Annotated in this window: 37 protein-coding genes; 21 read left to right on the forward strand and 16 right to left on the reverse strand. The window is 67.9% G+C overall.

What is annotated here, in order from left to right; translation table 11 throughout:
* The coding region (locus tag O9335_RS11905; RefSeq protein ID WP_298388327.1) for an IS110 family transposase at positions 1–596 on the reverse strand (596 nt) is incomplete at its 3' end.
* Positions 597–955: 359 nt separating this feature from the next.
* Between O9335_RS11905 and O9335_RS11910 the strand changes: the two genes are divergently transcribed.
* Positions 956–1294 (forward strand): hypothetical protein, encoded by a 339-nt coding sequence (locus tag O9335_RS11910; protein ID WP_298388329.1) that lies wholly within the window; start codon positions 956–958, stop codon positions 1292–1294.
* Between the two features lie 755 nt (positions 1295–2049).
* On the opposite strand, the gene miaA is transcribed toward O9335_RS11910, so the two are convergent.
* The 5 genes from miaA to mutL form a co-directional block, all read right to left on the reverse strand.
* Complete coding sequence (gene miaA / locus O9335_RS11915) at positions 2050–2979, reverse strand: tRNA (adenosine(37)-N6)-dimethylallyltransferase MiaA (protein ID WP_298388331.1); 930 nt, start codon at positions 2977–2979, stop codon at positions 2050–2052.
* Positions 2976–3269 (reverse strand): type II toxin-antitoxin system RelE/ParE family toxin, encoded by a 294-nt coding sequence (locus tag O9335_RS11920; protein WP_298388333.1) that lies wholly within the window; start codon positions 3267–3269, stop codon positions 2976–2978. Before O9335_RS11920 ends, miaA begins: the two co-directional genes overlap by 4 nt.
* A 15-nt stretch (positions 3270–3284) precedes the next feature.
* Positions 3285–3500: an addiction module protein gene (locus tag O9335_RS11925; protein WP_298388335.1), complete on the reverse strand. Its 216-nt coding sequence runs from the start codon at positions 3498–3500 to the stop codon at positions 3285–3287.
* A gap of 73 nt (positions 3501–3573) precedes the next feature.
* Positions 3574–5364, reverse strand: coding sequence for a pseudouridine synthase (locus O9335_RS11930; protein WP_298388337.1), 1791 nt, complete (start codon positions 5362–5364; stop codon positions 3574–3576).
* A 9-nt stretch (positions 5365–5373) separates the two neighbouring features.
* Positions 5374–7236, reverse strand: a complete 1863-nt coding sequence (gene mutL, locus O9335_RS11935; RefSeq protein ID WP_298388339.1) for a DNA mismatch repair endonuclease MutL — start codon at positions 7234–7236, stop codon at positions 5374–5376.
* A 125-nt stretch (positions 7237–7361) separates the two neighbouring features.
* Between mutL and O9335_RS11940 the strand changes: the two genes are divergently transcribed.
* Entirely contained in the window at positions 7362–8015 is a 654-nt protein-coding gene (locus O9335_RS11940) for a DedA family protein (protein WP_298388341.1), read from the forward strand.
* Here the strand turns inward: O9335_RS11940 and O9335_RS11945 are convergent, their stop codons facing one another.
* The 4 genes from O9335_RS11945 to tsaE all read right to left on the reverse strand — a co-directional run bounded on the left by O9335_RS11945 (position 8016) and on the right by tsaE (position 12075).
* The gene (locus O9335_RS11945; RefSeq protein WP_298388343.1) at positions 8016–9230 is read right to left on the reverse strand and encodes a choice-of-anchor X domain-containing protein; all 1215 of its coding nucleotides are present in this window, start codon (positions 9228–9230) and stop codon (positions 8016–8018) included. It lies immediately after the preceding gene.
* On the reverse strand, positions 9227–10108 hold the full coding sequence (locus O9335_RS11950; protein ID WP_298388345.1) for a hypothetical protein: 882 nt from the start codon (positions 10106–10108) through the stop codon (positions 9227–9229). The genes O9335_RS11945 and O9335_RS11950 overlap by 4 nt, the downstream gene beginning before the upstream one ends.
* 153 nt (positions 10109–10261) lie before the next feature.
* Positions 10262–11605 carry an N-acetylmuramoyl-L-alanine amidase gene (locus O9335_RS11955; protein WP_298388346.1) on the reverse strand — a complete coding sequence of 448 codons (1344 nt, stop codon included), beginning with the start codon at positions 11603–11605 and terminating at the stop codon, positions 10262–10264.
* A complete protein-coding gene (gene tsaE / locus O9335_RS11960) occupies positions 11602–12075 on the reverse strand; it encodes a tRNA (adenosine(37)-N6)-threonylcarbamoyltransferase complex ATPase subunit type 1 TsaE (RefSeq protein WP_298388348.1) in 474 nt (157 codons plus the stop codon). Before tsaE ends, O9335_RS11955 begins: the two co-directional genes overlap by 4 nt.
* A 26-nt stretch (positions 12076–12101) precedes the next feature.
* Here tsaE and queG point away from each other — a divergent pair, with 26 nt between their 5' ends.
* Complete coding sequence (gene queG, locus O9335_RS11965; RefSeq protein WP_298388350.1) at positions 12102–13199, forward strand: tRNA epoxyqueuosine(34) reductase QueG; 1098 nt, start codon at positions 12102–12104, stop codon at positions 13197–13199.
* Here queG and O9335_RS11970 read toward each other — a convergent pair.
* Positions 13181–13993: a hypothetical protein gene (locus O9335_RS11970; RefSeq protein WP_298388352.1), complete on the reverse strand. Its 813-nt coding sequence runs from the start codon at positions 13991–13993 to the stop codon at positions 13181–13183. The genes queG and O9335_RS11970 overlap by 19 nt on opposite strands.
* A 139-nt stretch (positions 13994–14132) precedes the next feature.
* Between O9335_RS11970 and xerD the strand changes: the two genes are divergently transcribed.
* The 3 genes from xerD to O9335_RS11985 are packed head-to-tail and all read left to right on the forward strand — an operon-like array spanning position 14133 to position 17367.
* Positions 14133–15050, forward strand: coding sequence for a site-specific tyrosine recombinase XerD (gene xerD, locus O9335_RS11975; RefSeq protein ID WP_298388354.1), 918 nt, complete (start codon positions 14133–14135; stop codon positions 15048–15050).
* A 2-nt stretch (positions 15051–15052) separates the two neighbouring features.
* Complete coding sequence (locus tag O9335_RS11980; protein WP_298388356.1) at positions 15053–16159, forward strand: YbdK family carboxylate-amine ligase; 1107 nt, start codon at positions 15053–15055, stop codon at positions 16157–16159.
* Positions 16156–17367 (forward strand): hypothetical protein, encoded by a 1212-nt coding sequence (locus O9335_RS11985; RefSeq protein WP_298388358.1) that lies wholly within the window; start codon positions 16156–16158, stop codon positions 17365–17367. The genes O9335_RS11980 and O9335_RS11985 overlap by 4 nt, the downstream gene beginning before the upstream one ends.
* Here the strand turns inward: O9335_RS11985 and O9335_RS11990 are convergent.
* Positions 17358–17834 carry an Lrp/AsnC family transcriptional regulator gene (locus tag O9335_RS11990; RefSeq protein ID WP_298388360.1) on the reverse strand — a complete coding sequence of 159 codons (477 nt, stop codon included), beginning with the start codon at positions 17832–17834 and terminating at the stop codon, positions 17358–17360. The two genes, O9335_RS11985 and O9335_RS11990, sit on opposite strands and share 10 nt — an antisense overlap.
* A 49-nt stretch (positions 17835–17883) precedes the next feature.
* Positions 17884–18420, reverse strand: coding sequence for a GNAT family N-acetyltransferase (locus O9335_RS11995; protein WP_298388362.1), 537 nt, complete (start codon positions 18418–18420; stop codon positions 17884–17886).
* Between the two features lie 47 nt (positions 18421–18467).
* Here O9335_RS11995 and O9335_RS12000 point away from each other — a divergent pair, with 47 nt between their 5' ends.
* The 10 genes from O9335_RS12000 to O9335_RS12045 all read left to right on the forward strand — a co-directional run bounded on the left by O9335_RS12000 (position 18468) and on the right by O9335_RS12045 (position 30092).
* The gene (locus tag O9335_RS12000; protein WP_298388364.1) at positions 18468–19070 is read left to right on the forward strand and encodes a MarC family protein; all 603 of its coding nucleotides are present in this window, start codon (positions 18468–18470) and stop codon (positions 19068–19070) included.
* Between the two features lie 237 nt (positions 19071–19307).
* Entirely contained in the window at positions 19308–20606 is a 1299-nt protein-coding gene (gene aceA / locus O9335_RS12005) for an isocitrate lyase (RefSeq protein WP_298388366.1), read from the forward strand.
* Between the two features lie 168 nt (positions 20607–20774).
* Complete coding sequence (locus O9335_RS12010) at positions 20775–21803, forward strand: hypothetical protein (RefSeq protein ID WP_298388369.1); 1029 nt, start codon at positions 20775–20777, stop codon at positions 21801–21803.
* Between the two features lie 75 nt (positions 21804–21878).
* A complete protein-coding gene (locus O9335_RS12015; RefSeq protein ID WP_298388371.1) occupies positions 21879–22640 on the forward strand; it encodes an ABC transporter substrate-binding protein in 762 nt (253 codons plus the stop codon).
* A 48-nt stretch (positions 22641–22688) separates the two neighbouring features.
* The gene (locus O9335_RS12020; protein ID WP_298388373.1) at positions 22689–23471 is read left to right on the forward strand and encodes a DUF2189 domain-containing protein; all 783 of its coding nucleotides are present in this window, start codon (positions 22689–22691) and stop codon (positions 23469–23471) included.
* A gap of 2 nt (positions 23472–23473) precedes the next feature.
* Positions 23474–23686 (forward strand): DUF2788 domain-containing protein, encoded by a 213-nt coding sequence (locus O9335_RS12025; protein WP_298388375.1) that lies wholly within the window; start codon positions 23474–23476, stop codon positions 23684–23686.
* Between the two features lie 75 nt (positions 23687–23761).
* Positions 23762–25003, forward strand: coding sequence for an efflux RND transporter periplasmic adaptor subunit (locus O9335_RS12030; protein WP_298388377.1), 1242 nt, complete (start codon positions 23762–23764; stop codon positions 25001–25003).
* A gap of 1 nt (position 25004) precedes the next feature.
* Positions 25005–28154 carry an efflux RND transporter permease subunit gene (locus O9335_RS12035; protein ID WP_298388379.1) on the forward strand — a complete coding sequence of 1050 codons (3150 nt, stop codon included), beginning with the start codon at positions 25005–25007 and terminating at the stop codon, positions 28152–28154.
* A complete protein-coding gene (locus O9335_RS12040) occupies positions 28151–29539 on the forward strand; it encodes an efflux transporter outer membrane subunit (RefSeq protein WP_298388381.1) in 1389 nt (462 codons plus the stop codon). The genes O9335_RS12035 and O9335_RS12040 overlap by 4 nt, the downstream gene beginning before the upstream one ends.
* A 91-nt stretch (positions 29540–29630) precedes the next feature.
* Positions 29631–30092, forward strand: coding sequence for a CBS domain-containing protein (locus tag O9335_RS12045; RefSeq protein WP_298388383.1), 462 nt, complete (start codon positions 29631–29633; stop codon positions 30090–30092).
* Positions 30093–30150: 58 nt separating this feature from the next.
* Here O9335_RS12045 and O9335_RS12050 read toward each other — a convergent pair whose 3' ends face one another.
* Complete coding sequence (locus O9335_RS12050) at positions 30151–30894, reverse strand: hypothetical protein (RefSeq protein ID WP_298388385.1); 744 nt, start codon at positions 30892–30894, stop codon at positions 30151–30153.
* Positions 30895–30998: 104 nt separating this feature from the next.
* On the opposite strand from O9335_RS12050, the gene aroC reads away from it, so the two are divergent.
* The 4 genes from aroC to O9335_RS12070 all read left to right on the forward strand — a co-directional run bounded on the left by aroC (position 30999) and on the right by O9335_RS12070 (position 38500).
* Positions 30999–32096: a chorismate synthase gene (gene aroC / locus O9335_RS12055; protein WP_298388387.1), complete on the forward strand. Its 1098-nt coding sequence runs from the start codon at positions 30999–31001 to the stop codon at positions 32094–32096.
* 95 nt (positions 32097–32191) lie between these two features.
* The gene (locus O9335_RS12060) at positions 32192–33376 is read left to right on the forward strand and encodes an efflux RND transporter periplasmic adaptor subunit (RefSeq protein ID WP_298388390.1); all 1185 of its coding nucleotides are present in this window, start codon (positions 32192–32194) and stop codon (positions 33374–33376) included.
* Between the two features lie 9 nt (positions 33377–33385).
* On the forward strand, positions 33386–36604 hold the full coding sequence (locus tag O9335_RS12065) for an efflux RND transporter permease subunit (protein WP_298388392.1): 3219 nt from the start codon (positions 33386–33388) through the stop codon (positions 36602–36604).
* An 81-nt stretch (positions 36605–36685) separates the two neighbouring features.
* On the forward strand, positions 36686–38500 hold the full coding sequence (locus tag O9335_RS12070) for a serine/threonine-protein kinase (protein WP_298388394.1): 1815 nt from the start codon (positions 36686–36688) through the stop codon (positions 38498–38500).
* Positions 38501–38546: 46 nt separating this feature from the next.
* Here O9335_RS12070 and O9335_RS12075 read toward each other — a convergent pair whose 3' ends face one another.
* Both O9335_RS12075 and O9335_RS12080 read right to left on the reverse strand, forming a co-directional pair.
* A complete protein-coding gene (locus tag O9335_RS12075) occupies positions 38547–39884 on the reverse strand; it encodes a hypothetical protein (protein ID WP_298388396.1) in 1338 nt (445 codons plus the stop codon).
* Between the two features lie 260 nt (positions 39885–40144).
* Entirely contained in the window at positions 40145–40417 is a 273-nt protein-coding gene (locus O9335_RS12080) for a hypothetical protein (protein WP_298388398.1), read from the reverse strand.
* A gap of 298 nt (positions 40418–40715) precedes the next feature.
* On the opposite strand from O9335_RS12080, the gene O9335_RS12085 reads away from it, so the two are divergent.
* A complete protein-coding gene (locus tag O9335_RS12085) occupies positions 40716–43619 on the forward strand; it encodes a carboxypeptidase regulatory-like domain-containing protein (protein ID WP_298388400.1) in 2904 nt (967 codons plus the stop codon).
* Positions 43620–44380 lie beyond the last annotated feature (761 nt).

Here is a 44380-nt window from a genome sequence, read left to right on the forward strand (position 1 = left end):
CCCGAGACGATGGCGCGCACGATGGCTTGGCCGGTGGCGCCGGCCACATCGGCAATCACGCTGGTGAGCTGCAGGTTCATCTGCACCAGGGCCTTTTGCTGGTGCTGAACCGCGCGGGCTTGGGCGCGCAAGAGTGCATGGCGCTGGCGGGCGAAGGCGCGCAGGGCCACCACGCCGTCGCCCGGCCGGAAGGCACCGCGCAACAGGCCGTAGCTGTGCAGCTGCTGCAACCACTGGCAATCCAGCACATCGCTCTTGCGGCCGGAGACGTTCTTGACGTGGCGGGCATTGACCAGCAGCACCTCGAAGCCGCGCGAGGACAGCAGCTCAAATAGCGGGATCCAGTAGACGCCGGTGGACTCCATGGCCACGGTGTCCACGCTGCACGCGCGCAGCCAGTCGGCCAAGGCGATCAAGTCGGCCGTGAAGGCGCGGAACTCGCGCACGGGCTCGTCGTCCCGGTCGGGCGACACGGCCACGAAGTGCGAGCTGCCGCCGATGTCGATGCCGGCGGCGTTGGGATGGGTGATGCGCAGCGCAGGGCCGCGCGAAGAAGGGGATGCAGGGGTGGGGATGCCGGGATTGCGTCGGGCCATGGCTTGCTCCTAGAGTGCAGGACTGGACACGTGGCACCGGATCGGGTACGTCGTCGCGATCACTCTCTCAAACGGGATGCCGCCAAGTCACCTTGTCGGGACAACTTGAAGGCTCACCACTGTCGATGACGCAGCCCATGACCACGCTAACCCTCGGGCGGCGATGCGCACCATTGCTGCTTCGGTCTTCCCCGGTGCCACGTTCCAGCTTGCGCCGCACACCGCGATGCTGGCAAGCGCGACAAGAGTTTCTTCAGGCCGATTTGCGGCGCGGGGCGGCCGATTACTCCGCTAACCAGTCATTGCAGCCGACCGGCCCGCCGCGCGGGCCGGTCGGCTGAATTCAAACGTTGGACTTCATGAAGACCGTTGAAACTCACACGCACAGCTTCCCAGAAGCGACCTGGCCTTTTCACGCGCCTCAAAACGCTTTGGCCATATCGACAAACCCTGTCATGCGGGATGGCTTCCCCATCCTGCTAGTGAGCCACGATTCCGATGGCATCTGGCAGGTCCTCTGCAACACGACCACGAAGGAAGCAGACTGCATCGTGGTGTGCCTTGGGTGCTGCTTTGAGCGCGATCAGTCCATCGGCGAACTCTCAGATCTGCCTCCGGGTTGGATGGCAGAGCGGGAGAAGCCCGGCGAGCAGTGGTCTCGGCGTCCTGCTGCCCAGGAGGACGAGCATGAGGTCTAGCGGGTCGTTCGACACGGACACGCCGCTGCAAGGCGCCGGTCAACTCCAACGTTGGGCCGCACATGGATGAACAGAGCCAGTTCGGAGAGCTGCTTAGCGCCGCTAGGGACTACCTTCCTCCGAGTGTCCTCACTACATGCCTTGGCCTCAATGAACATGGTGAGTGGGAAATCGCGTTGGGTCATTGCATACATCACCTGCAAGGCGTTCAGCTTCCCTCTGCTGTCTCGGCCATGCTCGTTGCCTGCGAGCAGCGGTTTGGCACTGGCACTGGCAGTGGCACTGGTGCTGCACAGCGCAGGCCCACCCAGTCGCTCTGCCGGACAGTTTCCGGCCGTCGGTGAGCTCGCACGTTAGGTGGCAATGCATTCATGTCGTTCAGCTCGCATAGAACCAAGGTCCATGACGAATCCATTCCTCTGGATCAGCGTGCATCTCACGCACGTTCATGTGCATTGCACGTCGCGAACAAGCTTGGTGTAGCGCGGGAAACTGTCATCGAGGCAGTTGCACGTGAAACGGGAATTAGTCTTCACGCGCCGAACACCAGCGAGCGCTTGGCCGCCGCTTTTCAGTTCTTGGATGCTTTGCGGCAAGGCAGGGAGAGCATCAGTGCTTAGTCAGATGGCATTTGCACAGGACTTGCCGTCCCGCCTTTCGTTGCAGCCGACCTGCGCCAGTTGCACAGGCTGGTCGGCTGAATTCAAACGTTGATGTACTGCCTCTATCTCCCAGTACCTCACGCCGCACCGCCCTCACACCAAGCCCGCCACCCTCAACCACGCCTCGATGCGCTCGGCCGCGCCCTCGCGCCGGGCGTCAATGGCCTGGCGGCGCGGCATGCTCCGCAACCAAGTGATTTGCCGTTTGGCCAACTGCCGCGTGGCGGCTTGGGCTTTGTCGCGCAAGGGGCCCAGGGCCGGCGGGTCGGCTTGGTCTAGCGCTTCCCACACTTGACGGTAGCCCACGCAGCGCATGCTGGGCAGGTCCAGGCTCAGGTCGCCGCGCTGGCGCAGGGCGCGCACTTCGTCGACGAGGCCGGCGTCCAGCATGGCGTCGAAGCGGGCGTCCAGGCGTTGGTGCAGCCAGGCGCGGTCCTCGGTTTCGATGCTGATGAGCGGCCAGTCGACGCCGGGTTCTTTGGGCGCTTGGGCGTGCCAGTCGCTCAAGGGGCGGCCGGTCACGCGGAAGACCTCCAGCGCGCGTTGGATGCGCTGGGCGTCGGTGGCGTGCAGGCGCTCGGCGGTGACCGGGTCCACCCGGGCCAGCTCGGCGTGCATCGCCGGCCAGCCGCGTTCGGCGGCTTCTTGGTCGACGGCGGCGCGCACCTCGGGGGTACTGGCGGGCAGCTCAGAGAGCCCATCGCACAAGGCCTTGACGTAGAGCATGGTGCCGCCCACCAGCAAGGGCAGCTTGCCGCGCGATTGGATCTCGACCACCAAGCGCTTGGCGTCGCGCACGAACTGGGCGGCGCTGTAGCTCTCCAGCGGGTCGAGGATGTCGATCAGGTGGTGCGGCACGGCCGCCTGTTCGGCGGCGCTGGGCTTGGCGGTGCCGATGTCCATGCCGCGGTAGACCAGGGCCGAGTCGACGCTGATGATTTCCAGCGGCAGCGCTTGCGCCAAGGCCAGCGCAGCGGCGGTTTTGCCGGCCCCGGTGGGGCCGACGAGGATCACCGGGCTCATTGCCGTGCAGCGCCGAACGCAGGATCGCGGTGCTGGTGGCGCACCACCAGCACGCGCAGATGCTCGCCATCAACGCGGTAGATCAGCGAATAAGGGAAGGTCCGAAGCGGTTGGCAGCGCCGGCCTTCGCCGCTGGGTGTTCCCAGCAGCGGCTGTTGGCTCAGCAGGTGCAGCTGCTGCTCGACGGCGTCGAGAAAACGTCGGGCGATGCCTTGGCCGGCCTCGTGGCGGTAAAAGTCGAGCGCTTCTTCAAGGTCTTGTGCGGCGAGCCGGTGGAGCGTGATCCGCATCGGTCAGCGCATCGGTCAAAGGCTGCCGCGCAGACGGGCCAATACGGTGCCAGCTTCCAGCCATTCCTGGGGCTGCGCTTGAGCTTCGCGTTCAGCGGCCAAGCGATCCCAGGCGGCATCACGCTCCTGGTCCTTGTCCAGGCTGGCCACGACTTTGTCCAGCAGTCGTGCACGTTCGGCCGGCGGCAGTTGCAGCAGCTCGGCTTCCAGGGTTTCGAGGGGCAGGCCCATGACGGATCCCAGTCGGTTCAATGTCGGCGCATTTTGCCGCCTTGGCCCCTCTGGCGATGAGGCGGCCATTGCGTCAGAAGCGCTCCCAGGGCGCCAAGTAGCGCCACTGGCCCATGGGCAGGTGCGACAGGGGGATGCGGCCAATGCGCACGCGCTTGAGGGCCAGCACCTGCAGGCCCACGGCCTCGCACATGCGGCGGATCTGGCGCTTGCGCCCCTCGCGCAGCACGAAGCGCAGCTGGTCTTCGTTGGCCCAGCTGACCTTGGCCTCGCGCAGCTGCACGCCGTCCAGCTCCAGGCCGTGGTTCAGCAGGGCCAGTTGGTGCTCGGGCAGGGCGTGCATGGGGTGGCTGCCTTCCTCGGCGCCGGGCAGGGCCACGCGCACGAGGTACTCCTTTTCGACGTCGCTGTCGTCGCCGATGAGGTGCTTGGCCACGCGGCCGTCTTGGGTGAACACCAGCAAGCCGGTGGAGTCGATGTCCAGGCGCCCGGCCGGGGCCAGGCCGCGCAGGTGGTTGGGGTTGAAGTTCAAGCCCTTGGCGGTGGGGTCGTCGGCCCAGCGGTTGGCGGCGGTGACCAGGCTCACGGCGGGCTCGTAGCCGTCTTCAGGCTGGCCGCTGACGACGCCGATGGGCTTGTGCAGCAGGATGGTGACGCGCTGGGCCTGCAGCTCCTTGGCGCGCGGGTCGATGTCGATTTGGGCGTCGGCCGGGATGCGCTGGCCGAGCACGGCCACCGCGCCATTGACGAGCACGTAGCCGGCACCGATCCACTCGTCGGCCTCGCGGCGCGAGGCCAGGCCGCGGTCGGCCATCACCTTGGACAGGCGCTCGCCATCCTCGTTGGTGTTGGTGCGAGCCGGCGCTTCGCGTTCGGGGCGCGGGGCGCGTTCCTCGAAGCCGCCGTGGCGCTGGGGGCGCTCGCCTTCGGGGCGCTGCGGGCGGTCGCCGAACGAGCCGCCGTCGCGGCGCGGGGGACGGTCGCCGAAGGAACCTCCGTCACGGCGCGGGGGGCGGTCGCCAAAGCCGCCGCCATCGCGGCGGGGCGGGCGGTCTCCGAAGCCGCCGCCGTCGCGGCGCGGAGGGCGGTCGCCGAAGGAACCTCCGTCACGACGCGGGGGGCGGTCGCCGAAGCTACCGCCTTCGCGACGCGGGGGACGGTCACCGAAGGAGCCGCCATCGCGACGCGGGGGACGGTCTCCGAAGTTGCCGCCTTCGCGGCGCGGGGGCCGGTCGCCGAAGCTACCGCCCTCGCGCCGCGGAGGGCGGTCGCCGAAGCAACCGCCATCGCGACGCGGCGGGCGGTCACCGAAGCCGCCACCCTCGCGGTGCGGAGGACGGTCGCCGAAGCTGCCGCCATCGCGACGCGGAGGGCGGTCACCGAAGCTGCCGCCATCGCGACGCGGAGGGCGGTCACCGAAGCCGCCACCCTCGCGGTGCGGGGGACGGTCGCCGAAGTTGCCGCCATCGCGACGCGGGGGACGGTCACCGAAGTTGCCGCCATCGCGGCGCGGAGGGCGGTCACCGAAGCTGCCGCCTTCGCGGCGCGGGGGACGGTCGCCGAAGCTACCGCCTTCGCGACGCGGGGGACGGTCACCGAAGCTGCCGCCTTCGCGGCGCGGGGGACGGTCACCGAAGGAGCCGCCGTCACGACGGGGCGGGCGGTCGCCGAAGGAGCCACCGTCGCGGCGCGGGGGGCGGTCGTTGGCCTCGCGACGCTCGCGGCGCTCGCGGTCGGCTTGAGCCTCGGCCAGGGTCGGGCGCTTCTTGGGCGTGTTGATGCCGCGCACGGGCGCGCGGTCGCCGCGGCCAGCGGGCTTGGCGCCCGGGTTGAGGGTCAGCTTCTTCTTGGGGGTGTCGGTCATGGGGTCTCCTCAGCGCCCGCGCAGGAACAGCGCATCGAGCTCGCGCAGCGTGAGCTGCCGCCAGGTGGGGCGGCCGTGGTTGCATTGGTCGGCGCGCTCGGTGCGCTCCATGTCCCGCAGCAACGCGTTCATTTCAGTCAGGGTCAGTTGGCGGTTGGCGCGCACGGCGGCGTGGCAGGCCAGGGTGGCCAGCAGGTCGTGCTGCGCGCGTTCCAGCGCGTGGCTGCCACCCACGGCGGCCAGATCGGCCAGCACGCGGCGGGCCAGGCTCACCAGGTCGGCGCCTTCCAGCAGGGCCGGGCGCGAGCGCAGAGCCAGTTGCTGGGCGCTCAGGGGGCTCAGGTCCAGGCCGAGCTGCTGCAGCGCCTCTTGTTGCGATTCGCAGGTGGCGATTTCCTCGGCGCTGGCGGCAAACACCACGGGGATGAGCAGGGGCTGCGCGTCCATGCGCGCGGCCAAGGCGGCTTTGAAGCGCTCGTACAGCACGCGCTCGTGGGCGGCGTGCATGTCCACCAGCACGAGGCCGTGGCGGTTCTCGGCCAGCACATAGACGCCGTGCAGTTGGGCGATGGCGCGGCCCAGGGGCCAGTCTTCGAGCTGGGCCTCGGGGGCGGCAGCGGCCCCAAATGGCGCGGTGGGCGCTTCGGCATCCGGCGTGCTGACGCTGGCGCGCAGCAACCACGCGTCTCGGTTCGGGTCGTAGCGCGGCTCGGCCAGCGCAGCGCGTGATGTCCAGGGGAGCGTGCTTTGCTGCGGCGCGGGGTTCCACCGGGGCAGGTTCTCACCGGCCAGGGTCAAGGCGGGCGGGGGGCTCGCTGCCGACAGGTGGGCTTGAGGGGGCGACGCCTCCAGCTCAGCGCGCGAGGCGGCCAAGGTTTGCTCGGCCAAGCGACGCAGCTGCTGGTGCAGGCCGCGGCTGTCGCGAAAGCGCACCTCGATCTTGGTCGGGTGCACGTTGACGTCCACCAACTCGGGCGCGATGTCGATGTGCAGCGCGTAGCTGGGCTGGCGCTGGCCGTGCAGCACGTCGTCGAAGGCGCTGCGCAGGGCGTGGGCCAGGGTGCGGTCGCGCACGAAGCGGCCGTTGACGAACAGGTACTGCTGGTCGGCGCGGCTGCGGGCGGCTTCGGGCAGGCCCAGGCGGCCTTCGATGCGCAGGGGGCCGGCGGCCCAGCTCAGGCTGCGGCTGGCGGCCACGAAGTCCTCGCCCAGCACCTCGGCCAGGCGTTGGTCCAGGCGCGAGGGGCGCCACTGGGCGGCGAGCTTGCCATCGGCCCACAGGGCGAAGCCGATGTCCGGGCGCGTGAGCGCCACGCGGCGCAGGGTTTCCAGGCAGTGGGCCTGCTCGGTGGCTTCGGTTTTGAGGAACTTGCGGCGCGCTGGGGTGTTGAAGAACAGCTCGCGCACGTCCACCGTGGTGCCGCGCGTGCGGGCGGCGGGCTGCAGCTCGCCGCTGCGGGCGTCCAGGCGGGTGGCGTGGGCGGCGTCGGCGGTGCGGCTGGTGATGGACAGGTCGCTGACCGAGGCGATGGCGGCCAGCGCCTCGCCGCGGAAGCCCAGGCTGCCCACGGCTTCGAGCTCGGCCAAGTTGCGGATCTTGCTGGTGGCATGGCGGCGCAGCGCCAGGGGCAGTTCGTCCGCCGGGATGCCCTGGCCGTCGTCTTCGACGGTGATGGCGCGGATGCCGCCTTCGAGCAGGCGCACCGTCACCTGGCTGGCGCCAGCGTCGATGGCGTTGTCCAGCAGCTCGCGCACCACGGAGGCCGGGCGCTCGACCACTTCGCCGGCGGCGATCTGGCTGATCAGCTCGTCGGGCAGTTCGGCGATGGGGCGCCGAGGCGGGGCCTGGGGCAGGGGGGGCGTGTCGATCAAGGCAGCAGGTGCGGGCGGCGGGCAACCCCCGAGTATCCCAGCCGCTCCCCCGAGGCGGGGGGTTTTCGCTGGGGGCTTGGCCCCAGCGGCTGGAGGGGCCCAGCGCCGCACCGAAAATGTTGCCCATGGAACTGGCACTCTGGCTCATCGACTTCATCCTCCACGTGGACAAGCACATCGCGGCTTTCGTGGGCACTTACGGCGTTTGGGTGTATGCCCTGCTGTTCGCCATCGTGTTCGTCGAGACGGGCCTGGTGGTGATGCCCTTTTTGCCCGGGGACTCGCTGCTGTTCGTGGTGGGGGCCTTGTGCGGCGCCGGGTTGATGAACCTGCCACTGGCCATGGGCGTGCTCATCGCTGCGGCCATCTTGGGCGACCAAACCAACTACACCATCGGCCGGTACTTCGGTCCCAAGGTCTTCCAGTGGGAGGACAGCCGCTTTTTCAACAAGCGGGCCTTCAACACCGCCCACGAGTTTTACGAAAAGCATGGCGGCGTCACCATCATCATTGCGCGCTTCATGCCCTTCATCCGAACCTTCGCCCCCTTCGTGGCTGGCGTGGCGGAGATGAATCGCAGCAAGTTCACCCTTTACAACGTGGCGGGCGCGCTGATTTGGGTCATCAGCCTGACGGTGCTGGGCTACCTCTTCGGCAACCTGCCCTTCGTGAAGGAGCATCTGTCGAAGTTCATATGGGCTTTGATCATCGTGCCCGGCCTGATCGCGATTGGCGGCGGCTGGCACGCTCAGCGCAAGGCCCAGCGCGCGGCGGCTTGATCAGGGGCCGCCGCCCAGCCGCTTGAGGGCGTCGGCGGCGGCGTCCACGTCTTTGCGCAACTCCGCCAGGTATCGGTCGCGCTGCTCGCTGGGCCAGGCGTCGGGCGAAAAGCGGGCCAGTGGATGGGCCTGGGTGCGGTGCACGGCGCCGGGCAGGCGCGGCAGCATCACGCGGTCGGGGAAGGTGTTTTCGCGCAGCAGGAAACCGTCCACGTCGCGCAGGGTCAGCGGGAATGCGGGCTTGAGGTCGTGCAGCAAGCGCCCGTGAACCCACAGCCGCACGGTTTGCGGGCCGGCCTTGAGCTCTTCGTTGAACAAGGCCAGGGCGATGGGCTGGCCGCTGGCGTCGTCGATGCGGCCGTTGACGACGTAACGGCCCGGTTGCTGCACCTCCAAGCGCAGGTCGAGGGCCAGGGCGCCCTGTTGAACCGACTCGGTCACGCCCGGCAGCCAGCGGCCCGCGCTGCCCGGGTCGTGCATGAGATCGAAGTAAACAAACCCAGGCTGGCCGCCGTAGCTCATCCACAGTTCCAGGCGGACGCGGCCTGCGAAGGTGTTGAACCCTTGTCGAGACGGCGCCATGGTGGCCGTGTACACACCGTCACCCGCGACGTCATCGCCCGCTTGCCCGTCATCGGTGGGCACGAGGGGACGCCCCACGGTTTGCGCGGTGCGGCCAGGCTCGGTCACCTCCTGGATGACGGCGCGCGTGAATCGCAGAGGCAGGGCTTGGTTTTGAGCATTCACCAAGCTAACGGTGACCCGGCTGCTTTCGTCGCCACTGGTGAAGACGCGCTCTTGCGTGGTCCGCAACTTGACGCCGTCCATGGGCGTGCCGCCTGGCGTGCGCAGCGGGTGCTCTTCGGCGATGGGCTGAAACGGCTGCAGCTGGTCGGGGTGCTCGCGAGCCGGGCGAGACTGATGCGGGTAGCGCGCGTGGGTCTCGTAGGTGACCAAGGCCTGGCGGGCTTGATCGAAGCGCTGCTGCGCCAACTGGCGCTGAGCCTCGCGCTGGCGCATGCCTTCGGCGCTCAAGGGCGACCCTTGCGGCGTGGACGCTGGCGGCGCGGGGGCTGCCAGCGCTGCCGGGAGACGGGGCACCCCGGCGGAGGCCAAGCCGGCGGGAGCTTGCTCGCCGGCTGGCCGTTCCCACCCCCACCACAGCAAAGCCAGCGCCGCGACGCCCAGCGCCGCGGCCCAGCGGCCGGGACTCATTGCGCGCTGTTGACCACGTCGGTGCGCATGCGGCCCACGATGCCAGCCCAGTTGTTCGCGTTGTAGTGGTTGAAGGCTTCACCGTCGTCACGGAAGGCCACGGTGTGGTTGGTCCATTTGGCCCGTCCGCCTTCGGCGGCGGCAGTGCCCAGGGTCAGGTCGTTGCACCACCAGTCGGACGGGTTGCAATAACCGCCGCCGCTGTTGCCGCTGATGCCGCCGCTGGAGTGGTAGGCGATGGCCTCGTCGTCTTGTCCCGGCAGCAGACCGCTGTAGAGCGTGCCCCTGGCGCCGGCATACAAGTAGAAGATCTTGCCTTGCGTCAGGTTGTGGTTGTAAAGCGCCCGGGCGGTGCTTGTTTTGAGGTCGGACACGAGGGGCTCGCTCAGTGCCCAGTCGCCTGCGTTCGCCAACTCGCTGCCACCACCGGCCCCGCCGGCCACGCGCACCCACTTGATGTTCCAGCCCGCCTGCGTGCCGCCGCCCGCGTTGCTGCACTGACCAGCGCTGTTGGGGGTGGGCGTTTTGATGCTGCGTGTGCTGGTGCCGTACAGCGCCAAGGCGTAGCCGATCTGCAAATTGCCCGCCGAATGCGCGGCGATGTAGCACCAGTTGTTGCCCGTGCAATAGCAGTCCAGCGCGTCGCGAACCCGACCGTTGGTGTTGGCGATGCTGTTGTAGCCGTCCCAGTTGACGGACTTCTTGTTCACCCCTGCCGCCGTGGTGGCGGGCCCCCAGTAGCGGAAGTCGGCGTGGTTGCCCACCGTGGCGCTGTTGGAGCGTCCGTTGATCCAAAGGGTGTAGTTCGTGGCCACGGCGTAACCGGACACGGCGAGCAGCACGGCGGCGCCCAGGGCCAGGCGAAGGGTCTTGCGCATTCGGGGAGTCTCCAGAGTTTCCGCCCCAAGGGGACCCCGACGGCGTCGTCGCGGGGACCGGCGGAGGGTCTGCGACCAGGGCCAGCGAGTGTGAAACCCGCTGTAACTCGGGGCAATCCGGACTTTTACCTCGGCAAAAGTACCGAGGGCGACTCAAGCGCTGCCGTCGGTCACGCGTCCGCCCGGTCGGCGGTTGAGGTGGCGCATCAGGCCCTTGGCCAAAGCGTCGACCAGCTGAGCCTGGTAGCTCGGATCGCGCAGCTTCTTCTCCTCTTCGGGGTTGGAGATGAACGCGGTTTCGACCAGGATGCTCGGGATGTCGGGCGCTTTGAGCACGGCAAAGCCGGCCTGCTCCACGCGCGGCTTGTGCAAGCGCCCTACGCGCCCCAATTGGCCCAGCACCTGGCTCCCCAGTTGCAGGCTGTCGCGAATCTGGGCGGTGGTGCTCATGTCGGCCATGGCCCGCAGCACCGCGCTGTCCTTGACGTTGCGGATGTTCAATCCACCCACCGCGTCGGCCTGGTTTTCGCGCTGGGCCATCCAGCGTGCGGCCGCGCTGGAGGCGGCGCCGGTCGACAACGCGAACACGCTCGCTCCACGGGCCTCAGGGCGCAAAAAGGCGTCGGCATGGATGGAGACGAACAAGTCGGCGCCCACCCGCCGTGCCTTGCGCACGCGCTCGTGCAGGGGCACGAAGTAGTCGGCGTCGCGCGTCATCAGGACGCGCATGTTGGGCTCTTGCAGCAACCGGTCGCGCAGTTGCTGGGCGATGGAGAGCACCACGTCTTTCTCGCGCAGACCGGAGGGGCCGATGGCACCAGGGTCTTCGCCGCCATGCCCCGGGTCCAGGGCGATCAACCGCAGACGGGCGACCTTGCCCGACGCCGGCTTGGGGGCCGCTGGCGGCTTGGGAGCTGTCGGTTGGGGTGCGGGGGGCGGCGCCGGTTGGGAGGCGGACACGGGCGCCTGCGCGCGCTCGGCCTCTCGGCGCTGCAGCCAATCGCCCAGGGCGTCGTTCACATCGCCCACGGCCTGCTGGGCATTCGCTTCGCGCTCGGCGATCAGCTCCGCCAAGGGGTCCTTCGGCTGCGCAGCGTACAAGTCCAACACCAGGCGGTGCTGGTAAGCCGCCACCGGTGCCAGGGTGAAGACCTGCGGAGCCACGCCTTGCTTGAGGTCGAACACCAAGCGCACCACCCGCGGCTGGTACTGACCCACCCGCACCCCGGCGATGTAGGGGTCGTCGGCGGGCGGCTTGGCCACCAACTCGCGCAGGCGGTTGGACAGGGACAGACCGTCGATGTCGATGACCAATCGTTCGGGCGCGTGGGTGACGAAATGGGTGGCGGCCAACAGGCGGTCGCTTTCCAAGGTCACCCGGGTGTAGGCCTGGGACGGCCACACCCGCACCGCCACCAGTTGCGCATCCCCGGGTTGGGCGCGCAAGGGCAGCGACCAAGTGGTCAGGCCCAACTGCAAGAGCAAGCGGCGCTTCATGCCCAAGCCTCCAGCAAGCGCGCGCCGAGAGGGCTCAGCGCTTGCGCTTGCACGCGGCGACCATCGCCTTCCGGTTCGAGGGTCAGCCGAACATCGGCAGCCCCCAGCAAGCCAGCGGCTTTGTCCGGCCACTCGACCAGCCTCAAGTCAGGCCCCGCCAGCAGTTCTCGAAACCCGGCGTCTTCCCACTCGCGCGGGTCGCCGAAGCGGAAGAAGTCGAAGTGATGAGCCTGGCCTGACGGTAGCGCGTGGGTCTCAAGCACCGCATAGCTGGGGCTCTTGATGCGCCCCGACACGCCCAAAGCTCGCAACAGGCCACGAACGAAGGTGGTTTTGCCCGCCCCCAGGTCGCCCGCCAGCAGCAACAGGGCGTGGGGCAAGCCTGGGGCCTGGGCCAAGCGCTCGGCGGCCGCCAGGGTGGCGGCTTCGTCGGGCCAATGCAAAGTGAGCGAGGGCAGGGGGGCCGTCACGGGTGGGCGGTTTCTAAAATTCAGCCATGACCCAAGCCACCGACGCCAGCCCCGTCCTGCCGGGGGCCGCACTGGTGGCCCAGATCCAAGCCTGGGGGCGGGCGGCCGGATTCTCCCAAATCGGCATCGCCCCCATCGATTTGGCGGAAGCCGAGCCCGGCTTGCAGGCCTGGCTCGCCGCCGGATTCCACGGCAGCATGAGCTACATGGCCCGCCACGGCTTGAAACGCGCCCGGCCGACGGAACTTGTGCCCGGCACTGCGAGCGTGATCAGCGCCAGGATGGATTACCTGCCCCGCCAAGCGCCCGAAGATTGGCAGGCGGTGGAATGGCGCGGTTTGGCGCAACCCGCGCAGGCCCAGGTGAGCCTGTACGCCCGTGGACGTGACTATCACAAGGTGCTCCGCCAGCGCCTGCAGGCGCTGGCCGACCGCATCGCCGCGCACGTGGGGCCCTTCGGGCACCGCTGTTTCACCGACTCGGCCCCCGTGCTGGAGGTAGAACTGGCCCAGCGCGCTGGCCTGGGCTGGCGGGGCAAACACACCCTGCTGCTGGACCGCGAGGCAGGCTCCCTGTTCTTCCTGGGCGAGATCTATGTCGACCTCTGCCTGCCGCGCAGCGAGCCGGTTTCGGCCCATTGCGGGCACTGCAGCGCCTGCCTGGACGCCTGTCCGACCCAGGCCATCGTCGCCCCTTACCGGCTGGACGCGCGACGCTGCATCAGCTACCTCACCATCGAGCACGCGGGCGAGATTCCCGTTGAATTCCGCGCCGCCCTGGGTAACCGCATTTACGGCTGCGACGACTGCCAACTGGCCTGCCCTTGGAACAAGTTCGCCCGGCGCAGCCCGCTGCCCGATTTCGACCCGCGCGAGGGCCTGCGCGCCACCGAATTGCTCACGCTGTGGGCGTGGGACGAGGCCGAGTTCTTGCGGCGCACCGAAGGCTCGGCCATCCGCCGCATCGGTTACACGCGCTGGCGGCGCAACTTGGCAGTGGCGCTGGGCAATGCGCGGCGGGCTGGCGAGCCGGTGAGTGACGCCCTGCGTGCCGCTTTGCCCCACGCCGACCCGCTGGTGGCCGAGCACATCCGCTGGGCGCTCGATCAGGCCATCGCGCGGTAGCAGGCGCCGTCTTCCTCGCTGCAGAAGGAGGCGAGCAGCGCGGTGTCGATCGCCTGACCGGGCAGCGCCAGTTCCTCGTTCGGCCAGCGCTTCACCAGCGAGCCATTGGCGGCGCCGGCCGACCACCGGGGTGGGCAGGCGCGACGGTGTTGCAGGGTGGCGCCGCCGTGATGGTTGGCGATGAGCCGGCTCTCGTTCATGGCCCAGGGCTCGACGTACGCGTCGGCTGCGGCGTCCACGTCGTGAAAGTAGGCTCGGGCGCTGTCGGCCTTCAGCTTGCGGCGCACGGTGCGCGTGATCAGGCCTTGCAGGCGGTCGAGTTCGGCCCCACTCAGGCCGGACAGTTGCTCGCGCCAAGGCGCCCAGGACGGATCGGCGGCCAAGCTCGCCGGCAGGCATCGCAGCATGGCTGCCACCGCATCGCGATGCGGCGCCACAGCGGTGGGCGTCAGACGTGGCACGGCCTGCTGCGGGCATCGGATCTCGACGACGCGCGGCTTGCTGGGCCCCGAACACCCATCGTGGTGGTAGTACTCCCCCTGACTCAAGCGCCCTTTGCTGGAGCGCCCGCGCACATCGCGGTAACTGGGGTGGCGGGTGGCCAGCTTGTGGCACACCACCAGCCCCGTGCGATCCACCAACTGTAAAAAGGCCTCGCGCCAAGGGGACGCGAGGAGGGTGTCGTGCAGGTAGTCGTCGCCGGCGCCTTCGGCCCCGCGTTCGATCACGAGAACAAAGGGCCGGGGCCGGTGCACGGCCCAGGACAGGCCGGCAAATTCAAGCAACTGGGACATGGGTGAATTGTCCGGGCTCTGCGCAACGGTCGGATCGACCCGGCGCCCCGGCCGCCGCCCAGCGCCCAACGCAACACCCTGTGGCCCAACTCGGTCTTCACACCGCACTAGGATGCGCGCCCCACTCAATTGACCCTGCATGCGCGACCGTCCCACCCCGCCCGAATTCGTCCCGCCGTCAGGCATCGCGTTGTTCGTGCGCGCCCTGTGGTTGGAGGAAGGTTTGAGCGACAACACCCGCGCCGCCTATGCCCGGGACCTGCACGCCTTGGCGCTGTGGTTGCACCAACAGGGATCGAGCCTGGACGCCGCGCAGGAGTCCGACCTGCTGGCCTACGCCAGTGCACGCCACGCCGGCAGTCGCGCCAGCAGCGCCAACCGCCGTTTGAGCAGCTTCAAGCGCTACTACCGGTGGGCCCTGCGGGAGTCCCGCATCCCGGCCGACCCCACGCTGCGCCTGGGCGCCGCCAAGCAACCGTTGCGCGTGCCCAAGACCCTGGGCGAAGCCCAGGTCGATGCCCTGCTGACGGCACCCGGCGAGGACACACCCCAGGGTTTGCGCGACCGCGCCATGTTGGAGTTGATGTACGCCAGCGGACTGCGCGTGAGTGAGTTGGTCGACCTGCCCAGCGTCGGCGTGAACCTGCGCGATGGCGTCGTGCGCGTGAGCGGCAAGGGCGGCAAGGAGCGATTGGTCCCCATGGGGCAGGCGGCGGTGGCGGCGGTGCAGCGCTACGTGGCCGAGGCTCGCGCGACTTTGCTGGCGGGGCGCAGCAGCCACGCGCTCTTTGTCACCGTCCAAGGTGCGGCCATGAGCCGGCAGATGTTCTGGCGCTTGATCAAGCGTTACGCCGTGCAGGCGGGCATCTTGGGCAGTTTGTCGCCGCACACGCTTCGACATGCGTTCGCCACCCACTTGCTCAACCATGGCGCTGACTTGCGCACCGTGCAATTGCTGCTGGGCCACGCCGACCTGAGCACCACCCAGATCTACACCCACGTGGCCCGCGAACGACTCAAATCCGTGGTGGCCCAGCATCACCCGCGGGGCTCATGAGCATGGAGGACGTTCGACTCGGGTTGGAAGAAGAACTGATGGTGCTGGACCCAGGCACCTTGGCTCTGGTGCCCCACGACATCGAGCAAACCTGGGCACGGTGGCCTGAGCGACGCGAGCGGCTGGGTCGCGAGATCCATCGCGCGGCGCTGGAGCTGCGCACCAGTGTGACCCGCCATCCCGACGCCTTGCTGCGCGACGTCACGCAGCAACGCGCCTGGGCGCGCGAGGCGGCCAATGCACAAGGGCAATGGGTGGGCGCCGCCGGACTCCATCCCACCGCCCCGCATTGGGATCAAGCCCTGCACGAGGGCGACCCCCACTACGCCCAGTTGCTGGATGCCTTTGGCGATGTGGCACGCGGCGCGTGCACCTTCGGCCTGCACCTGCACCTCGGTCTGCCCTCGGACGACGCCCGCAGCCGCTTGTTCCTCGTGCTGCGAGAGCGCTTGCCCCTGGTGCAAGCCATCAGCGCCAACGCCCCTTTCAGCGAAGGGCGCGACACCGGCTTGGCCAGCTTTCGCGCCAGTTGGCTGGGCCGCTACCCCCGCATGGGCGTGCCCGAGCCCTGGCCCGACGCCAGCGCCTGGGAGCACCATGTGGCGCGCTTGCGCCGAACCGGCTGCCTGTCGCCCGAAGGGGCCCCTTGGTACGACCTGCGCCTGCACCATCGGCTGCCCACGGTCGAGCTGCGCGTGGCCGATGCCCTGGGCGACTGCCAGCGGGTTTGGCTCCTGGCAGCCTGGGGGGCCTGCTGGGCGTGGACGGTGGCGCACGAACGGCCCCAGGCCCAGGTGCCCCATCCCACGCCCACGCCCTTGCTGCAAGAAAACCATTGGCGAGCCAGACGGCACGGCGCCCGGGCCAAATTGGTGGACTGGCGCCAGGATGTCGAGCACCCCTTGTCGCACTGGCTGGCTGACGAAGCCGAAGCCCTCGCCCCGGCCGCACGGGCGCTGGGCCTGGGGCCGCGGTGGCCCGATCGGCTGAAGCCAGCCGCCGAAGCCGATGGCGCAGCGTGGCAGAGGGCGCAGCACGCCAGCGGCGGCTTCGAGGGCCTCTTGAAGGCCTTGGTGCAGCAAACCAACACGGCGTGGGAGCCCGCATGAGGCCCGGCCCCTGGGGCCGCTCGCTGTTCGCCCCCGTAACCTTCGAGTGGGCGCGGCACGGCACCCAAGCGTGGCGCCAAGCTTGGCAGGCTGGCTTGGGGGAACGCGCGCCGGCCGAGCAATTGGGCGCCACGCCCCTGCTCATGCAGCCCCGCTTGGTGCAGCGCCTGAACGAGCGAGCGCAGGCCCTGACGGCCTGGCTGCACGCCCAGCGCGGCCTGTGGCAGCGGCCGGATGACCCCCCGATGGATGTGATCAGCGCCGACCTGGCCCTCGTGCTCGACCCGGGCGATGCCGAAGGCTGGGACCTGCGCTGGGTCGAGTTCCAGGCCTTCACCTCCGTCGGCGCCACGATGGATTGGCTGCACGAGTTGGCCGTGCACCAGTGGCCCGAGACGGCGGCGCTGGACCCCCACGGCACGGGCTTGTCGGCCGGCGCCTGGGCGCAGGCCTGGCGGACCTGGGTGTCGGGCGGCCACCCGGCCGATCAAGTTCGCGTGCTGGAGCACCAGCCGCAAGCCCAGCGCACGCGCTGGGACTTCGTGGCCTTGGCCCAGCGCCACGGTTGGGCCCTGATCGAGCCCGACGAGTTGCAGCCGGGCCCTGAAGGCCTGCGCTGCCGCGCCTCGGGCCAGCCCGTGGCGGCCCTGCTCAACCGCCTCGTGCCCAACCACTACCCGGGCCGCGACAGCGACCACTGGGCCGCTGTGCAGCGGCAAGAGGGGGTGCACTGGCACAGCGCACCGGCCTTGTTCGAGCGGGTGCACAAAGGCCTGATGCCTGCTTGGCACGCCCAAGACCCGACGCAGCGGGTGGAGGCCGCCGACGCAACCGACTGGGAGAGCCTGGGCCTGCCCCCAGAGGCCCTGGTGCTGAAGCCATGCTTGGGGTTTGGAGGCGAGGCCGTGGCCTTGAGCCCGGACCGCACGACCCTGCGTGATCGGGCCCGCCGCGCGGCGCCCGGCACGTGGATCGTCCAAGCTTTGCACCGCGCCTTGCCCGTGCTGGAGGCCTCAGACGGTGTGCCCCTGGCGCTGGAGCTCCGCTTGATCCTCGACCCGAGTGACCCCGCCGCACCCATCTGTCGCAGCCGATTGGGGCGACTGCGGCGCCTTGAGCATGGTGGGTTGTCCAGCGCCCGCGCGTGGCAAGGACTGCCCGGGCAGGGGCAGGCCCTGCTGCTGAGCCCGTACCCCGCTCAGGCCTGAGTCACAGGCAGGGGGGAGGGTGCCTTCACCTCCTCCAGGCACACCATCGAACGCACGTCGGCGATGCCTTTGATTTGCATGAGCCGGTCGGTCAGCAATTGGCCCAGGTGGCGCAGGTCGGTGGCCACCACCTTCAGCAGGTAGTCGCTGTCGCCGCTGACGGTGTGGATTTCCAGAACCTCGGGGAAGTCCCGGAGTTGGCGCTCGATGTCGCGAACCCGCTCGAAGGCACCGCCTTCGATGTTCACGCTGACGAAGGCCGTCACGGCCAAGCCCAAGGACGGCCCGCTCACCAGGGCCCGGTAGCCGCGCACGATCCCGCGCTCTTCCAGCGCTCGAACCCGCCGGAAGCACTGCGGCGCGCTGAGGTGAACATCGGCCGCCAAGTCCACATTGGAGATGCGCCCATCGCGCTGCAGGACTTCCAGAATCTTGCAATCGATGGCGTCCAGCTTGCTGTGTTCCATGCTTTCAATCCCCTGCGTGCACGTTTGTTTCGGATGGTAGCAAGCCTGCTCACCCGGAGGCCGGGTGCCGCACCGCCCATTCGGCGGCCGTCAGCTCGTGCACGGCCACCTGGGTGTCGTACCAAGCCTCCATCCCCCGGTAGCGCATGCCCAGGCGTTCCATCACCTTGGCCGAGGCTTCGTTGGCGGGGTGGCGAACGGCCAGCAGCACGGGGGCGGCCAAACGGTCGAACGCGAAGGTGGCCATCGCCACGGCGGCTTCCGAGGCCAAGCCCTGGCCCCAGTAGTCGGGGTGCAGCCGCCAACCGATTTCCAAGGGATGGTGGGTTTCTCGGCCCAGGTGTTGGATGCAGCCTGCGCCCGCGACGCGGTTTCGGAGCGGGTCGATGAACGCCCACCAGCTGTAGCCCCATTCCGCCCAGCGCGCTTTCACGCGCTCGATGGCCGCCTGGGTTTCTTCGCGGGTTTCCGGCCGTCCGGTGATGTACTGCATCACCTCCGGCAGCCGGCCCATGGCGTGAAGGCCGTCAAGGTGCGCGTCGTCGAAAGGCTCGAGGCGCAAGCGAGCGGTGGTGAGGATGGTCAAGGCTTACCCGAGTGGCGGTGCGTGGTGCGCAGCGTAACGTGGGGGCCATGGACCACACCTTCCTTTCCGCCCTCATCTTGCTGCTCTTGGTGTTGGACCCCTTGGGCAGCTTGCCGATCTTCATCCCCATCATGCGGGACGTCCCAAAACCCAGGCGGGTGCGCGTGGCGCTGCGCGAGGTCGGCCTCGCCTTTTGCGTGCTGATGGCCTTCATGTTCTTCGGGGAATCGTTCCTGCGGGTGATGCACTTGTCGGAACGCTCGTTGGAAGTGGCGGGCGGGGTCATCTTGCTGATGGTGGCCATCCGCATGATCTTTTCCAGCCACGGCGAGTCTGTGTACGGCACAGCGCCAGGTCGCGAGCCCTTCATCTTTCCGCTGGCCGTGCCGCTTTTGGCTGGTCCCTCTGCCATGGCCACCGTGCTCTTGTTGGCGTCCCGGCAGCCGGAGCGGATTGGCGAATGGATCGGCGCTTTGGCGGTGGCCATGGTGGTCAGCGGGGTGCTGCTGCTCAGCGCCGAGCGCATCCGCCGCTGGGTGGGGGATTCGGTGGTGTCGGCACTGGAAAAGCTGATGGGGCTGGTGCTGACGGCCATCGCGGTGGAAATGATCTTGGCCGGCTTGAAGCGCTACTTCGTGGGCGGCTTGTGATTTTCATCATGCGAAATTGTCATTTCGCATGACGGCATGGCGGGCACCGACCTCTCGGTTGAATTTCTTGAGATGAAAAGAAGTTGTTCACGATGTGGAATGGCTCACGCAAGCCATTGATTTTATTGGGCAAGGCTTTCTAGGGAGGGCACTCCACCCGTCAACACGACGAAAGCATCCAGACCTAGGCTTGAGCCCGTTCCCGCTTTCTTCTTCTTGACCTCCAGGAGTGTTGACATGAGCAAAACCACCCGCGAACAACAAGCCGCCGCCCTCGAAAAGGACTGGGCCGAAAACCCCCGCTGGGCCGGCATCAAGCGCGGCTACACCGCCGCCGACGTGGTGCGCCTGCGCGGCTCGGTGCAGATCGACCACACCCTGGCCAAGCGCGGCGCTGAAAAGCTGTGGGGCCTCGTGAACAGCGAGCCCTTCGTCAACGCCCTGGGCGCCCTGACCGGCAACCAAGCCATGCAGCAGGTCAAGGCCGGCCTGAAGGCCATCTACCTGTCCGGCTGGCAAGTGGCTGGCGACGCCAACAGCAACGGCGAGATGTACCCCGACCAATCCCTGTACTCGGTGGATTCGGTGCCCAAGGTCGTCAAGAAGATCAACGCCACCTTCGCGCGCGCCGACCAGATCCAGTGGAGCGAAGGCAAGGACGACATCGACTTCTTCGCCCCCATCGTGGCCGATGCGGAAGCCGGTTTCGGTGGGGTGCTGAACGCCTTCGAACTGATGAAGGCCATGATCGAAGCCGGCGCCGCCGGCGTGCACTTCGAAGACCAACTGGCCAGCGCCAAGAAGTGCGGCCACATGGGCGGCAAGGTGCTGGTGCCCACCCGCGAGGCCGTGGCCAAGTTGGTGGCTGCCCGTTTGGCCGCTGACGTGATGGGCGTGCCCACCTTGTTGGTGGCGCGCACCGACGCCGAAGCCGGCGACCTGGTGACCAGCGACATCGACGACAACGACAAGCCCTTCTGCACGGGCGAGCGCACCGTCGAAGGCTTCTACCGCACGAAGAACGGCCTGGACCAAGCCATCAGCCGCGGCCTGGCCTACGCCCCGTACGCCGACCTGATCTGGTGCGAGACGGGCAAGCCCGACCTGGCCTTCGCCAAGGCCTTCGCCGACGCGATCCACGCCAAGTTCCCCGGCAAGCTGCTGGCCTACAACTGCTCGCCCTCGTTCAACTGGAAGAAGAACCTGGACGACGCCACCATCGCCAAGTTCCAGCGCGAGCTGGGCGCCATGGGCTACAAGTTCCAGTTCATCACCTTGGCCGGCTTCCACAGCCTGAACTACTCGATGTTCAACCTGGCCTACGGCTACGCCCGCAACCAGATGAGCGCCTTCGTGGAGCTGCAAGAGGCCGAGTTCGCCGCCGCCGAGCGTGGCTTCACGGCCGTGAAGCACCAGCGCGAAGTGGGCACGGGTTACTTTGACGCCATCACCACCACCATCGAGGCCAACGCCTCGACGGCCGCCTTGAAGGGCTCGACCGAAGACGAGCAGTTCTTCGACGCCAAGCACGGCTGATCGCTCTCCGTTGTTTGCAACGTTTCAGGCCGCCTTCGGGCGGCCTTTTTTCATTCATGCACGCAACGGAAGAAGCGTTGGTCTTTGCACAAGTTCACGCGGCTGACACGCACCGCCCGCGCGAGGCCGCGCACACTGCATCTCGTTGCTCAACCGTCGCTCCTCGTCATGCGCCTCGTCCTTCGCTCCTTCATCGGCACGTGGTTGCTGGCCTGGCTGACCGCATGCGGCGGCGGAGGCGGCGGCACGCCAGCCACAGCGCCGGCCCCCACGCCGGTGCCGGCGCCAGCGCCCACGCCCTCGGTGGAGCGAGAGGTGCTGCCCAGCCTCACGGATGCCGGCATTCGCACCGCCTTGGAGCCGCACCGCGTGCGAGCGCCCAGCCCCGGCACGACCGCCAAGGGGCGCCTGCTGGTCTTCTTGCCGGGCACCGGTGCCACACCCGCGCTGTACCGCGCCATCTTGCGCGTCGGTGCCGACCGGGGCTATCACGCCATCGGCCTGAACTACCCCAATGCCGATGCCGTGGGGGTGCTGTGTCTGAACAGCCTGGACGCCGATTGCCACGGCAAGGTGCGCAACGAGGTCATCAACGGGGTGGACAGCAGCCCGCTGGTGACCGTCACGCCCACGGAGTCGCTGCTGAACCGGCTCACCCAACTGCTGCGATGGCTGAACACACAGGCGCCCGGTGAGGGATGGGGGGGCTTCTTGCTGCCCGGTGGGGCCTTGGATTGGAGCCGCATCACCGTGGCCGGCCACTCGCAGGGCGGCGGGCATGCGGCTTGGTTGGCGCAGCAGTTCCTGGTGCAACGGGCGGTGTACTTTGCCTCGCCCGCCGACTGGGATTCGCGCAACGACCGCCCCGCCGCTTGGGTGCTGCGCGGGGCCATGGCCACGCCCAGCGCCCGCCAGTGGGGCTTCATCCACGAGGACGACCCGCTCGTGCCCGTGAACACCGCCACCCGACTGTGGTCGGCGCTGGGCCTGCCGGGAGCGCCCACCCGCGTGGATGGGCTACCGGCGCCTTGGGGTGGCAGCCAGCAACTGCTGACGCGCCTGCCGCCGGCGCCGGTGGTCGGCAACGCCTCGCCGGCTTACCACGGCGCGCCGGTGGCCGATGCCGCCACGCCGGTGAGCGCCGACGGCACCCTTTTGTACGCTCCCGTATGGATTGCTTTGGCCTTTCCGGACTGAGTCGGCCGCGACGTCTCCCCCAAGGTCCCCAACTGGGCTACGCTGACAGCAATGCCCTGCACGCCGCCTCGCCTCATGCCACTGTCCCGCCGGGTCGCCCTGGTGGGCATGGCGGGTGCGGCTGTGCCGGTGGCGGCGCAGCCCAGGGTGGGCGAAGCGGCGCGCACCCTGACCATGTTGAACACGGTGTACCCGCCGTTCGTGAACCCGCCGGACCACCCTTTGGGCGAAGGCATGGACGTGGAGTTGGCCCGGGAGGCGCTGCGTCGCGCGGGGTACGGCATGCGCGTCGAGCTCGTGCCTTGGCGGCGGGTGCTGCTCCTGCTGCGGCATGGGCAGGGCGACTTCACCACCACCATCAGCCGCCGCGAGGACCGCTCGGACTACTTGCACTGGAGCCCGGCCTACCGGCTGGGCGCCAACTACCGGTTGTACGGTCGCAGCGGCGCGCCGTTGGAGATCCACGCGCTGAGCGATTTGGCCGGGCGGCGGATCGGGGTGATCGAGGGCTTCCACTACCCGCCCGTTTTGTTGCGACAGCCCGGTTCCGTCATGGTGCCTGGCCGCGACATCGGCTCCCTGGTGGCCATGTTGATGGCCGAACGCACCGACGTGATGCTGGTGACCGCCATCGCCGGCGCCTGGGAGATTCGGCAGCGCGGCTTGGACGCGCGCGTCCAGCGTCAGCCCTACGAGTACACCAGCGACAGCCCCAACTACCTGGCCTTTGCCAAGGCTCGCGTCGACGCCAAGGTGGTTCAGCAGGTGGGGCGAGCCCTGGTGCAATTGCAGCGCGATGGCACGCAAGCGCGAATCGAAGCCCGCTACCGCTTGTGAAGCGCCCCCAGCAGCCTGGCCCGCCACAATGAGCGCATGGCTGCTTCCATGAAAACCGCCGCCGAGCAAGCGGGAGCCGTGCGGCTGCGGGTCCAACCCCTGTCGCGTCCCGGGGTCTGGCTGCGTGCGGGCTGGCAAGACTTTCGCCATTGCCCGGGCCCGGGTTTGCTGCACGGCGCCCTGGCTTGGCTGTTTGGCTTCGTCCTTCTGCAGGGGGCGGCCGACCGTTTTTGGCTGCTGGCGGGGGCGTTCACGGGCTTTCTATTGGTGGCGCCCATCGTCGCCACGGCCTTGTACGCCGTCAGCCGGGCGTTGCAACAAGGTCGGAGCGTGGGTTGGCGCTTGGTCGTGGAGAGCTGGCGCCCCAACCATCCCAACTTGATGGCCTTCGGGCTGCTGCTCGGGCTGGCTGGCACGGGCTGGGTGCTGACCTCGGCAGCCCTGATCACGGCCTGGGCGCCGGCCCCGGTCAACAGCCCGATGGACTTCGTGCGCCTGGTGGTGCTGGCGCAGGACGGCTGGCTGTTCGAGGCCTGGCTGCTGCTGGGCGCGGTGTTGGCCGCCCCGGTTTTTGCCTCCAGCGTGCTCACCATCCCACTGCTGCTGGACCGTCGCATCGGGCTTTGGGCGGCCGTGTTGGTGAGTTGGCGGTGCGTGGTGGACCTGCCCGTGCTGATGGCCCTCTGGGCGGCGTGCCTGATGGGCTTGACCGCCTTGGCCATGGCCCCCGCCTTGCTGGGCCTGCCCGTGCTGCTGCCCATCCTGGCCCACGCCAGTTGGCACGCCTACCAGGACTTGGTCGACGCCAGCGCTGTGCCGCAGCGGACTTGAGCATGGGCGGATTCACCGAGGAGCAGATCGCGCAGTTCGGCCTCACCTTTGGGGTCGGCGCCTTCATGCTTTACATGCTGTTCATCATCGTGCAGCTGGCGCGGGAATCGAAGGCCGGCCGCTTTGGCACCTTCGTGCTGCTGCTGGTGTTGGGCTTTGGCCTCCTGGGCTTCGTGGCCAAGGGCGTGATCAAGTTTTTCATCGGCGGCAGCTGAGCCTCTTCCAGGCGCGTACCCCGGCGGACCATCACTAACGTCAGTGCCTGCGTTCTTGAGGCACCATGCCGCCGCATGCGCGCCATCCACTCCCCGTCGTCCCGGCTCTGGGCCCCGTTGTTGTTGTCGACCTGCCTGCTGGCGGCCTGCCAAAAGTCCTCGCCCGATGGCGCAGGCAAGCCGGGCGGCAGCCCACCCGAGGTGGGCGTGGTGACGGTGACACGGGGCGAGGCGCCCCTGACGCTGGCCTTGCCCGGGCGGCTCACCGCCAGCCAGACGGCCGAGATCCGTCCCCAGGTAACCGGGCTGATCCAGCGCCGGCTTTTCGAGGAGGGGGCGTTGGTGAAGGCGGGGCAGCCGCTTTACCAGCTGGACGCCGCCAGCTTCGAGGCCGAGCGTGCACGCGCCGCAGCTGCCTTGCAGCGGGCGGAGGCGCAGCGGGCCGTGGCCCAAACCAAGGCCACGCGCGACGCCGAGTTGCTGAAGGCCGATGCCCTCAGCCACCAGCAGGCCGATGACAGCGCCGCAGCGGCTCAGCAGGCGCAAGCAGAGGTCGCTGTGGCGCGCGCCACCCTGGAAGCCGCGCAGGTGCAATGGGCACGCTCGCGCATCGTGGCCCCCATCGCGGGTCGCGTGGACATCTCCTCGGTCACGGCCGGCGCCTTGGTGACGGCCAACCAAACCCAAGCGCTGACAACCGTGCAGCAACTGGACCCGATGCAGATCGACATCGTGCAAAGCAGCGCCGAGATGTTGGCTTTGCGCCGGCAATTGGCCGGTCGGGGCGGCTCCAGCTCGGTGGAATTGGTGCTGGAAGACGGCAGCGTCTACCCGCAGCGTGGCACGCTCAAGGTCAGCAGCGTGGGCGTGGACCGGGGCACCGGCGCCGTGACCCTGCGTGCCACCGTGCCCAACCCCAAGGGCGATTTGCTGCCCGGCATGGTGGTGACCGCCCGTGTGGTGGCGGGTGTGGACCCCGACGTGATCTTGGTGCCGCAACAGGGCGTGAGCCGATCGGCCACCGGCGACGCCACCGCTTTGGTCGTGGGTGAGGGCAACAAGGCCGAGCGCCGCCGCTTGAAGCTGGCGCGTGCCGTGGGCAACCAATGGCTGGTGACCGAGGGCTTGGCCGTGGGCGACCGACTCATCGTGGAGGGCCTGCAACGCGCCCGCCCGAACCAGCCGGTGACCCCGGTGCCGGCCGGCTCCAAACCGCCAGCGCCAGGGCAGGGCGGCAAGACCGAGAAGGGTGGGGGAGCCAAAGCGCCGGGTCCGGCGGGTGCGTCGGCCGTGGCCGCAGGCGCCAAGGGCGGCTGAGATGGCGTCGTTCTTCATCGACCGACCCATCTTTGCCTGGGTCATCGCCATCGTCATCGTGCTGGCGGGCGCAGGTGCGGTGCACAAGCTGGCGCTGGAGCGCTACCCCGACATCGCCCCCACGCGCGTGTCGATCAACACCAACTACCCCGGGGCATCCGCCAAAGCCATCGAGGATTCGGTGACGCAGATCATCGAACAGAGCCTGAAGGGCATCGACGGGCTGCTTTCCATCGAAAGCAGCAGCAGCGCCACCGGCAGCGCCAGCACCACGCTGACCTTCGTGGCCGGCACCAACCCCGACACCGCGCAGGTGCAGGTGCAAAACAAGGTGCAGTCGGTCATCAGCCGGCTGCCGCAGGCCGTGCAGGCGCAGGGTGTGCGGGTGACCAAGTCGGGCACCGAACCCCTGATGGTTGTCATGCTCACCAGCGACGATCCCGAGGTGACGTCCGGTGACTTGGGCGACTACCTCAACTCGACGCTGTTGGACATCGTCAGCCGCGTGGAAGGGGTGGGCGATGTGATCGTGTTCGGTTCGGGCTACGCCATGCGCATCTGGCTCGACCCCCTGAAGCTGCAGCGCTATAACTTGGTTCCGGCCGACATCCGCACCGCCTTGCTGCAACAGAACACCGAGGTGTCGGCCGGGCAGATCGGTGCGCTGCCCGCGCCGGAAGGGCAGCGGCTGACCGCCATCGTGACGGCGCGCTCCAAACTCACCACGGCCGAGGAATTCCGCCAAGTCATCTTGCGCGTTCAGCCCGATGGTTCGTCCCTGCGCCTGGGCGATGTGGCGCGGGTGGAATTGGGCCGCGACAGTTACACAACCAATGTGCGCTCCAGCGGGAGCACAGCGGCCGGCATGGCCATCTTCCCGGCCAGCGGCGCCAACGCCCTCGCCACGGGCGATGCCGTGAAGGCCAAGCTGAAAGAGCTGGAGCCTTTCTTCCCACCCGGCTACAAGGCCACGGCCACCTTCGACAGCACGCCCTTCATCCGCGTGTCCATCCAGGGCGTGGTGCAAACGCTGATCGAGGCCATCGTGCTGGTGGTGGCCATCATGTACCTCTTCATGCAAAACCTGCGGGCCACCCTGATTCCGGCCATTGCCGTGCCCGTGGTGTTGATGGGCACCTTCGGCGTGCTGGCGGTGGCGGGGTATTCGATCAACTCGCTCACCATGTTCGGGCTGGTGCTCGCCATCGGCTTGTTGGTGGACGACGCCATCGTGGTGGTCGAAAACGTCGAACGCCTGATGCGCGAGGAAGGCCTGTCGCCCAAAGACGCCACGCGCCAGAGCATGAAAGAGATCACCGGCGCGCTGGTGGGCATCGCTGTGGTGTTGTCGGCGGTGTTCATTCCCATGGCCTTCTTCGGCGGCTCCACGGGCATCATTTATCGGCAGTTCAGCATCACCGTGGTCAGCGCCATGGTGTTGTCGGTGCTGGTGGCCATGACCCTGTCGCCGGCGCTGTGCTCCACGCTGCTGCGCCCGATCCACCAGGGTCAACACGCAGCGCATGGCGGCCCGATCGGCAAGCAACTGGACTGGTTCTTTGGCGGCTTCAATCGCGGGTTCGAGCGCTTCACGCAGCGCTACGTGGGCCAGGTGCGTTGGCTGACGGCCCGGGGGGTGCGCAGCTTCGGCGTGTACCTGGCAGTGATCGCTGGCATGGCCTGGATGTACACCAGCCTGCCCACCTCCTTCTTGCCCGACGAGGACCAGGGCGGGCTGCAGATCCAAGTGCGCATGGCGCCGGGCGCCACCAACGAGCGGTTGGAAGGCGTGATGCAGGAGATGGAGGCCTACTTCGCCGAGCAGAACGACATCCTGTTCTACAACGTGGTGCGCGGTGCGGGTGGCGACCAAGGCTCGGGGCAGGGCTTCATCCGGCTGCGCGACTGGAAGGAGCGCCAACGCCACGAGCAGTCCGCAGCCGCCTTGGCCGAGCGCTTCACGCGTGACCTGGGCCGACGCATCCGCGACGCCAATGTCTTCGTGGTCATGCCGCCCACCGTTAGGAGTTTGGGCGGCAGCGCCGGCATCCAGCTGTTCCTGCAAGACCTGGGCGGACTGGGCCAAGAGCAACTGGCGCAGGCCCGCGATCGGCTCATCGAGCTGGCCAACAAGCACCCCGAGCTGAGTCGCACCCGCACCAACAGCCTGGCTGACACGCCGCAGCTGCAGGTGTTGATCGACGACCAACAGGCGGGCGTCCTGGGGGTGTCGCCGGCGGTCATCAACGACACCTTGTCCATCGCGCTGGGCGGTGCCTACGTGAACGACTTCATCGACCGCGGCCGCGTCAAGCGCGTGCTGGTGCAGGGCGAGGCCGCCTACCGCGCCGACCCCGAAGCCATCCGCCATTGGTACGTGCGCAACGCCAGCGGGCAGATGGTGTCTTTCGCGGCCTTCGCCACCAGCCGCTGGACGAGTGGCCCGCGGCAACTGGTGCGCTACAACGGCAGCTCTGCCTTCGAGATCCAGTCCGACGTGCCGCCTGGCGTGAGTTCCGGCGCAGCCATGAAAGCGATGGAAGAGGTGCTGCGCGAGATGCCCCCGGGCATCGGCTACGAATGGTCGGGCCGCAGCTACCAGGAGCGGCTGAGCGGCGACCAAGCGCCGCTGCTGTACGCCATCTCGGTGCTGTTCATCTTCCTGTGCTTGGCGGCGCTGTACGAGAGCTGGTCCGTGCCCTTCAGCGTCATGCTGGTGGTGCCACTGGGCATCTTCGGTGCTCTGGCCGCCAGCCACCTGGGCGGTCAGAGCAACGATGTGTTCTTCCAGGTGGGCCTGCTGACCACCGTGGGGCTGTCGGCCAAGAACGCCATCCTGATCGTCGAATTCGCCGAGACCCTGATGGCCCAAGGCCTGGGCCTGCTGGAGGCGACGCTCAAGGCCAGCCGCCAGCGCTTGCGCCCGATCTTGATGACCTCGCTCGCTTTCATGATGGGGGTGCTGCCGCTGGCCTACAGCAGCGGCGCGGGCTCGGGCTCGCAAAAGGCCATCGGTTTTGGGGTGCTGGGCGGCATGGCCAGTGCGACCGCCTTGGGCATCTTCTTCGTGCCCTTGTTCTACCTGTGGGTCAAGCGTCGCTTCAGCCGACTGACGCCGCCCGCGGCAACCAGCGCGGAGGGCCGGACATGAAAACCCACTTGACCCTGCTGGCCACCGCCTCGCTGCTGGGCGCCTGCGGCAGTTTGGTGCCCGCCCGAGACGCCGACACCGCCGTGCTGCGCGATCAATTCCAAGTCGACAACACGGCCGCCAAGGTGGACGCTGGCCCCCCGGTACAAGCGACGGCATGGGACGGCTTCTTCACCGACGCTCGGCTCCAAAAGACGGTGGCCGTGGCCCTGGCCCAGAACCGCAGCTTGCGCGCCAGCGCCGCGCTGGTGGAACGCGCACGGGCGCAGGCCGGCGTAGCCGACGCCGCGCTGTGGCCCACGGTCGACGGCGCGGTGAACGCCAGCCGCCAGCGCAACGCCGGTATTGCCAGCACGACGACCAGCGGCACCCTGGGCTTGGCCCGCTACGAAATCGACCTGTTCGACCGATTGGGCAGCCTGCAGGGCGCCGCCCGGGCGCGCTTCGAGGCCCAGCGCTGGACGCAGCGGGCGGCCCAACTGTCCCTGGTGGCCGAGGTGAGCAACGCCTGGCTGACCCTGGCGGCCGAGCAGCAGCGCCAGGGCCTGGCCGATGCGCTGCGCGACAGCCAACAGAAAACGTTGGCCTTGGTGGACAAACAGCACGCGCTGGGCGCTGTCTCGGGCCTGGTTCGCGCCCGTGCGCAAACCGCCTTCGAGGCGGCCCGAGGCGAAGCCGCCCGCAGCCGCGTGGCGGTCACCCAAGCGCGCCTGGCCCTGGAGTTGTTGGCCGGGCAGCCTCTGCCGGACGACTGCTTGCCGTCGGCCGATGCCCTGGTGCTCGACCTCAGCGCCGTGCCGGCGCTGCCCGCCGGACTGCCAGCCACCGTGTTGCTTCAGCGCCCCGACGTGAAAGCCGCCGAACAGCAACTGCAAGCCACCGCCTATGACGTGGGCGCGGCCCGAGCCGCGCGCTTCCCGCGCCTGTCGCTGACGGGCAGCTTGGGCACGCGCAGTGCCGCCTTGGACGACCTGTTCAAGTCAGGCACTGGCTTTTGGAGCGTGGCGCCGCAGATCGACATCCCGCTGTTCGACGCCGGCGCTCGCGCCGCGCAGGTCGAGGTCGCGAGGGCCACGCGCCAGCAGGCCATCGCGTCTTACGACGCCACACTGCAGGCGGCCTTCCGCGAGGTGGCCGACGCTTTGGCCGTGCGCGACAGCCTGTCCGAACGCCTGGACGCCGCTCAGGGCCAGGTGGCTGCGGCCGAGCGCAGCTTGGCTCTGGCCGAGGTCAGCTACCGGCTGGGTGCTTCCAGCCAGTTGGAGCTCTTGGACGCGCAACGCCAACTCAGCAACGCCCAACTCGCTCGCGTCAGCCTGCAGCAGCTGGCACAGCTCAACCGGGTGCAGCTGTTGCGGGCGTTGGGTGGTCGATGGCAGCCGTGATCGCGGGTGAGTCCCAGGGCAGGGGGAGGCCGCCGTTGTGCTACGGTTTGGGACCCCCTTCTTCTGACCCTCGCTTTCCTGGGAGACATCGATGAAAGTCGCCGACATCCTCAAGGTCAAGGGCAACACCCTGTTCACCGTGACCCCGGAAACCCCGCTGGCTGAAGCCGTGGCCTCCATGTCGAAGCTGGACATCGGCTCGCTGGTGGTCATCGAGCTGGGCGACGTGGTGGGCATGCTCACCTTCCGCGAAGTCATCAACGCCGTCGTGGCCAACGGCGGTCAGATCGGTGATCGACAGGTTCGCTCCGTCATGGACGACCACCCGCTGACCTGCACGCCCGACACCGAGATCGACGAGGTGCGCCGCATGATGCTCGGCCGCCATGCGCGCTACATGCCAGCGCTGAACGGCAAGACCCTGATGGGCGTGATCTCGTTCTACGACGTGGCCAAGGCCGTGGTCGACGCGCAAGACTTCGAGAACAAGATGCTCAAGGCCTACATCCGCGATTGGCCTGTTGAGGAAGAAGGCGACGCCAAGTCGGGTTGACGGCCAGAGGTCCCAACAACAAGGCCCCTCGCGAGGGGCCTTGTTGTTGATGGACCGTTCAGGCTTTGGGCTGCGCCTCGCGCAGCCGCGCCAGCAGGGGCGCGTTGAGCTCGCGCGTGTGCGCGTTCCACTTGCGCTGCTGTTGCTCCAGCTCGGCGCGCCAGGTGTCGGCCTGGGGCTGGTGCTGGGACCAGGCCCAAAGCAGGCGTTCGGCCTTGGCTTCGAAGCTGCCGAAGCGCGCGACGGTGGCGCTGAACAGCGTGCCGGCCTCGTCGTGCCGGCCCTGCTGGGCCAGGGCACGGGCGCGCAGCAGGGCCACGGCCTCGGCGCGGAAGTCGGGTTGGCGGTCGGCGATCACCGCCAAGTGCGTCAGGCACAGGTCGGCACGGCCGCGCTGCAACTGCACCTGGGCAGCACCCCAGCGCACGTCGGCGTCGTTGGCGAAGGGCCCTTGCAGGCACTGCTCGTAGGTGGCCGCGGCCTCCTCGAGTTGGTCTGCGCCCAGGAGCGCGGCGGCCAGCCGCATTTGGTTTTGCGCTGTGGGCGTGTCTTCCAGCGCGGCACGGGCTTCACGCAACTCTCGGCCAGGGTCGAGCACACGCCCCACCGCGCGCAGGGTGCGGTTGGCCTGGCGGTGCAACCGGCTGTGCGGCAGGTAGATCGTCAGCAGGTAAACGACCGAGCCCAAGAGCGGGAAGCTGAAGAGGATGAACAGCCAGTACGTCTGCTGGCCGCTGCGCACGGCGTGCACCGCACAACAAAGGGCCAGCGCGAGGTGCAGGCCGATTCCGACAAAAGGCATGTTGGGGCTCCCTGGGTGCCTCTGTGAGGGCGATGGGCGGCATTCTCGGGGCGGCGAGGGTGGCATTCCTAGAATGCGGGCCCGATTCGGGTTCAGGAATTTTCATGGCGGGCAGCACCTTTGGCAACTGGTTTGCCGTTACCAATTTCGGCGAGAGCCACGGCCCGGCCATCGGCTGCGTCATCGACGGCTGCCCCCCGGGCCTGCCCCTGAGCGAGGCCGACATCCAGGGCGACCTGGACCGCCGCCGCCCCGGTACCAGCCGTCACGTCACTCAGCGCCAAGAGCCCGATGCGGTCGAGATCTTGTCCGGCGTCTACGAAGGCGTGACCACCGGCACACCGATCGCGCTGCTCATTCGCAACGTGGACCAGCGCAGCAAGGACTACGGCAACCTGCTGGACACCTTCCGCCCCGGCCACGCCGACTACCCCTACTGGCGGAAGTACGGCCTGCGCGACCCGCGCGGCGGTGGGCGCAGCAGCGCGCGCCTCACCGCCCCCATGGTGGCCGCCGGCGCCGTGGCCAAGAAGTGGCTGGCCGAGCACCATGGCATTCGGGTGCGCGGCTGCATGACGGCGCTGGGCGCCACGCCCATCGCCACCGACGATTGGAGCCAAGTCCACCACAACCCCTTCTTCGCCGCCACGGCCCAGGGCATCGATGCTCTGGAGGCTCAGATGGACGCGCTGCGCAAGAGCGGCGACTCGGTGGGCGCCAAGTTGCGCGTGGAGGCCAGCGGCCTGCCGCCGGGCTGGGGCGCGCCGCTGTTCGACAAGCTGGACGCCCAGATCGCCTACGCCATGATGGGCATCAACGCCGTGAAGGGCGTGGAGATCGGCGACGGCTTCGGCGTGGTGGCGCAAACTGGCAGCGAGCACGGCGACGAGCTGCACCCCGAAGGGTTTGCCAGCAACCACGGCGGCGGCGTGCTGGGCGGTTTGAGCACCGGGCAGGACCTGGTGGTGCACATCGCCATCAAGCCCACCAGCTCCATCCGTTTGGAAAAGGCCAGCATCGACCGCGCGGGCCAGCCCACCACGGTGGTGACCCACGGCCGGCACGACCCCTGTGTTGGCATCCGGGCCACACCCATCGCCGAGGCCATGCTGGCCTTGGTGCTGATGGACGCCGCCTTGCAACACCGCGCCCAGTGCGGCGATGTGCGCATCGACACACCGCCTGTCCCCGGGCATCGGTAGCCTGTCCAGCGCGGGGTGCAGTTCGTCGCGCCCCGCATGCACTTCGTCGCGCCCCTCGCCACCATGCCGGTTGTTTTTCATCACCGGAGCCGGGCATGGGGCTGCTCAACACCACCACCGTTCGTCAACGTCGTTGGGCCTGGGGCGCGGGCTTAGGCGCCATCGCGCTGGCCGCGGTCGCCACCGCCGTGCTGGCCCGAGGGCAAGGCGACGCGACCCAGGACGAGAAAAAACTGGCCGACAAGGCCTTGCGCTTCAACCCCAGCGAGGTGGTGCAGCCGCAGCTGGCCAAACTGGCCGCGCGCATTGAGTTCTCGGGGCCGCTGGTGGCCCCCAACACCGCCACGGTGCGCGCCAAGGGCGGTGGCACCTTGTTGGCGCTGAATGCCCCGGAGGGCACCCGCGTGCGCGCTGGGCAGGCCATCGGCAGCCTGGACCTGGAGGACCTGCGACAGCGAGTGGCCGAACGCGCAGCCGGCGTTGAAGCCGTGCGCGCCCAAGCCGTGCAGGCGGAGCGCACGCACGCGGCCAACGAGAGCTTGGCGCGCCAGAACTTCATCGCCCCCACGGCGCTGGACTCCAGCCGCGCCGCGCTGGACACCCAGCGCGCCCAACTGGCCGCCGCCCAGGCGCAGCTGCAAACCATGCAGGTGGCCCTGCGACAAGCCAGCCTGACCGCGCCCATCAGCGGCTGGGTGGCCAAACGCCATGCGGTGCCGGGCGAAAAGCTCCAAGCCGAACAGCCGGTCGTCACGGTGGTGGACTTGAGCCAGTTGGAGTTGGCCGGCTTGGTGGGCACGCACGAGGTGGCGCGCCTGAAGCCCGGCATGGCGGCGCAGGTGCGCATCGAAGGTGTGGCCGAGCCGGTGACGGCGCGTATCGCCCGCATCAGCCCGGCGGCTGAGCCGGGCACGCGCTCCATCGGTGTCACGCTCAGCCTGCCCAACCCCGGTGAGGCCCTGCGCGCCGGCCAGTACGCTTTGGCCACCGTCACCTTGGACGACCCCGAACCTCGCCTGACGGTGCCCGTGTCCGCCCTGGTCGGCAGTGACGGCCAGCAGCAGGTGTGGCTCATTGAGCAAGGCGAGCTCAAACGCCGCCTCGTCACCACCGGCCGTCGCGATGCCCAACGCGGCCGTGTGGAGGTGCTCAAGGGCTTGACGCCCGAGGCTCAGGTGCTGGCCGGTCGTTACGACAACCTGCGCGAAGGCGCCAAGGCCACGGTGGACACCAAGCCCGCGGCCCAAGCGGCCGCCGCCACGCCCCAGGCGGGGGGCTGAGCCATGTGGATGACCCGCGTTTCCATCAACAACCCCGTCTTCGCCACCATGGTCATGGTGGCCCTGTGCGTGCTGGGCCTGTTCGCCTACCAGCGCCTGGGCGTGGAAGAAATGCCCGAGGTCAGCCTTCCGGGCGCCTGGATCGACGTCCGCTACCCCGGTGCCTCGCCCGAGGCCGTAGAGCGCGAGGTCGCCAAGCCCATGGAGGAGGTGTTCAACACCATCGCCGGGGTCAAGCGCATCGCCAGTCGCAGCTTTGAAGGCCGCATGCAGCTGAACGTGGAGTTTTCGCTCGACACCAACATGGACCGGGCGATGCAAGACGTGCGCGACCGCCTGACCCTGGTGCAAGCGGGCTTCCCCAAGGACGTGAAAGCGCCCAACGTGGCCCGCTACCAAGAGGGCAACCAGCCCGTGCTGGTGGGCGCCCTCATCAGCCCGCAGCGCAGCAGCCGCGAGCTGAGCCTTCTGGCCGAGCAGGTGCTGGTCAAGCGCCTGCAACGCGTGGGCGGCGTGGCCGTGGTGAACCTGTGGGGCCAAACCGGCCGCGAGGTGCGCATCGACCTCGACCCGCTGCGCCTGCGCGCTTTCGGCCTGACGCCATCGGAAGTGGCCGCCGCCCTGCGCGAGGCCAACGCCGACCAGCCCGTGGGCCTGCTGAGCGACGCGCACAGCGAAAGCACGCTGCGCGTGGAAGGCCGCATCAAAGACCCGCGCGCCTTTGCCAACGTGGTGGTGGCCCGCCGCAACGGCCTGCCGGTGCTGCTGAGCGACGTGGGCGCGCTGACCGAGCGCGAGCGAGAGGCCGACACCCTGAGCCGCATCAACGGCCAAGAGGCCATCGGCTTCAACGTCTTCAAGCAGCAAGACGCCAACGTGGTGAAGACGGGCGAGGGTGTCAAGGAGGCCCTGGCCGAGCTGCGCAAGCAGCTGCCCAGCGACGTGGAGCTGCGCGACATCTGGGTCAGCAGCGATTTCGTCAAGGGCTCGCTGGACGGCCTCAGAAACACGCTGATCGAGGGTGCGCTGCTCACCATCGCCATCGTGTTCCTCTTCTTGCACAGCTGGCGCAGCACGGTCATCACGGGGCTGACGCTGCCCATCGCGGTGATCGCCAGCTTCATCGCCGTGTACGCCTTCGGCTTCACGCTGAACTTCATGACCATGATGGCGTTGAGCCTGGTCATTGGCCTGCTGATCGACGACGCCATCGTGGTGCGCGAGAACATCGTGCGGCACGTGGCCATGGGCAAGAGCCACCGGCAAGCCGCCTTTGACGGCACGCAAGAGATCGGCCTGGCCGTGCTGGCCACCACCTTCGCCATCTGCGCCGTGTTCGTGCCCGTGGCCTTCATGGGCGGGGTGGTCGGAAAGTTTTTCTACCCCTTCGGCATCACCGTGGCGGTGGCCGTTCTGGTGAGCCTGTTCGTGTCGTTCACGCTGGACCCGATGCTGTCGGCGGTGTGGCAGGACCCGGGCGCCGCCCCCATGCGCCGCTGGCGCGTCATTGGCCCCGTGCTGGGCAAGCTCTTGGACGGCAGCGACCGCGCCATGGCCGCGCTGACCCGGGGCTACGAGCGCACCATCCGATGGGCCTTCAGCCCGCGCCGTTACCGCGTGCTGGCTTTGCCCCTGCCCATCTACGCCCACCCCTTCGGGCCCGACAACCGCCGTGACAAGACCCAGGCGCGCCGTTGGCGCCTGATGACGCTCACGCCACGCGGCTTGGTGATGGCGGCGGGGGGCCTGAGCTTCGTCGTCGCCATCGGTTTGAGTCCGCTGGTGGGCAGCGAGTTCGTGCCCGAAACCGACCAAGGCTTCACGCAGATGAACCTGCGCATGCCTGCCGGCTCCAGCCTCGCCCGCACCAACGAGAAGGCGCTGCAGGTCGAGCAACTGCTGCTGGCCATGCCGGAGGTGAAGACCGTGCAAACCACGGTGGGCGGCAATGGCGAGGGCTTCAGCACCAGCCGTGCCGCGGCCAGCATGAGCATCGCCCTCAAGCCCAAGAACGAGCGCAAGCTCAGCCAGAAGGAGTTCGAGGCCAAGGCCAGAGAGGCCATCGAGCAGGTGGCCGGCGTGGAGCTGTCGGTCGGCTGGGGCAAGCCCATCTACGTGGCCCTGCTGGGCAACGACAGCGAGCAGCTGGCCAAGATCGCCGACGAGTTCGCCGCCAAGCTGCGCAAGATCAAGGGCGCCGTGGACGTGGAGACCACCAGCAAGCCAGGTCTGCCGGCTTTTGCTGTGCGGGTGAAGGAATCGGCCGCCCGTGAGTTGGGCTTGAACCCGCCGCAACTGGCCGCCGCGCTGCGCACCTTCGTGAACGGCGACGCCGCCACGTATTGGACGGCCCCCGATGGCGCCCAGGTGGAGGTGAGCCTGCGCCTGCCCAAGGACCAGCGCGAGCGCATCGACCAAATGGCCAAGCTGCCCGTGGCCTACGCCAAGGACGGCTCGCCCATCGCGCTGGACCAGGTGGCCACCATCGAGCCGGTGTTCAACCCCGAGGTGATCCGCCGCCAGAACCTGATGCGCCGCGAGGCCGTCATCGCCGGTGTGGACGGGCGTTCGCTGGGCGAGGTCAGTGCCGAGGTGGACAAGCTCATCCAGGAGACGCAACTTCCCCCGGGCATCAGCTTCGACGTGGGCGGCCAGAGCAAGGAGCAAGCCGAGGCCTTCGCCGGCCTGCTGAGCGCCATGGCCCTGGCGGCGATCTTCATCTACATCGTGCTGGCCAGCCAGTTCGGCAGCTTCCTGCAGCCCATCGCCATCATGGCCAGCCTGCCGCTGGCGCTGATCGGCGTGATGGTGGCCCTGCTGGCCTGGGGCAGCACGCTGAACGTGTTCTCCATGATCGGCCTGGTGATGCTGATGGGCCTGGTGACCAAGAACGCCATCTTGCTGGTGGACCGCGCCAACCAGATGCGCAAGGGCGGCATGGCGGTGGCCGAGGCGCTGATCGAGGCCGGCGTGACCCGCATGCGCCCCATCGTGATGACCACGGCGGCCATGGTCTTCGGCATGCTGCCCCTGGCCTTGGCGCTGAACGACGGCGGCGAAATCCAGGCGCCGATGGGCCGGGCCATCATCGGCGGGGTCATCACCTCGACCCTGCTGACCCTGATCGTGGTGCCGGTGCTCTACAGCTACCTGAGCCGCGAAAAGAAGGCGCGACCGGCGCCCGAAGGCCAGCCCGTCAGCCTGGGGGCTTTCGCGCACCGGGAGTGACCCGCTCCCCGGGCAACTGAGGGGCAGGAGCGGGCCCCACCTGGGGTAAGGTCGGGCCCCAGCGTGTTTCCCGCCGTTCCTGTGTCGCCCGCCCCCTCCCCAAGCCCCGCCAAGACGGCCGAAGACCAGCGCCAGGCCCTGCCAGCCGGCACCCGCTTCGGCGAGCTGGAGATCCTGCGCACCTTGGGCATCGGGGGCTTTGGCATCGTCTACCTGGCGCGCGACCACGCGCTCGAGCGCGATGTGGCCATCAAGGAGTTCATGCCGGCGCACCTGGCGTGGCGCAGCACCGACACCCACGTCAGCGTGAGAACGTCGGCCCACCTCAAGACCTTTGAGTCCGGGCGCCGCTCTTTCGTGAACGAGGCCCGGCTGTTGGCCCGCTTCGACCACCCATCGCTGCTCAAGGTCTATCGCTTCTGGGAAGACCACGGGACGGCCTACATGGCCATGCCCTACTTGCAAGGCCAAACCCTCAGCGCAGCGCGCAAAGCCCTGGGCCGCGCCCCCGACGAAGCTTGGATCCGCCAGCGCTTTCTGCCCCTGCTCGACGCCTTGGCCTTGCTCCACGCCTCGGGCGTGTTCCACCGGGACATCGCGCCCGACAACATCTGGCTGAGCGCCCCGGACGAATTGCCCATCCTGCTCGACTTCGGCGCCGCTCGCCGCGAGATGGGCGACCAAACCCAAGGCTTCACCGCCATCCTCAAGCCCAGCTACGCGCCCATCGAGCAGTACGCCGACAGCAGCACCATGCGCCAAGGCCCGTGGACCGACCTTTACGCGCTCGGGGCCGTGCTCTACCACCTGTTGGTGGGCAAAGCGCCACCCCCCGCGACGGCCCGCATCGTGGCCGACGAGTGCCAGCCGCTGTCCCAACGCAACACGCCGGCTTTCCAGGGCTACAGCGCCGGCCTGCTGCAGGCCATCGACTGGGCCATGAGCATTCGCCCCAAAGACCGCCCCGCCAGCGTGGCCGACTTCCGCGCCGTGTTGCTGGGCGAGCGGTCGGCGCCGCCACGCACGCCCTGGGAGCCGCCCGCGCCCGACCTGCAGCACCCGCTGCTGAACCTGCCGCCCCAAAGCGACCCGATGGCCACCACCGTGCGCGAGGCGCGCGACGATGCCACGGCGCAGGCCGAACCGGCACCAGTGACGTCGTCAGCGCCAGCCTCAAGCCCGACAGAGCCGCGCAGCCAGAGGGCTTCGGCGGCACCTTCGGCCTCCAAACGATCGCGGGAAAAGCTGGCGGTCACCGTGGCTCTGGCCGACACACAAGCCCTGCAGGGCGGCGGCAAGAACGGGGGCCAGTCCAGCCTGCGGTGGGGAGGGTGGGGCGGGGCCACCATTGCGGTGGGGTTGGCGCTGGCGTTGCTCTATGCCTTGACCCGCGTGCTGGCCCCAGCCACCGAGGCGGCGCCAGCGTCCACCACCGTCGCTGAGCCCTTGCCGGCCTCAGCGGCGCCCCTGTCTGGGGCGGCGAGCGAAGCACCAGCGGTGGCGCCCCTCCCCGAAGCAGCCCGCGCCACCAGCTCGCCTGCGGGGGTGACGCCCAGCCCAGACCGCTCGGCGCCGACGACCGCCAGCCCGAAGCCAACGCCGCGGCGCGAAGCGCTGCCGAAGCCAGCGCCCGCCCCACTTGCCACCGGGTCGACGGCCCCCGTCGTGGCAACGTCGCCTGCTCCCGCAGCGTCTGTGCCCACGCCAACGGCTTCGGCCGCCCCGCGCGCGGAGCCATCGCCCGAAGACCCGAACGCCGCCTGCGCCGATCGCCCCAACTTCCTGGCGAAGGAGTTTTGTGTGGCCCGCCGTTGTGAACGCCCCAACTTCGCCGCCCACCCAGCCTGCCTGCGCATCCAGGAACTGCGCGAGCAGCAACGCCCTCAGCGCAACTGAAGCGGGGCCGGGTCGTCCTGCCGCCCCGGCTCTGACGGGCCCAGCGTCACTCGAAATCGACCTTCACTTTGTCGACCGTGTACTTCCCGCCGCCAAAGTAGCCCCGCGTGCTGGCGTCGCGGGTGAAACGCACCTTCAGCGTTGGCGCGCTGCTGGGGTACTGCGGCCCGCTGCTGTAGCGCGGGCGCGGCGCGCTCCCCACGTTGAAGCTGCCGCTCTGGTCCACCACGCGGGTCAGGCTCTTGCTGGTCTCAAAGGGGCCAAACACATCGCTGCTGTCGTAAAAGCCGCTGTAGTAGCGCGTCCCGATGGCGGCCTTGCTGCTGGTGACCGTGCGCGTGCCGTAGTGGTAGCGATCGCCGCTGGTGAGCAGGCTGACCCGCAGGTTGGTCAACTTGTAGCTGCTGGCCGTCACGCGCGTGGCCGCGTTGGCGTCCACCACGATCAGCGAACCACTGCCGAACACCCGCGCCGTGTTGGCTGTGGTGTCCACCAGCACCCCGGTGTCCTCGTCCACCCCCAGACCCTGCCGAATGCCCAAGTGCTGCATGGCCGCCGCCAAGCGGCCCAGTCGCCCTGAGCGGGCGTCGAAGTGGGTGTCGCTGAGCAGGGTGGTGGGCAAGAAGCCCAAGCCCTTCATCGTGCCGCCGTTGTCGAAGTAGCGCAGCGCGCTCGTGCCTTCGCGCGTGTCGCCAAACGTGGCAAAGCTGGCGATGGGTGTGGGGCTGGGCAAGTTGGCATTGAAGTGCAAGTAGCCGTAGCTGATGCCCACGCCGTGCATCGTGGCGTTCACCACATGATTGCCGGCCGAATCGCCCGCCACCACCACACTGCCAGCCCCATTGGCCCAGCGGCTTCGCAGCGCCGACGCCACCGGCGTGTCGCTGCCATCGTCCCGGAACAGGCTGCGGGCGATCTTGGCCTGGTCGCCTCCGGTGAAAAACACCACATCGGCCTGGTTGACCAGCGCCACATTGGCGCTGCTGTAAGCGGCCGAGACGAAGTTGTCGACGTGCAGATTCAAGTGCTTGGGCGAAAAGCCGTGCGTCTGAAACAGGTTGTAGTAGCCCCGCTTCCGCACCGAGCCGTTGGTGTTCAGCAAATCGTTCTGGAAGGCATCGATGCCCACGGCGCTGCTGGCGCTGGCCGACGTCACGACCAAGATGCGAGGGCAGCGCGTGGTCGACCAGTCCGTGCTGCAGTTGGTGGTGCTGGCCAAGTTGGGCGTGGTGGCGGCATCGATCCCCGTCGCCTTGCGCAGGCCGTTGACGAAGAGATCGGTGTTGGTGTCGCTGTACCCCCCGCCCGACAAGAACAACTTGCCGGCGTGGGCAGGGAAAGCGATGGACAGGGTGGCGGTCAGAGCCAGCAAAGGAAAACGCATGGTGTTCGGCATCCAGAGTGGAGAAGGGCGCCGGACCACCAAGACCGCGAGAGCCGGCCGCTTCAGCGTAGTGACGGCGGCATGACGCAGCCATGGGGCAGTTTGTCTGCAAGCGACATCGACTTGCGGCTTTTCTCATCGCACTGCACAAAATTCGGGCAAATCCGGAGCGGGTTGCCCCGGGGGCCCGAAGCAGCCACCACGGCCGGCCGCCAGGAGGGCGACAACGCGCATCGGGCCCAGCGCTGCTGAATGCCGTGTCAGCCAGGTCGACAATCCAATCGGCGCCACGCCGGATCACGGCCGTGCGGCATCAGTTGACGAGCCAACTCATGCGCTCTGGCGCAGTTTTCGATGGCGATGAGTTCCGCGACCAGTCGCAACAGCGTGCCGAGCAGCGTGGCCCGCATGCACCGGGCCTTGTTCGCCACATGGCCCGCGGCGCCGAGCGCCGTGAGGTGCCTGCAGTCCTGGGCAGGATCGACGCCGACAACCGGATGGCAGCATCGCCCAGACCCACTTGATTTGCTCATGGGAGCGTTCCTTGATCGCGTCTGCCGCGACCATCTGCTCAGGGAATCCCCCCTTTGTTTAGGGGGGTGATCCCGCAACACTCCGCGCCGGCAGGGTTTGGCTCCGCCGCTCAATGCCATGGCCGACGGGATTGGGTGCACAACATCGCGCTGCGTTTTGGAGCCCCGCCGAGGCTTCCAGCCCCATCTGGCCGCGACGAGATTCTTTGCAGGTACCAAGAGTGGCTGTCCGGGGGCACTCCCTCTGGGGGCCACGAGCCAAACCCAGTTGGCGCCCTTGAATAACGAAAGAGACCCAATGAAACCGAGGCTTTCCCGTCTGCTCAAAGGCGCCTTGCAGAGCGTGTTTTTGCTCTTGGCCGTGGTGACACACGCGCACGCTTCCAGCGTTTCCGGCAGGGTCCTTGATGCCCAGTCCAACCCGATCGCAAATGCGAAAGTCGGTTTGAAGGCCAGCGCTGCGACAGGGCAACTCTACGGGCGGGTCGTGGATGCCAACAAAAACCCCATTGTGGGCGCCCAGGTATTTGTCGATGTGATGCCAGAGGTTTCAGGTCAGTCCCCACACATCTCTGTAACAGATGGCAATGGGCAGTACCAATTGAGTGACGTGCCGGCTGGAACCGTTACCTTGGGCATGTGGAAGCGCGGCTATGAAACGCAGTATCAAATGAATGTGAGCGTGTACGCCGGTGCCCTGACGCAGCAGGACCTGAGTTCCCGGGCCGTGACCGTCAGCGAGGACCACGTGGTGCTGCTCAGAGCCGAATTCCAGAACATGAAGTTCCACCCGGATCACACGGCCGCCTGGGCGGATCAGCTGTTTTTCGACGATACGCCCGGCCGGGCCTCGGTGCGAAATTTTTACTACCAGCTGTCGCATGGGCGACTTGACCTGCGAAAGGGCGCCAATGTATTGGTGCAGGTGACCGACCCTGCCTTGCAGTACCCCCACGACGATTCGAAGCGCGATGACATCGTCGATTACGTTATCCGCGCCTCAAAAGGCTTGGTCAACTACGCAGACCCCAAACTGGATCGCAGCGCCAGTTGGGATCATGCCCCCGGGGCCGACGGCAAGATCGATCACTTGGTCGTGTTGACGGCCGGCATGCCCAAGTCGATCACCGGGAGCAGTTGCGACATGAATCCCGTGTCGATGATCAACACCGAATATGTCACATCCACGATCAAGTCACCCGTCCAAGCGTTGTTGGCCGAGTATTCGCCACTGGGAAACATCGTGCATGAAATGTTTCATTCCATGGGCGAAACCGCGGTGCAGGACCTCTACATTGGCGGTAGCTGTGACAGCACCAATGAATTGGCAACCGACTTGACCACCCTTGGAAAATGGGAGGCCATGGACATCGGGATGTACAACCTGCTGCGTGAAGGTTTCACCGACCCAAGGGGCAGCAGCTGCACGGCAGGCTACAAGGATCCGTGCGCGGGGCAAAGCGGCAATTGCCTCGCCGCGAAATTTGGCGGCCAACCTGCTTTGCCAGGCACCTGGACCCTCTCGAAGTGGTATCACAAAAAGTTTTGGGACGATGGTGTGATCCAACGCATCACCGTCGGGAACGGAAAGGCCCAAACGATCCGCCTCTACCCCTATTCCACCAGCGGAAATGGTGCGCAGGCCATCATCGTGCCGCGTGCCTCCAACAGTTCCCAGTGGTGGACGATCACCAACCGTCAACCGATCGGAACGGATCGTGGTCTTGTCTTTGCGAATACGGCCGGCCAGAAAGGCATCGTGATCGATTTCAACGACGCCGCCCTGGCGGGGCGCATGGCTCTGAAGGGGCCCTCGCGGGTTCGCGACAGTCACCCCGGCACGGTGCCCTCTTACGCGCACTACAGTTGTCGCGCGGCGGCGGATGACGCGGCCTTCAATGTGGGAGAGGTATCCACCTACACTGAAAATGAGTTGGATGTCCGGTTGATTCAAGAACATCCCGACGGTTCGATTTCATTGCGTGTGGGCAACGGAGTCTCTGCGCAATCAAACGTTTCCCAGACGGCCGCAAGCGCACCCAAACCTGGGGTTCAATCAACGCGCGAAGCGACAGCATCAGGCCGCAAGGCCGGCCCCTCGCAAGCGGATTCAATGGGCGCCAGCCTGCGCCTTGACATCACGCCTTCTCAAAGCGCGAGGCCTGCAAACACCTCGTTCAACGCCACAAAGGGTCGCCTGAACAAGGCTTACTCAGCCACTTCGGCAGGCGATTTCCTGTTTGAAGATGTCGCTGCGGGCGACTACACCTTGACGGCCGACGCCTGCGGCTATTCGCAAGGTGTGGCGCCCATCAAGGTAGATGGCGTCGGTCATGTCAGCAGAGATCTGGTGCTACTGGCCAACCCTGCCCGCAAGTTGGCAGCAGTGGTCTCGTCGCCGGCAAACCAGGCGCGGTTTTCTGCAGGGCAGACGATTCTTCTGTCGGCTGTTGGCAGTTCGGTCTTTGGTGAAGCAAGCTACGAATGGCGAAGTGACCGCGATGGCTTGCTTGCCACGTCATCCACGGCCAGCGTGACGCTCACGCTCGGGGTGCACAACTTGACCTTGCTGCTGAAAAACGAGCTGTGCACAACGCAAGCCTCCGTCACGGTCAATGTCGAGGCTGCTTCGGTCAATCTTCCGCCCTTGGCCTCGTTCACCACCAGCCAGTCGGACCTGACCCTCAATGTGACCAGCACCAGCAGTGACCCGGACGGCACGATCGTGGCCTACCAATACCAATTCGGTGACGGCAGCACCGCGTCCTCACCCAATGCCGCACGCACGTACCCGTCCGCGGGCACGTACACCGTCACGCTGAAGGTCACCGATGACCGAGGCTCAACGGCTGTGAGCAGCAAGCAAGTGACGATGCAAGCTTCGGATCCGGGGCGCCTGCAAAGCGGCGTGAGCAAACCGTTCAGCCTTGCTGAAAAGGCTGAAATGGTTTTCAACATTGATGTTCCAGCGGGTCAAACCCAGCTCACCATCAATGTATCTGCCGCCACGGGAGATCCCGACTTGTACGTCAAGCGCGGCGCCGTTCCGACGCGAGCATTTGGCGGCTCTGATTTCAAATCGACGAAAACCGGGACCAGCGAAACAATCTCCATTCAAAACCCGGCCGCCGGCAAGTTCTACATTCTGGTTTATGCCTTCCGGGCCATTGGCGGTGGGGCGGTTTCAGCGACCTACAAGTGACGCAGCTCGTCTCGGCAAGTCCCGAGCGGGTTCGTCCGGAGTTGCCCCTCGGCTCAGGTGGTCAGGCCGCGGAACACGCGGAACCCGAAGGTCATCACCAGCCCCAATGGGCACTTCTCGTGACCCGGTTTCCGCGAACCGACTGTGGCTGATTCCGCGCATCACCGCCAGATCGGTCGTTTGGAACCGCGCCACCCGCGTCTGCGCGGCCCTTCATGGCGCTTGGCGCCCTGCAAAACCCGATTTCCGGGCTCCGCGGACGCACCTCGGCCCTCACCGCGCCCACCCAGACGGGTCATCCCAAGTTCGACACCAACCGTCGCAAGTGCTTGATCCATATAGACCAGGCCGTGGGAATTGCCACTACAGCCGGGGTAACTGGGTGTCGACGGTGGGTTTCTTGATGTTGAGCGCGGCCAGGGCCTCAGCTTGGCGTGGTTGAACGGTGGAGACGCCGTGAATCAGGGCGCCACGGTCGATGTTGTTGGACCTCGACGTGCCCGCCCCGGTGCGAGGGCAGCAGCAGGGCACTCATCGGGACGCGGCAGCGGGGGCAACTCAGGCGCTGGGCGGCGGCAGGGTTGTTCATGCGGGCTTGTGGTGGAGCGCGCAAGGTACAAAGTCGGCCCTGCAAATTACCCAACCCGTTGTTTTTGAATGACTTTCGGGTGATTTCGGATGGTCGAAACTCCCGGAATTCAATTCAATGGGCGGCATTTCCTGGGAGATCGAGGACAGCATCCGATGGCCACCGACGACTT

The sequence above is a fragment of the Inhella sp. genome, assembly GCF_027532025.1.
Classification (GTDB): Bacteria; Pseudomonadota; Gammaproteobacteria; order Burkholderiales; family Burkholderiaceae_C; genus Inhella.

Excerpts from the sequence above, each read along its gene's own strand:
- O9335_RS11910 (WP_298388329.1), top strand. The coding sequence starts at position 956 with ATGAAGACCGTTGAAACTCACACGCACAGCTTCCCAGAAGCGACCTGG.
- miaA (WP_298388331.1), bottom strand. The coding sequence starts at position 2,979 with ATGAGCCCGGTGATCCTCGTCGGCCCCACCGGGGCCGGCAAAACCGCC.
- O9335_RS11920 (WP_298388333.1), bottom strand. The coding sequence starts at position 3,269 with ATGCGGATCACGCTCCACCGGCTCGCCGCACAAGACCTTGAAGAAGCG.
- O9335_RS11925 (WP_298388335.1), bottom strand. The coding sequence starts at position 3,500 with ATGGGCCTGCCCCTCGAAACCCTGGAAGCCGAGCTGCTGCAACTGCCG.
- O9335_RS11930 (WP_298388337.1), bottom strand. The coding sequence starts at position 5,364 with ATGACCGACACCCCCAAGAAGAAGCTGACCCTCAACCCGGGCGCCAAG.
- O9335_RS11940 (WP_298388341.1), top strand. The coding sequence starts at position 7,362 with ATGGAACTGGCACTCTGGCTCATCGACTTCATCCTCCACGTGGACAAG.
- O9335_RS11945 (WP_298388343.1), bottom strand. The coding sequence starts at position 9,230 with ATGAGTCCCGGCCGCTGGGCCGCGGCGCTGGGCGTCGCGGCGCTGGCT.
- O9335_RS11950 (WP_298388345.1), bottom strand. The coding sequence starts at position 10,108 with ATGCGCAAGACCCTTCGCCTGGCCCTGGGCGCCGCCGTGCTGCTCGCC.
- O9335_RS11955 (WP_298388346.1), bottom strand. The coding sequence starts at position 11,605 with ATGAAGCGCCGCTTGCTCTTGCAGTTGGGCCTGACCACTTGGTCGCTG.
- queG (WP_298388350.1), top strand. The coding sequence starts at position 12,102 with ATGACCCAAGCCACCGACGCCAGCCCCGTCCTGCCGGGGGCCGCACTG.
- O9335_RS11970 (WP_298388352.1), bottom strand. The coding sequence starts at position 13,993 with ATGTCCCAGTTGCTTGAATTTGCCGGCCTGTCCTGGGCCGTGCACCGG.
- xerD (WP_298388354.1), top strand. The coding sequence starts at position 14,133 with ATGCGCGACCGTCCCACCCCGCCCGAATTCGTCCCGCCGTCAGGCATC.
- O9335_RS11980 (WP_298388356.1), top strand. The coding sequence starts at position 15,053 with ATGGAGGACGTTCGACTCGGGTTGGAAGAAGAACTGATGGTGCTGGAC.
- O9335_RS11985 (WP_298388358.1), top strand. The coding sequence starts at position 16,156 with ATGAGGCCCGGCCCCTGGGGCCGCTCGCTGTTCGCCCCCGTAACCTTC.
- O9335_RS11990 (WP_298388360.1), bottom strand. The coding sequence starts at position 17,834 with ATGGAACACAGCAAGCTGGACGCCATCGATTGCAAGATTCTGGAAGTC.
- O9335_RS12000 (WP_298388364.1), top strand. The coding sequence starts at position 18,468 with ATGGACCACACCTTCCTTTCCGCCCTCATCTTGCTGCTCTTGGTGTTG.
- aceA (WP_298388366.1), top strand. The coding sequence starts at position 19,308 with ATGAGCAAAACCACCCGCGAACAACAAGCCGCCGCCCTCGAAAAGGAC.
- O9335_RS12010 (WP_298388369.1), top strand. The coding sequence starts at position 20,775 with ATGCGCCTCGTCCTTCGCTCCTTCATCGGCACGTGGTTGCTGGCCTGG.
- O9335_RS12015 (WP_298388371.1), top strand. The coding sequence starts at position 21,879 with ATGCCACTGTCCCGCCGGGTCGCCCTGGTGGGCATGGCGGGTGCGGCT.
- O9335_RS12020 (WP_298388373.1), top strand. The coding sequence starts at position 22,689 with ATGAAAACCGCCGCCGAGCAAGCGGGAGCCGTGCGGCTGCGGGTCCAA.
- O9335_RS12025 (WP_298388375.1), top strand. The coding sequence starts at position 23,474 with ATGGGCGGATTCACCGAGGAGCAGATCGCGCAGTTCGGCCTCACCTTT.
- O9335_RS12030 (WP_298388377.1), top strand. The coding sequence starts at position 23,762 with ATGCGCGCCATCCACTCCCCGTCGTCCCGGCTCTGGGCCCCGTTGTTG.
- O9335_RS12035 (WP_298388379.1), top strand. The coding sequence starts at position 25,005 with ATGGCGTCGTTCTTCATCGACCGACCCATCTTTGCCTGGGTCATCGCC.
- O9335_RS12040 (WP_298388381.1), top strand. The coding sequence starts at position 28,151 with ATGAAAACCCACTTGACCCTGCTGGCCACCGCCTCGCTGCTGGGCGCC.
- O9335_RS12045 (WP_298388383.1), top strand. The coding sequence starts at position 29,631 with ATGAAAGTCGCCGACATCCTCAAGGTCAAGGGCAACACCCTGTTCACC.
- O9335_RS12050 (WP_298388385.1), bottom strand. The coding sequence starts at position 30,894 with ATGCCTTTTGTCGGAATCGGCCTGCACCTCGCGCTGGCCCTTTGTTGT.
- aroC (WP_298388387.1), top strand. The coding sequence starts at position 30,999 with ATGGCGGGCAGCACCTTTGGCAACTGGTTTGCCGTTACCAATTTCGGC.
- O9335_RS12060 (WP_298388390.1), top strand. The coding sequence starts at position 32,192 with ATGGGGCTGCTCAACACCACCACCGTTCGTCAACGTCGTTGGGCCTGG.
- O9335_RS12065 (WP_298388392.1), top strand. The coding sequence starts at position 33,386 with ATGACCCGCGTTTCCATCAACAACCCCGTCTTCGCCACCATGGTCATG.
- O9335_RS12075 (WP_298388396.1), bottom strand. The coding sequence starts at position 39,884 with ATGCGTTTTCCTTTGCTGGCTCTGACCGCCACCCTGTCCATCGCTTTC.
- O9335_RS12080 (WP_298388398.1), bottom strand. The coding sequence starts at position 40,417 with ATGAGCAAATCAAGTGGGTCTGGGCGATGCTGCCATCCGGTTGTCGGC.
- O9335_RS12085 (WP_298388400.1), top strand. The coding sequence starts at position 40,716 with ATGAAACCGAGGCTTTCCCGTCTGCTCAAAGGCGCCTTGCAGAGCGTG.